This is a genomic window from Actinomycetospora sp. 2LY8.5 (assembly GCF_057180585.1).
In genome coordinates this window covers 56432-111488 of the sequence record NZ_JBXUHE010000012.1, presented here as the reverse complement: position 1 = coordinate 111488, position 55057 = coordinate 56432, and the positions used below count along the sequence as shown (strand labels likewise).

General features: G+C 74.2%; 59 protein-coding genes (1 of these 59 only partly in view). 24 read left to right on the top strand and 35 right to left on the bottom strand.

Annotation, left to right across the window (positions count from 1 at the left end; translation table 11 throughout):
• Window positions 1-181 precede the first annotated feature (181 nt).
• Complete coding sequence (locus tag AC2A1K_RS16175) at window positions 182-682, top strand: Hsp20/alpha crystallin family protein (RefSeq protein ID WP_483897322.1); 501 nt, start codon at window positions 182-184, stop codon at window positions 680-682.
• Between the two features lie 160 nt (window positions 683-842).
• A complete protein-coding gene (locus tag AC2A1K_RS16170) occupies window positions 843-1271 on the top strand; it encodes a hypothetical protein (protein ID WP_483897321.1) in 429 nt (142 codons plus the stop codon).
• A gap of 97 nt (window positions 1272-1368) precedes the next feature.
• On the opposite strand, the gene AC2A1K_RS16165 is transcribed toward AC2A1K_RS16170, so the two are convergent.
• Window positions 1369-2256 carry an aldo/keto reductase gene (locus tag AC2A1K_RS16165; RefSeq protein ID WP_483897320.1) on the bottom strand — a complete coding sequence of 296 codons (888 nt, stop codon included), beginning with the start codon at window positions 2254-2256 and terminating at the stop codon, window positions 1369-1371.
• A gap of 107 nt (window positions 2257-2363) precedes the next feature.
• Here AC2A1K_RS16165 and AC2A1K_RS16160 point away from each other — a divergent pair, with 107 nt between their 5' ends.
• On the top strand, window positions 2364-3125 hold the full coding sequence (locus AC2A1K_RS16160; protein ID WP_483897319.1) for a GAF and ANTAR domain-containing protein: 762 nt from the start codon (window positions 2364-2366) through the stop codon (window positions 3123-3125).
• A gap of 123 nt (window positions 3126-3248) precedes the next feature.
• Here the strand turns inward: AC2A1K_RS16160 and ligD are convergent, their stop codons facing one another.
• A complete protein-coding gene (gene ligD, locus AC2A1K_RS16155; RefSeq protein ID WP_483897318.1) occupies window positions 3249-4283 on the bottom strand; it encodes a non-homologous end-joining DNA ligase in 1035 nt (344 codons plus the stop codon).
• Window positions 4284-4292: 9 nt separating this feature from the next.
• Entirely contained in the window at window positions 4293-4778 is a 486-nt protein-coding gene (locus tag AC2A1K_RS16150) for a MarR family winged helix-turn-helix transcriptional regulator (protein ID WP_483897317.1), read from the bottom strand.
• Between the two features lie 48 nt (window positions 4779-4826).
• Here AC2A1K_RS16150 and AC2A1K_RS16145 point away from each other — a divergent pair, with 48 nt between their 5' ends.
• From AC2A1K_RS16145 to AC2A1K_RS16130, 4 genes are all read left to right on the top strand, one after another.
• Complete coding sequence (locus tag AC2A1K_RS16145; RefSeq protein WP_483897316.1) at window positions 4827-5174, top strand: hypothetical protein; 348 nt, start codon at window positions 4827-4829, stop codon at window positions 5172-5174.
• A 39-nt stretch (window positions 5175-5213) separates the two neighbouring features.
• Window positions 5214-5639, top strand: coding sequence for a peptide-methionine (R)-S-oxide reductase MsrB (msrB, locus tag AC2A1K_RS16140; RefSeq protein WP_483897315.1), 426 nt, complete (start codon window positions 5214-5216; stop codon window positions 5637-5639).
• A 56-nt stretch (window positions 5640-5695) separates the two neighbouring features.
• A complete protein-coding gene (locus tag AC2A1K_RS16135) occupies window positions 5696-6451 on the top strand; it encodes a class I SAM-dependent methyltransferase (RefSeq protein ID WP_483897314.1) in 756 nt (251 codons plus the stop codon).
• A 168-nt stretch (window positions 6452-6619) separates the two neighbouring features.
• Window positions 6620-7045, top strand: coding sequence for a PH domain-containing protein (locus AC2A1K_RS16130; RefSeq protein WP_337699624.1), 426 nt, complete (start codon window positions 6620-6622; stop codon window positions 7043-7045).
• 17 nt (window positions 7046-7062) lie between these two features.
• Here the strand turns inward: AC2A1K_RS16130 and AC2A1K_RS16125 are convergent, their stop codons facing one another.
• The 4 genes from AC2A1K_RS16125 to hemE all read right to left on the bottom strand — a co-directional run bounded on the left by AC2A1K_RS16125 (window position 7063) and on the right by hemE (window position 10759).
• Window positions 7063-7377 (bottom strand): hypothetical protein, encoded by a 315-nt coding sequence (locus AC2A1K_RS16125; RefSeq protein WP_483897313.1) that lies wholly within the window; start codon window positions 7375-7377, stop codon window positions 7063-7065.
• A gap of 82 nt (window positions 7378-7459) precedes the next feature.
• Window positions 7460-8152, bottom strand: a complete 693-nt coding sequence (gene hemQ / locus AC2A1K_RS16120) for a hydrogen peroxide-dependent heme synthase (protein ID WP_483897312.1) — start codon at window positions 8150-8152, stop codon at window positions 7460-7462.
• Window positions 8153-8210: 58 nt separating this feature from the next.
• On the bottom strand, window positions 8211-9659 hold the full coding sequence (gene hemG, locus AC2A1K_RS16115) for a protoporphyrinogen oxidase (protein ID WP_483897311.1): 1449 nt from the start codon (window positions 9657-9659) through the stop codon (window positions 8211-8213).
• Entirely contained in the window at window positions 9656-10759 is a 1104-nt protein-coding gene (gene hemE, locus AC2A1K_RS16110; protein ID WP_483897310.1) for a uroporphyrinogen decarboxylase, read from the bottom strand. The genes hemG and hemE overlap by 4 nt, the downstream gene beginning before the upstream one ends.
• Window positions 10760-10958: 199 nt before the next feature.
• Here hemE and AC2A1K_RS16105 point away from each other — a divergent pair, with 199 nt between their 5' ends.
• The 3 genes from AC2A1K_RS16105 (at window position 10959) to AC2A1K_RS16095 (ending at window position 14202) form a co-directional block, all read left to right on the top strand.
• A complete protein-coding gene (locus tag AC2A1K_RS16105) occupies window positions 10959-11564 on the top strand; it encodes a DUF3000 domain-containing protein (RefSeq protein ID WP_483897309.1) in 606 nt (201 codons plus the stop codon).
• 467 nt (window positions 11565-12031) lie between these two features.
• A complete protein-coding gene (locus AC2A1K_RS16100; protein ID WP_116706142.1) occupies window positions 12032-12727 on the top strand; it encodes a response regulator in 696 nt (231 codons plus the stop codon).
• A 194-nt stretch (window positions 12728-12921) separates the two neighbouring features.
• Window positions 12922-14202, top strand: a complete 1281-nt coding sequence (locus tag AC2A1K_RS16095) for an HRDC domain-containing protein (RefSeq protein ID WP_483897308.1) — start codon at window positions 12922-12924, stop codon at window positions 14200-14202.
• Here the strand turns inward: AC2A1K_RS16095 and AC2A1K_RS16090 are convergent.
• From AC2A1K_RS16090 to AC2A1K_RS16055, 8 genes are all read right to left on the bottom strand, one after another.
• Window positions 14190-15284, bottom strand: a complete 1095-nt coding sequence (locus AC2A1K_RS16090) for a sensor histidine kinase (RefSeq protein WP_483897351.1) — start codon at window positions 15282-15284, stop codon at window positions 14190-14192. The genes AC2A1K_RS16095 and AC2A1K_RS16090 overlap by 13 nt on opposite strands.
• A 127-nt stretch (window positions 15285-15411) precedes the next feature.
• Window positions 15412-16083 carry a response regulator transcription factor gene (locus tag AC2A1K_RS16085; RefSeq protein ID WP_483897307.1) on the bottom strand — a complete coding sequence of 224 codons (672 nt, stop codon included), beginning with the start codon at window positions 16081-16083 and terminating at the stop codon, window positions 15412-15414.
• 91 nt (window positions 16084-16174) lie between these two features.
• Window positions 16175-18163 (bottom strand): 1-deoxy-D-xylulose-5-phosphate synthase, encoded by a 1989-nt coding sequence (dxs, locus tag AC2A1K_RS16080; protein ID WP_483897306.1) that lies wholly within the window; start codon window positions 18161-18163, stop codon window positions 16175-16177.
• 112 nt (window positions 18164-18275) lie between these two features.
• Window positions 18276-18863 (bottom strand): class I SAM-dependent methyltransferase, encoded by a 588-nt coding sequence (locus tag AC2A1K_RS16075; RefSeq protein ID WP_483897305.1) that lies wholly within the window; start codon window positions 18861-18863, stop codon window positions 18276-18278.
• 50 nt (window positions 18864-18913) lie between these two features.
• Window positions 18914-20230 (bottom strand): M20 metallopeptidase family protein, encoded by a 1317-nt coding sequence (locus tag AC2A1K_RS16070; protein WP_483897304.1) that lies wholly within the window; start codon window positions 20228-20230, stop codon window positions 18914-18916.
• On the bottom strand, window positions 20227-21408 hold the full coding sequence (locus AC2A1K_RS16065; protein ID WP_483897303.1) for an amidohydrolase family protein: 1182 nt from the start codon (window positions 21406-21408) through the stop codon (window positions 20227-20229). Before AC2A1K_RS16065 ends, AC2A1K_RS16070 begins: the two co-directional genes overlap by 4 nt.
• Before the next feature lie 56 nt (window positions 21409-21464).
• Window positions 21465-22718, bottom strand: a complete 1254-nt coding sequence (locus AC2A1K_RS16060) for a class I SAM-dependent RNA methyltransferase (RefSeq protein ID WP_483897302.1) — start codon at window positions 22716-22718, stop codon at window positions 21465-21467.
• The gene (locus tag AC2A1K_RS16055) at window positions 22715-24820 is read right to left on the bottom strand and encodes an APC family permease (RefSeq protein ID WP_483897301.1); all 2106 of its coding nucleotides are present in this window, start codon (window positions 24818-24820) and stop codon (window positions 22715-22717) included. The genes AC2A1K_RS16060 and AC2A1K_RS16055 overlap by 4 nt, the downstream gene beginning before the upstream one ends.
• A 125-nt stretch (window positions 24821-24945) precedes the next feature.
• Between AC2A1K_RS16055 and AC2A1K_RS16050 the strand changes: the two genes are divergently transcribed.
• Window positions 24946-25611, top strand: coding sequence for a potassium channel family protein (locus AC2A1K_RS16050; protein WP_483897300.1), 666 nt, complete (start codon window positions 24946-24948; stop codon window positions 25609-25611).
• A 28-nt stretch (window positions 25612-25639) separates the two neighbouring features.
• A complete protein-coding gene (locus AC2A1K_RS16045; RefSeq protein WP_483897299.1) occupies window positions 25640-26308 on the top strand; it encodes a potassium channel family protein in 669 nt (222 codons plus the stop codon).
• A 39-nt stretch (window positions 26309-26347) separates the two neighbouring features.
• On the opposite strand, the gene AC2A1K_RS16040 is transcribed toward AC2A1K_RS16045, so the two are convergent.
• From AC2A1K_RS16040 to dut, 4 genes are all read right to left on the bottom strand, one after another.
• Window positions 26348-27121 carry a DUF3159 domain-containing protein gene (locus AC2A1K_RS16040; protein WP_483897298.1) on the bottom strand — a complete coding sequence of 258 codons (774 nt, stop codon included), beginning with the start codon at window positions 27119-27121 and terminating at the stop codon, window positions 26348-26350.
• A 196-nt stretch (window positions 27122-27317) separates the two neighbouring features.
• Window positions 27318-27692: an OB-fold nucleic acid binding domain-containing protein gene (locus AC2A1K_RS16035; RefSeq protein ID WP_483897297.1), complete on the bottom strand. Its 375-nt coding sequence runs from the start codon at window positions 27690-27692 to the stop codon at window positions 27318-27320.
• Between the two features lie 107 nt (window positions 27693-27799).
• Entirely contained in the window at window positions 27800-28522 is a 723-nt protein-coding gene (locus AC2A1K_RS16030) for a DUF3710 domain-containing protein (RefSeq protein WP_483897296.1), read from the bottom strand.
• Window positions 28519-29058 carry a dUTP diphosphatase gene (gene dut / locus AC2A1K_RS16025; protein WP_483897295.1) on the bottom strand — a complete coding sequence of 180 codons (540 nt, stop codon included), beginning with the start codon at window positions 29056-29058 and terminating at the stop codon, window positions 28519-28521. The genes AC2A1K_RS16030 and dut overlap by 4 nt, the downstream gene beginning before the upstream one ends.
• Before the next feature lie 25 nt (window positions 29059-29083).
• On the opposite strand from dut, the gene AC2A1K_RS16020 reads away from it, so the two are divergent.
• Window positions 29084-29581 (top strand): DUF3093 domain-containing protein, encoded by a 498-nt coding sequence (locus AC2A1K_RS16020; RefSeq protein ID WP_483897294.1) that lies wholly within the window; start codon window positions 29084-29086, stop codon window positions 29579-29581.
• A gap of 75 nt (window positions 29582-29656) precedes the next feature.
• On the opposite strand, the gene AC2A1K_RS16015 is transcribed toward AC2A1K_RS16020, so the two are convergent.
• Complete coding sequence (locus tag AC2A1K_RS16015) at window positions 29657-29959, bottom strand: DUF4193 domain-containing protein (RefSeq protein WP_133825164.1); 303 nt, start codon at window positions 29957-29959, stop codon at window positions 29657-29659.
• Between the two features lie 377 nt (window positions 29960-30336).
• Between AC2A1K_RS16015 and cei the strand changes: the two genes are divergently transcribed.
• Window positions 30337-30960, top strand: a complete 624-nt coding sequence (gene cei / locus AC2A1K_RS16010) for an envelope integrity protein Cei (protein ID WP_483897293.1) — start codon at window positions 30337-30339, stop codon at window positions 30958-30960.
• A 3-nt stretch (window positions 30961-30963) separates the two neighbouring features.
• On the opposite strand, the gene AC2A1K_RS16005 is transcribed toward cei, so the two are convergent.
• The gene (locus AC2A1K_RS16005) at window positions 30964-31827 is read right to left on the bottom strand and encodes an inositol monophosphatase family protein (protein ID WP_483897292.1); all 864 of its coding nucleotides are present in this window, start codon (window positions 31825-31827) and stop codon (window positions 30964-30966) included.
• A gap of 329 nt (window positions 31828-32156) precedes the next feature.
• On the opposite strand from AC2A1K_RS16005, the gene AC2A1K_RS16000 reads away from it, so the two are divergent.
• Complete coding sequence (locus tag AC2A1K_RS16000; protein WP_483897291.1) at window positions 32157-33536, top strand: RNA polymerase sigma factor; 1380 nt, start codon at window positions 32157-32159, stop codon at window positions 33534-33536.
• Between the two features lie 342 nt (window positions 33537-33878).
• Here AC2A1K_RS16000 and AC2A1K_RS15995 read toward each other — a convergent pair whose 3' ends face one another.
• On the bottom strand, window positions 33879-35549 hold the full coding sequence (locus AC2A1K_RS15995; RefSeq protein ID WP_483897290.1) for an ArnT family glycosyltransferase: 1671 nt from the start codon (window positions 35547-35549) through the stop codon (window positions 33879-33881).
• A gap of 31 nt (window positions 35550-35580) precedes the next feature.
• On the opposite strand from AC2A1K_RS15995, the gene gvpJ reads away from it, so the two are divergent.
• The 3 genes from gvpJ to AC2A1K_RS15980 are packed head-to-tail and all read left to right on the top strand — an operon-like array spanning window position 35581 to window position 37098.
• Window positions 35581-35955, top strand: coding sequence for a gas vesicle protein GvpJ (gvpJ, locus tag AC2A1K_RS15990; RefSeq protein WP_483897289.1), 375 nt, complete (start codon window positions 35581-35583; stop codon window positions 35953-35955).
• 35 nt (window positions 35956-35990) lie between these two features.
• Window positions 35991-36278, top strand: a complete 288-nt coding sequence (locus AC2A1K_RS15985; RefSeq protein ID WP_483897288.1) for a hypothetical protein — start codon at window positions 35991-35993, stop codon at window positions 36276-36278.
• A gap of 37 nt (window positions 36279-36315) precedes the next feature.
• Complete coding sequence (locus tag AC2A1K_RS15980; RefSeq protein WP_483897287.1) at window positions 36316-37098, top strand: inositol monophosphatase family protein; 783 nt, start codon at window positions 36316-36318, stop codon at window positions 37096-37098.
• Window positions 37099-37179: 81 nt separating this feature from the next.
• Here the strand turns inward: AC2A1K_RS15980 and AC2A1K_RS15975 are convergent, their stop codons facing one another.
• Window positions 37180-38532, bottom strand: a complete 1353-nt coding sequence (locus AC2A1K_RS15975) for a type I glutamate--ammonia ligase (protein WP_483897350.1) — start codon at window positions 38530-38532, stop codon at window positions 37180-37182.
• A gap of 338 nt (window positions 38533-38870) precedes the next feature.
• Here AC2A1K_RS15975 and AC2A1K_RS15970 point away from each other — a divergent pair, with 338 nt between their 5' ends.
• Window positions 38871-39065, top strand: a complete 195-nt coding sequence (locus AC2A1K_RS15970) for a DUF7455 domain-containing protein (RefSeq protein ID WP_274278939.1) — start codon at window positions 38871-38873, stop codon at window positions 39063-39065.
• Between the two features lie 411 nt (window positions 39066-39476).
• Here the strand turns inward: AC2A1K_RS15970 and AC2A1K_RS15965 are convergent, their stop codons facing one another.
• Window positions 39477-41243, bottom strand: coding sequence for a DEAD/DEAH box helicase (locus AC2A1K_RS15965; protein ID WP_483897286.1), 1767 nt, complete (start codon window positions 41241-41243; stop codon window positions 39477-39479).
• A 41-nt stretch (window positions 41244-41284) separates the two neighbouring features.
• Window positions 41285-41536 carry a DUF3039 domain-containing protein gene (locus AC2A1K_RS15960; protein ID WP_483897285.1) on the bottom strand — a complete coding sequence of 84 codons (252 nt, stop codon included), beginning with the start codon at window positions 41534-41536 and terminating at the stop codon, window positions 41285-41287.
• A gap of 155 nt (window positions 41537-41691) precedes the next feature.
• Between AC2A1K_RS15960 and AC2A1K_RS15955 the strand changes: the two genes are divergently transcribed.
• Entirely contained in the window at window positions 41692-43041 is a 1350-nt protein-coding gene (locus AC2A1K_RS15955) for a hypothetical protein (RefSeq protein ID WP_483897284.1), read from the top strand.
• 40 nt (window positions 43042-43081) lie between these two features.
• Window positions 43082-44728, top strand: a complete 1647-nt coding sequence (locus AC2A1K_RS15950) for a DUF1996 domain-containing protein (protein WP_483897283.1) — start codon at window positions 43082-43084, stop codon at window positions 44726-44728.
• 9 nt (window positions 44729-44737) lie between these two features.
• Here the strand turns inward: AC2A1K_RS15950 and AC2A1K_RS15945 are convergent, their stop codons facing one another.
• From AC2A1K_RS15945 to AC2A1K_RS15915, 7 genes are all read right to left on the bottom strand, one after another.
• Window positions 44738-45193: a hypothetical protein gene (locus AC2A1K_RS15945; RefSeq protein ID WP_483897282.1), complete on the bottom strand. Its 456-nt coding sequence runs from the start codon at window positions 45191-45193 to the stop codon at window positions 44738-44740.
• A 62-nt stretch (window positions 45194-45255) separates the two neighbouring features.
• Complete coding sequence (locus tag AC2A1K_RS15940; RefSeq protein ID WP_483897281.1) at window positions 45256-45699, bottom strand: DUF3099 domain-containing protein; 444 nt, start codon at window positions 45697-45699, stop codon at window positions 45256-45258.
• Window positions 45700-45772: 73 nt separating this feature from the next.
• Window positions 45773-46372, bottom strand: coding sequence for an HhH-GPD-type base excision DNA repair protein (locus tag AC2A1K_RS15935; RefSeq protein ID WP_483897280.1), 600 nt, complete (start codon window positions 46370-46372; stop codon window positions 45773-45775).
• Between the two features lie 4 nt (window positions 46373-46376).
• Window positions 46377-46904: a GNAT family N-acetyltransferase gene (locus AC2A1K_RS15930; RefSeq protein WP_483897279.1), complete on the bottom strand. Its 528-nt coding sequence runs from the start codon at window positions 46902-46904 to the stop codon at window positions 46377-46379.
• A complete protein-coding gene (locus AC2A1K_RS15925) occupies window positions 46901-47668 on the bottom strand; it encodes a DUF1365 domain-containing protein (RefSeq protein ID WP_483897278.1) in 768 nt (255 codons plus the stop codon). Before AC2A1K_RS15925 ends, AC2A1K_RS15930 begins: the two co-directional genes overlap by 4 nt.
• Window positions 47665-48906, bottom strand: a complete 1242-nt coding sequence (locus AC2A1K_RS15920) for an NAD(P)/FAD-dependent oxidoreductase (protein WP_483897277.1) — start codon at window positions 48904-48906, stop codon at window positions 47665-47667. Before AC2A1K_RS15920 ends, AC2A1K_RS15925 begins: the two co-directional genes overlap by 4 nt.
• 24 nt (window positions 48907-48930) lie before the next feature.
• Window positions 48931-49635: an alpha/beta fold hydrolase gene (locus AC2A1K_RS15915; RefSeq protein ID WP_483897276.1), complete on the bottom strand. Its 705-nt coding sequence runs from the start codon at window positions 49633-49635 to the stop codon at window positions 48931-48933.
• A 116-nt stretch (window positions 49636-49751) separates the two neighbouring features.
• Here AC2A1K_RS15915 and AC2A1K_RS15910 point away from each other — a divergent pair, with 116 nt between their 5' ends.
• Entirely contained in the window at window positions 49752-50213 is a 462-nt protein-coding gene (locus AC2A1K_RS15910) for a peroxiredoxin (RefSeq protein WP_483897349.1), read from the top strand.
• A gap of 20 nt (window positions 50214-50233) precedes the next feature.
• Here the strand turns inward: AC2A1K_RS15910 and AC2A1K_RS15905 are convergent, their stop codons facing one another.
• Together AC2A1K_RS15905 and AC2A1K_RS15900 are read right to left on the bottom strand one after the other, a co-directional pair.
• Complete coding sequence (locus tag AC2A1K_RS15905) at window positions 50234-51058, bottom strand: DUF1295 domain-containing protein (RefSeq protein ID WP_483897275.1); 825 nt, start codon at window positions 51056-51058, stop codon at window positions 50234-50236.
• Entirely contained in the window at window positions 51055-52440 is a 1386-nt protein-coding gene (locus tag AC2A1K_RS15900) for a class I SAM-dependent methyltransferase (protein ID WP_483897274.1), read from the bottom strand. Before AC2A1K_RS15900 ends, AC2A1K_RS15905 begins: the two co-directional genes overlap by 4 nt.
• A 153-nt stretch (window positions 52441-52593) precedes the next feature.
• Between AC2A1K_RS15900 and AC2A1K_RS15895 the strand changes: the two genes are divergently transcribed.
• The gene (locus AC2A1K_RS15895) at window positions 52594-53277 is read left to right on the top strand and encodes a M50 family metallopeptidase (RefSeq protein ID WP_483897273.1); all 684 of its coding nucleotides are present in this window, start codon (window positions 52594-52596) and stop codon (window positions 53275-53277) included.
• Between the two features lie 178 nt (window positions 53278-53455).
• Window positions 53456-54304 (top strand): lysophospholipid acyltransferase family protein, encoded by an 849-nt coding sequence (locus AC2A1K_RS15890; protein WP_483897272.1) that lies wholly within the window; start codon window positions 53456-53458, stop codon window positions 54302-54304.
• Window positions 54305-54451: 147 nt separating this feature from the next.
• Here AC2A1K_RS15890 and acs read toward each other — a convergent pair whose 3' ends face one another.
• A protein-coding gene (gene acs / locus AC2A1K_RS15885) for an acetate--CoA ligase (RefSeq protein ID WP_483897271.1) crosses the window boundary here: on the bottom strand, window positions 54452-55057 show its final stretch. The gene runs 1332 nt beyond the window's last position; the window shows 606 of its 1938 coding nt (coding positions 1333-1938); the start codon falls outside the window, past its right edge — the gene reads right to left on this strand; it ends in the stop codon at window positions 54452-54454.

Here is a 55057-nt window from a genome sequence, read left to right as displayed (position 1 = left end):
GGCTCGCGCTCGACCCGGGACGGTACCTCGTTGTCCTCACCGGTGTCGGTAATCGGGCCTCCATGTCAACGATCCCCAGGTCGCGGCGTGACGACGGACCGACTTTCATGAGAAGAAGTTCTATGCCATATTCGATGTAGATCGACGCAGGCAACGTCCTCGACCACGCACGAGGTGATCGATGATGCTGTTCGACCACGACCCGTTGGACGCGTTCCGCGCGCTGGACCGGCGGACCGGCACCCGCCACCAGCTCGGCAGCGGGATGCCCATGGACGTGCACCGCGACCAGGACCGGTTCGTTGTCGAGCTCGACATCCCCGGGGTGGATCCGGGCTCGATCGACGTCTCGGTCGACGGCAGCACCCTGACCGTGACCGCCGAACGCAGCACCCCCCACCTCCACGGAGCCGAACGGGGCCCGGACAGCCCCGACGGGCAGGACTGGCTGGTGGCCGAGCGGCCCCGCGGGCGGTTCAGCCGCCGGCTCAACCTGGGCCCGCAGCTCGACCGCGAGCACCTGCGCGCCTCCTACGTCGACGGGGTGCTCACGCTGACCATCCCGGTCGCCGAGCAGGCCAAGCCCCGCCGGGTCACCATCGACCACACCGGTCAGGGCGGGCACGCCGGCGCCCGCGGGGACCGGCGCACGGAACCCCGATCAGCCCCCGGTCCGCCTTGATCGCCCCCGCACCCCGAGGGACGGGCGCACCGCGGGTGGTCGACCCTCGTGCCACCAGCACGGCCTCCCGGCGCGCCACCCCGCATCACCAGCCCGTCAACACCCGGGGCCCCGACCCAGAGGGGTCCCCGGGAGGTGGTTTCCGGCAGAGGTGAAGCCGATGACCTACGCGCTGCACTACCGGCTCAGGGACTCCGCGGTGGCCACCGACCGCGACCTGCAGATCGCGGTGTTCGACGAGCTGGCCATCCACCGGCCGCCATGGCTCGAGGTCAGCGCCTACGAGTTCGACACCCACACCCGGATGCTGGTGCTCGACCTCGACGACGTGGCCTGGCTCGAGGAGCTCCCCGCCCTCTCGGCCTACCTCAACGGGCTCGAACGACGCTGCCAGACCCCACCCCGCAGCGGTGTCGGCGAGCCCGTCACCCGGAAGGCCGAACACGCGATGCCCGACACCGCGACCCCAAGCGGCCGCTGGGACCCGGTCGGCAGCCGCACCACCATCCCGACCGCCACTGCCCCCGATGCGCCCGATGCCCCCGATGCCCCCGGCGGCCCCGCTCAGCGCCCGGTGGCCCAGCACTGATGCGGATGGATCGGTGCCGCACCTCCTGGATGACGGGACCTCAGGGCTCGCTCCCCGGAGAGGCGACCCCTCCGTGGAGAGCGACGGATGGCGACGGTCACCGCTGCGCGCTGTGCGGGCGGAGCCTCGCCTCGCCCAGTGCCTGCAGCTCGGCATCGGTGAGCACGAGCGCGGCGGCCTGAACATTGCTTCGTAGGTGCCCGACGCTGGTGGCGCCGGGTAGCGGTAGCACGGGCTGATCCGGGCGGCTCTGCTGATGAACCCAGGTCAGGGCGACCTGGGCCGGCGTGACGCCGTGGCGGGTCGCGGGCGCCGCGATGGCCTCCTGAAGCTCGGCCGAGCCTGTCTCGTCGGTGAGCCGGCCGTGGCCCAGCGGTGAGTGGGCCACGAGGTCGATCCCGAGCTCGCCGAGGGTCGGTAGGAAGTCCTCGGCGTCGTCGGCGACGAGTGACCACTGCTCCTGGAGCGCGGAGATCGGGTGCACGGCGTGTGCTCGGCGGACGTCGTCGATGGTCACGTTCGACAGCCCGATGCCGCGGATCTTGCCAGCGGTGACGAGCTCGGCCATGGCCCCGACAGTCTCCTCGATCGGGGTGTCGTCGCTGCGATGGTGGAGGTAGTAGAGATCGATGACATCGACCCCGAGCCGACGCAGGCTTGCTTCGCACGAGCGCCTCGCCGTGGCGGGATCGGCCCGGACGCTCCAGTCGTCGAAGCGCCCGGATTCGCCCCAGTAGACCCCGAACTTCGAGCAGAGCAGCACCTCGTCGCGGCGGCCAGCGATGGTGCGCCCGACGAGGTCCTCGTTTCCGTACATCTCTGCGGTGTCGAGCACGGTCACGCCCTGGTCGAGAGCGCCGTGGACGACGGCGACCGGATCACGGAGCGGATCGTTCTCGGCCCGTGGCTCGGGGGCGCGCAGCCGCATGAGGCCGAGCCCTTGCCCCGGTGGGTTCTCGGTGGCCCGGCGGAGTGGTGAGAGCACGAAGCGACGCTAGAACCCCGATCGAGGCCCACGAGCCCGCCATGTCCCGCCAGAAGTCGGCGTGGCCGCGGTGTCGACCGGTTCGCGTCGTGGGTATTTCTCGTCGCATGGCGTCCACACAGGAACCCGACCAGCGCGAACACGTCAGCCAGGACACCAGCGGTCGCGTCGGCGAGGACCTGGCGCGCACTCTCGACGAAGCCGCCCGCGCGTTGCTCGAACGAGGCGAGGAAGACGGCGTCGAGCACACCCTCGGCCTCGTGGTGCGCGGTGCGATCCAGACCGTCCCGCACGTCGAGCAGGCCGGCATCTCCCTGGTCGAGCGCGTCGGACGCGTCGAGTCCTACGTCCCGAGCAACGAGGTCGTACGGGAGCTCGACGAGCTGCAGAACGAGCTCGGCGAAGGACCCTGCCTGGACTCGATCTGGCACGAGCAGCGGACCCTGATCGACGACATGGCTCGCGCGCACGACCGGTGGCCGCGCTACGCGCCCGCCGCGCGAGAGCAGGGCGTCGGGTCGCTGATCTCGTTCCAGCTCTTCGCCGAGCGCGGCAGCGCCGGGGCGCTGAACATGTACGCCCCGAAGCCGCACGTGTTCGACGAGAGCACCGCCGATGCCGGCCGACTGTTCGCCGCCCAGGCCGCCCTGGTGCTGCACGGTGCCCAGCACATCCAGGGGCTGCACATCGCCCTGGAGAGCCGCGACGTCATCGGGCAGGCCAAGGGCATCCTCATGGAGCGTTTCGGCATCGGCCAGCAGCAGGCCTTCTCCATGCTCGTCGAGTCGTCCCAGAACACCAACATGAAGCTGGTGAAGGTCGCCGAATGGCTCACCACGGAGGCAGAGAAGAAGGGCGCCCACCGCTGACGCGATGCCACCTGCCGGCGGCCCGCGAGTCCCGACGGAAGGACCGCCCCCAGATCGTCTGGCCGATCAGCCACCGGGCGAGGTTGTCCGGGCGGTGTCCGCCGGACGCGAGGACATGGATCCTCATTCGACCATCTTTCCGCTGGTGTCGGCCCGGGAACGGCTCGGCTGCACGCGTTTCGGCTCGCCCGGCATCTTCGGGTACTCCGGCGGATAGGGCAGGTCGCCGAGGTCGTGGTCGCGCTCGTCGCGTTCCACCCACTCCAGCACGGTCTCCAGGCTCCCCGGGTGGTCGTGCAGCCCGGCCAGCGCGTCGCCGCGCTCGGCGAGGACGCCGGCGGCGGTGAGGACGTCGAAGTCGTCCGGGTCGACGTCCGGGAGCTCCTCCCAGCGCAGCGGCATCGACACCGTGGCCCGCGGCGTGCCGCGGACCGACCACGCCGAGGCGATGGTGCGGTCGCGGGCGGCCTGGTTGTAGTCGAGGAAGACGCGCCGCCCGCGCTCCTCCTTCCACCAGTCCACCGAGGCCTGCGACGGGATGCGCCGGCAGACCTCGCGCGCCAGCGCGATCACCGCCCGGCGGACCCCGACGAAGTCCCATTCGGGGCGCACCGGCACGAGCACGTGGACGCCGCGACCCCCCGAGGTCTTCGGCCGCCCCTGCAGGCCGGCGTCGTCGAGGACCTCGCGCAGCACGCCCGCGACGCGCACGGCGTCGGCGAAGTCGGTGCCCGGCTGCGGGTCGAGGTCGATGCGCAGTTCGTCGGGCTGGTCGACCTGCCCGCGGCGCACCGGCCACGGATGGAAGTCGAAGGTGCCGAGGTTCGCCGCCCAGGGCAGCACGGCCGTGCGCGTCGGGCAGATCTCGGTGGCGGGCCGACCGCTGGGGAACCGGACCTCGACGGTGTCGACCCAGTCCGGAGCGCCCTTGGGCACGCGCTTCTGGTAGAAGAACTCGCCGGTCACACCGTCGACGAACCGCTTGAGATGCGTCGGGCGTTCGTAGAGCACCGCGAGCAGCGGCTCGCGGACCGCGACGTAGTGCTCGACGACCTGCCGCTTCGTGATCCCGCGGTCCGGGAAGTAGACCTTGTCGGGATTGCTGATGCGGACGGCCAGGCCGTCGACGTCGATCTCCTCCGCCGGGGACTTCGCCACGGCGGCAATCTACTCGTCGCCGCCGGTGACGCCGCTCTCGTCGGCGGTGCGCAGACGGTCGGCCAGCGCCTGGAGCTCGCCGCGCAGCCGGTCGATGTCCCCCGAGCCGAGGCCGGTCTCGGCCGCGACCCGGCGCTGGATCGCCAGCACGGGCTCCCGCAGGGCGTCGCCCTCGGGGGTGCAGGACACCTCGACGGTGCGCTCGTCCTCGGGGCGGCGGCGCCGGTCGACCCGGCCGCGCTCCTCGAGGCGCTGGAGCAGCGGCGAGAGCGTGCCGCTGTCGAGGTGCAGCTCGCGGCAGAGCCGCCCCATCGTCGTCGGTCCGTTCTCCCACAGCACGAGCAGGACGACGTACTGGCTGTAGGTCAGCCCCAGGGGAGCGAGGCCACGACGGAAGGACGCCGCGATCGCGCGCGAGGCGTCATGGAGCGCGAAGCACAGCTGGGCGTCGAGCGTCGTCGGCGCCGCCGAGGTCGCCGGAGTGTCCGTGCTCATGTGCCCAGGGTAGGCCCGACGGGAAGTGATGCGCGTTACCGTGGGGTGATGAGTGCGTCGAAAGGCCCAGGTGGGGGCGTTCCCGGGACATCGGGATCGGGGGCCGACGAGCCCGCGGGCCCGCCCGGGCGGTTCGCCGACGACCTCGTCGGCCTCGACCCGGACGATCCCGAGGCGCGTGCCTTCGCCGCGCATCTCGACCGGATCGAGCACGTCGGCCCCGCGGCGTTCACCGTCGAGGGTCAGCTGGCCGGGGTCCGGGAGTTCGCCGACTCCGCCAATCGAGCCGACGGCGCCCGGCGCCTCGCGGCGATCGTCCTCGTGACGCTCGTGCTGCTCGGGACCGGTTTCGTGATCTTCGAAGTGCTCGAGGTGGTCCTGCGCACGGCCTTCTGAGCCGAGCGCGCCGCGACGACACCGTATTAGCCTGGACGCATGAGCAGTGACGCCTCGATCGGCACCCCGAAGGTCAGCAAGTCCGACGCGGAGTGGCGCGAGCAGCTCACGCCCGAGGAGTACCAGGTACTGCGCCAGTCCGGGACCGAGCGCCCCTTCACCGGCGAGTACGACGAGGTCTTCACCGAGGGCGTGTACTCCTGCCGCGCCTGCGGCGCCGAGCTCTTCCGGTCGGAGACCAAGTTCGCCTCCCATTGCGGGTGGCCGTCGTTCTACGCGCCGTCCGAGGACGACAACGTGATCCTGCGCGAGGACAGCTCGATGGGCATGACCCGCGTCGAGGTCCTGTGCGCGACCTGCCACTCGCACCTCGGCCACGTCTTCAGCGGCGAGGGCTACGGCACGCCCACCGACCAGCGCTACTGCATGAACTCGGTGAGCCTGCGCCTCGAGCCCTCCGGCTGACGGCGAATTCACCCGGGGGTGTTCGTTCCTGGGTGGTTCGTTACGCTTTCCGGCCGATGACTGCCGTGCTGACGTCCCGCGAACGCCCCCGACGGGTGATGCGGGAGCTCGCCCGCCGCCTCGCCCCGATCCAGCCCCGTCGCCTGCTCGTCGCGGCGGGGCGAGCGCTCTCGCCCCGGCAGCTGACCGGCCTGCGTACCGCTCTCGGGGCGCTCGAGCAGGGCAGCTGGATCCGCGGTCTGGAAGCGCACGTCCCCAACCGTGGCGACCGGTTCGCGGTGTTCGGCGACATCGTCGAGCGCCTGCGCTCGCCCCGGCCGCTCTACCTCGAGTTCGGCGTGCACGAGGGCCGGACCCTGCGCTGGTGGAGCGAGCACCTCACCGCGCCGGGCGCTCGGATGATCGGCTTCGACAGCTTCGACGGCCTGCCCGGCGACTGGCACGCCGACGCCCCGGCGGGCAGCTTCGCCACCGGGGTCGTCCCGGAGATCGACGACGAGCGGGTGGAGATCGTGCCCGGCTGGTTCTCCGACACGCTCCCGGGCCGAGAGCTCCCGCCGCACGACGAGCTGGTCGTCAACGTCGACTGCGACCTCTACTCGAGCACGCGCGAGGTCCTCGACTGGCTCGAGGAGCACCTTCGCCCCGGCACGCTCGTCTACTTCGACGACCTGTTCGACCACGACGCCGAGCTGCGCGCGGTCTGGGAGTGGGCGGACGCGCACCCGGAGACCGTGCGGCCGCTGTCGATGGCGCGCTGGGGCCAGCACCTCCTTCTCGAGTACCGCGCGACCCCCGCGAGTTCGCCCTGACGCTGCTCCGTACGGATCAACCAGCACGCCCGGCACGAGGTTTTCGGCACCGACACCGGTGTCCGACGCCACCGGCGGCGGGCGTGAACCGGCAGGATCACTACCGTCGGGAGACGGTCAGCCCGCCTCGCGCCCCCACCACAGGTTGCAGAGAGGACGATGCCGTCGATGGGCCACCCGCTCCGACCCGGGACCGCACCGGACAACCATCATCCGCGCCGTCCCCACCCGCTCTCCGCCCGTCTCCCGCGATTCGACGAGACGGTCCAGTACGACGTCATCCGCGACTGCCTCATGCCCGAGGAGCAGATCGACGGCGTCTACGCCAGCGAGAGCGCCGGCATCGCGCTGTGCGGCATCACCAACCGCCGCGTGATCCTGCTCGACACCGCGTTCCCCGGCGGCCGCGCGGCACTGATCACCGCGCCCTACAGCCGGATCACGACGGTCTCGTACGTCTCCTCGGAGGACGAGCCGATCTTCTCCCGCACCGTGGCGATCCAGGTCGGGAGGACGTTCTACGAGGTCACCTGCCGCGGCGAGGAGCAGGCCGCGGAGATCCACGACCTCATCACCTGGCATCTCATCGACTGAGCGTCACCGGCTGAGGCTCACCGGCTGAGGGCGGGCACTCCCCCGGACGGAGCGACGAGCTCCTCGACGCCCACGGCCGTGATGCCACGCTCGCGCGCGACGCGCACGACGAGGTCGGTCAGGTACGGCCAGGTGCAGATCACCGCGTCGACGTCACGACCGACCAGCTCGCCCACCCGGGCGGCCACCCGGGTGGCGATGTCCGGGCCCGGCCGCAGCAGGGTCCGGTCGACGAGGTGGACATCGACGGCACCCGGCGCGTGGTCCGCCAGCAGGCGGCGGGCCTCTCGGACGTGCTCGGCCGCCACGTGCAGGAAGCCGACGGTCGCCACACACGGAATATGTCATGTCGCGTTGCGTGAAGCGACTACTTCATCGATGTACGGCTCGTCCGATACGCCAGGCGGAGCCCCGTTACGGCAACGAGGTGACGAGCTGCTGCGGCGAGACGCGCGGACCGGTGAAGAACGGAACCTCCTCGCGTACGTGCCGCCGGGCCTCGGTGGCACGCAGGTCGCGCATGAGGTCGACGATGCGGTCGAGCTGGTCGGACTCGAAGGCGAGGATCCACTCGTAGTCGCCGAGCGCGAAGGCGGGCACCGTGTTGGCGCGGACGTCGGCATAGCCGCGGGCGGCCTTGCCGTGGTCGGCGAGCATGGTGCGCCGCTCCTCGTCGGGGAGCAGGTACCAGTCCAGCGAACGGACGAACGGGTAGAGGCACAGGTAGCCCTTGGGCTCCTCCCCCGCGATGAACGCCGGGACGTGGCTCTTGTTGAACTCCGCAGGGCGGTGCAGCGCCGTCGCCGACCAGTGCGGCGTCGACGCGCGGCCGAGCGCGGTGCGGCGCAGGGCGGTGTAGGTGGCCTGCAGCGACTCGATGTCCGGGGCGTGGGTCCAGACCATCCAGTCGGCGTCCGCACGCATGCCGGCGAGGTCGTAGAGCCCGCGCGCCGCGACGCCCTTCCCCTCGGCCTGGTCGAGCACGCCGGCGAGCTCGTCGCCGAGGGCCGCGCGGTCCTCGGGGAGGCGCGCCGGGTCGGTGCGGAACACCGACCACATGGCGTAGCGGATGGTCGAGTTCAGCTCGTCGTAGTTCAGCCGGGCCACGCCCTTCATCGTGCCACTGCCGGGAGACGAAGCGCAGAGAGCTCGACCCATCGACGGGCTACAGCGACTCCTCGGTGCGCTGCGACGCCGCCGCGAGGTGGTCGGCGACCCGGTGGGCCGCGGCGTCGGCGGTGGCCAGGCAGGCCGGTACCCCGACCCCGTGCAAGGTGGCGCCGGCGATCGCCAGCCCGGGCAGCGCGGCGACGCCGCTCTCCATCGCCGCCACGCGGTCGAGGTGCCCGACGCCGTACTGGGGCAGCCCGCCCGGCCAGCGCACCACCGCGCTCTCCACCGGGACCTCCTCGATGCCGGTGAGCGCGGCGAGGTCGCTGCGCGCGGCGCTGAGCAGGTCGTCGTCGTCGCGGCGCAGCGCGCCCGCGTCGCCGTGACGGCCGATGGAGAGGCGAAGCACCGCGGTGTCGTCGGGGTCCGGGTGGGCAGGGTCGGACGCAGCCAGGTGGGGCCACTTCTCGGAGCTGAAGGTCGCCGCCTTGATCGTCCAGGGCAGGCCGTCCGGACGCTGCTCCCCCGCGCCGACGAGGACCCCCGACCGCCCGGCGAGCGGGGCCGCCGCGGCCGCGGGCAGGGCGAGGACGACGAGCGCGGTGGACGCGAGCTCGATCTCCCCCGCGGCACGTGCGGCGTCCGGGGCGTGGCCGGCGAGCAAGCGGCGCAGCGCCGGCGCGGGCACGGCGAGCACGACGGCGTCGGCGTCGATCGGGTCGCCCTCGCCCAGCGTGGCGCGCCAGCCCGACCGGGTGCGCTCCAGGCCCGTCACCGTGCGGCCGAGACGCACCTCGGCGCGGGCGGCCAGGGCGAGCGTGGCGGGCAGGTCGGCGAGGCTCCCGCGCAACGTGCCGAACACGGGCACGGGAGGCGCGCCCTCGACCGGCGGGACGGGCAGGCAGGAACGGGCGGCGGCGAGCAGCGAGCGGGGGTCGGCGTCGAGCGCGCTCGCGAGCGCCGGCACGGTCGCGCGCAGGCCCAGCCCGTCGGCGTGCCCGGCGTAGACGCCGCCGAGCAGGGGGTCGACCAGCCGGTCGGCGACCTCGTCACCCAGGCGCTCGCGCACCAGCGCACCCACCGCGACGTCCCCGCCGGGCTCCCACGGGCCCGGGCGGTCCTCGCGCAGCGCGGCGAGCCCGGCGGGCGAGAGGGCGTCGCCGGCGACGTCGGGGTCGCCGGGCACGCCCATCACGGTGCGCGGGGGCAGCCCGACCCGGCGCCCGCCGACCTGCAGCGACGAGGCGGCCGGACCGGGGTGCACGAGCTGGTCACCGAGGCCGAGCTCCACGATCCGCTCGGCGGCCTCCGGACGGCGGGCCAGGAACGCCTCGGCGCCGACGTCGACACGGCGACCGCCGATCTCGAGAGCCGCGAGCTTGCCGCCGAGCGCGCGGGCGGACTCCACGACGACGACGTCGGCGCCCGGTCCGAGCAGCGTGCGCAGACGGTGGGCCGCCGCGAGTCCGGACACCCCGCCGCCGACGACGAGGACGCGGGTCACGCGGAGTCGGCCGCTGGGTCGGTGCCGTGCACCAGGTCGACCACCCGGGCGAGCGCGTCGGGGTCGGTCTCGGGCAGCACGCCGTGGCCGAGGTTGAACACGTGGCCCGGCGCGCTGGCGCCCTCGGCGAGGATACGGCGGACCTCGCGCTCGACGACCTCCGGGCCGGCGAAGAGCAGGGCCGGGTCGAGGTTGCCCTGCAGCGCCGTGCCCCGCGGCACCCGGCACGCGGCCACGTCGAGCGGCACCCGCCAGTCGACACCGACGACGTCGGCGCCCGCCTCGCCCATCGCGCCCAGCAGCTCGCCGGTGCCGACACCGAAGTGGATGCGCGGCACGCCGGCGTCGGCGAGGCCCGCGAGCACCCGCGCGGAGTGCGGCATCACGAGCTCGCGGTAGTCGCGCTCGGACAGGGCGCCGGCCCAGGAGTCGAAGAGCTGGACGGCGTCGACGCCGGCCGCGACCTGGGCGCGCAGGAACGTCAGGGTGGCGTCGGCGAGGGCCGAGCACAGCGCGTGCCAGGTGTCCGGCTCGGCGTGCATCAGCGCCTTGGTGCGCTCGTGGTTGCGGCTGGGGCCGCCCTCGACGAGGTACGAGGCGAGCGTGAACGGGGCGCCGGCGAAGCCGATGAGCGGCGTCTCGCCGAGCTCGCGGACGAGCAGACGCACCGCCTCGGCCACCGGGGCCACGCCCTCGGCGTCGAGCACCGGCAGGGCGGCCACGTCGGCGGCGGACCGCACGGGCTCCTCGACGACGGGCCCGGTGCCGGCGACGATGTCGACCCCCACCCCCGCGGCCTTGAGCGGCACGACGATGTCGGAGAAGAGGATCGCCGCGTCGACGCCGTAGCGGCGCACCGGCTGCAGGGTGATCTCGCAGGCGAGGTCCGGGGTCAGGCAGGCATCGAGCATCCCGGTGTCCCTGCGGACCGCCCGGTACTCGGGCAGCGAGCGCCCGGCCTGGCGCATGAACCACACGGGGCGCCGCGACGGGCGTCCGCCGCGGGCGGCAACGAGGAAGGGAGCGTCGGGCAGGTGCCGACGCCCCGTGGTGATGTCTGTCGTCACGACCCCTGCATTCACGACCGCCGCCCTGCTCATGGTGGGTCCATCCTCCCACGGGCGCAGCCGGTCACCGTGATCGGAGCGAGGGTCACCCTCCCTGCCTCCCACGCGCCCCGGGACGCCCTCGCTCGTCGCGACGTCGCCACCGGCGGGAGCCGTTGCCCGAGGCCACGACCTGGCCGCACTCCGGCGTGGGAGGTACACGGGCAAACCCGTTCGGCCTACTGTCATCGAGGTGACGGCGCCCACCACCCACCCCGAGACGTTCCGGCGCGCGGTGGACTCCCTCAGCGAGCTCGAGACGCGCGCGGAGATCGAGCTGCGCACCATGCGACCCCCGCAGCGCCTGGCGCCCTACTCGGCCGCCTGGAGCGCCGAGGTGCTGGCCACCCCCCTGCCGCCCGGGACGGGCGAGGTCGACGACGCCGAGGTCGTGGTCACCGGGCGCCTGGTGCTCCTGCACGACCCCGAGGGCCAGGACGCCTGGGACGGCACGCTGCGCGTGGTGACGTTCGTGCGCGCGGAGCTCGACCCGGAGCACGCGGGCGACCCGATGCTCCCCGAGGTCGCGTGGTCGTGGCTCACGGGCGCGCTCGAGGACTCCGGGGCGGCCTGGACGGCGCTGGGCGGCACGGTGACCCAGACCGCCTCGGTCCGCTTCGGCGACATCAGTGGCCCGACCCACGCCACCGATCTCGAGCTGCGCGCGTCCTGGACGCCGACCGAGGAGATCCTGACCGCCCACGGGGACGCGTTCGCGGGTGTGCTCGCCATCGCGGCGGGACTTCCGCCGGAGGGCGTCACGACGCTCGGTGCCCGTCGCGCCGGTCGTTCCGGCTGACATTCTCCCGGTACCACCGGTATCGCTGTCGCAATTTTCCGGAACTTCTCGCAGGTCATCACAGGTCATCCTGTGCATTCACGGGGATGCTCAGGGTGACGTCCGATCAGCCCGGTCGCACTGCGACCGTCACGCGTAGGCGTTGGGGCGTTGGTTGCAGCCGCCCTGGGACGGTCGGCGCCACTCGGCACTCTCCGTAGTTACAGTTACACCGAGTGTTACTGCGAGACGATTTCGTGGAGTCTGTCCACTCCAAAGGGTGACCGCGACCGCGTAACGCACGAAACTCCACCGAGCGAAGTTGGCCCTGATGCTCTCGTTAACTCGCCCGGGGGGATATCTTCTCTCGCACGCACTTCCTCGTCCGATCGGCGGCGCGGTCGATGGTTCGGGGGCCCGGGTGCGGAATGTCGGGGGGCAAGACCGACTTCTAGGAGGTACTCGACGTGGCAACCGTGGGCCCAGGCATGGCCCTTCGCGGCGTCGCGAGCGGACTGCTGCCGCCGGCCATGGTCCCGCATCCGCGGGAAGAGATGTTCACCGTGCTGGTGGTCGACGACCACCCGCTGTTGCGTGAAGCCATTGCGCAGCGGCTCTCCTCGATGGGCGCGGGCACCGTCCACGAGGCGGCCTCGATCTCCGAGGCCCGCACGCGGGCCCTGGCCTCCGGGCCGTGCGATCTCGCGATCCTCGACCTCGGACTGCCGGACGGCAGCGGCCTGGACCTGATCGCGGAGCTCCGCGCCCAGGGCTGGAACCGTGTCGTGGTGCTGGCGGCCTCCGACGACCCGTCGGCGGTCCGTGCGGCCTTCCAGGCGGGCGCCCAGGCCTACCTGCTCAAGTCGGCGTCGCCCGGTGTGGTCACCGACGGCGTGCGCCGGGTCCTCGAGGGTGGCCTCTACGCCGACCCGTCCGTCGCTCCCCTGCTCGCGGCGGGCACCCGCGTGCCGGCGACCGACAACACCCCGCGGGAGCTCTCGGCCCGCGAGGTCGAGGTGCTGCAGCTGGTGGCCGACGGCCGCTCCAACAAGGAGATCGGCGACGCGCTGAGCCTCTCGGCGCTGACGGTCAAGAGCCACCTCTCCCGGATCGGGCGCAAGCTCGGCACGGGTGACCGTGCGCAGATGGTCGCGCTGGCCATGCGGGCCGGCGTCATCCGCTGAGCGCGAGAGCGCGTAGGTCGACCACCGCCGACGGTGGACGGTCGGCTGCGGTCATGCGGTCCACGGACCCCGCCGGAGGCGCCGGCGGGGTCCGTGACCGGATCGCGGACGGGAACCTGGGGGGTCACGACACGCCCACGAGTTCCGCTGGATCTCCCGCAGACGCGGGCGACACGCGGCAGACTGCATCCTTCGTGACGGCACACACGGACCCCGCACAGAGCGGGCAGGCCGATCCTGGGCTCGACTCGACGGTCGTCGACCTGCTCGAGCCGGCCGAGGGCGTGCCGCCACTCGTCGCGGACCGTGCAGCGCTGGCGGACGCCGCCGCTGCGCTGGCCTCGGGTCACGGTCCGGTCGCGGTCGACGCCGAGCGGGCGTCGGGCTACCGCTACTCCGCCCGCGCCTATCTGGTGCAGCTGCGCCGCGAGGGCGCCGGCACCTTCCTCGTCGACCCGATCGCCTGCGACGGCGACCTCACCGTGATCGGCGAGGCCCTGCGCGGCGTCGAGTGGGTGCTGCACGCCGCCTCCCAGGACCTGGCGTGCCTCGCCGAGGTCGGCATGCGCCCCAGTTCCCTCTTCGACACCGAGCTCGCCGGGCGCCTCGTCGGCTACCCGCGCGTGGGGCTCGGCCCGCTCACCGAGCACCTGCTGGGCGTGCGGCTGCAGAAGGGCCACGGCGCCGCGGACTGGTCGCGCCGACCGCTGCCCGCGGAGTGGCTGACGTACGCCGCCCTCGACGTCGAGCTGCTCGTGGCGCTCCGCGACACGGTGGCCGCGGACCTCGACCGCCAGGGCAAGGCCGACTGGGCGCAGCAGGAGTTCGAGGCCGTGCGCCTCGCTCCGCCCCCGCCGCCGCGCGCCGAGCCGTGGCGGCGTACCTCCGGCCTGCACAAGGTCCGGCGTCCCGCCGCGCTGGCCGTGGTGCGCGAGATGTGGGAGTCGCGCGACGAGCTCGCCGCGGCCCGCGACATCGCCCCCGGCCGGCTCCTGCCGGACGCCGCGATCGTCGACGCCGCGCTGCGCGAGCCCGGCCGCCGCGACGAGCTGGTCGCCATGCCCGTCTTCCGGGGCCGCGCCCAGCGCCGCCTCGCCGACCGCTGGTGGTCCGCGATCGAGCGCGCCCGCTCGATGCCGCGCGCCCGGTGGCCGGCGAGCGCCCCGGCGCCCGACGGACCGCCGCCCGCCCACCGGTGGGGCGACAAGGACCCCGCCGCGGCCGCGCGACTCGCCGCGGCCCGGACCGCGCTCGCCGGGCTCTCGGAGCGCACCGGAACGCCGGTCGAGAACCTCGTGACGCCCGACGTCGTGCGCCGCCTGTGCTGGGCGCCCCCGGAGACCGCCGACGCGGCCACCACCGCCGCCACGCTCACCGCGCTCGGCGCCCGGCCGTGGCAGGCCGAGCTCGCCGCGCCCCTGCTGGCCGAGGCGCTCCTGGCGGAGCCCACGAAGGACGAGCCTCAGGGCTCCTGAGCCGGCGGGCGGCTCGGCAGCACCACGCTGACCGCCAGGCCGCCGCCCGCCACGGGCTCGGCCACCGCGCGGCCACCGTGGGCATGGGCGACCGCCCGCACGATCGACAGGCCCAGCCCGGTGCCGTTGCCGGTGCGCCCGGCCCCGCGGCGGAACGGCTCGAAGAGCTCCGCGACCGTCGCGGGCGCGACCACCGGCCCCGACGAGGCCACCCAGAGCACCGCGTGCCCGTTCTCGACGCCGGTGCGCACGGTGAGCCAGCCGCCCTCGACGTTGTGGCGCACCGCGTTCTCGAGCAGGTTGCCGGCCACGCGCCCGAGCAGGGCGGCGTCGCCGGCGACCCCGGCGCTCGCAAGATCGGTGCGCACGGTCAGGCCGCGGTCGCGGGCCTCGGCGCGGACGGCGTCCAGCGCGCCGGGCACGGTCTCGGCGAGGTCGACGGGGTCGGCGGAGACCGAGTCGGCCGCCTCGGTGCGGGCGAGCAGCAGGAGCCCGGCGACGAGGTCCTCGGCGCGGCGCGTGGCGTCGCGCAGCACCTCGCCCATGCGCCGCAGCTCGGCGACGTCCGCGTCGGGGTCGGCGAGCGTCACGTCGACCTCGGTGCGCAGCACGGCCAGGGGCGTGCGCAGCTCGTGGCTGGCGTTGGCGACGAAGCGACGCTGGGCGTCGAACGCCGCCTGCAGCCGGTCGAGCATGGCGTCGAAGGTCGCGGCCAGCTCGGCCACCTCGTCGCGGGGGCCGGTGACGCCGATACGCGCGTCGAGCGACTCCGCGGAGAGGCGCCGCGCCGTCGCCGTGACGTCGTGCAGCGGGCGCAGGACGCGCCGCACCAGCACCCAGGACACGATCGCGGCGGCGACGACGACCATGGCGAACGCCACCGACCCGAGCCGCAGCACCTCGACGCGGGCCGACCTCGTCAGCGCGTCCGCGAGCTGCCCGGCCGGCACGCGCACGCCGTCGACGATCACCGGGGTGTCGGGCGGCAGCTGCGGGACCCCGGCGGCGACCTCGCCGACCAGGACCCAGCCGAGCCAGACGAGCAGCACCGCGACCAGGGCGACGAGCCCGGTGGCGAGCATCGTCAGCCGGACGCGGAGCCCCGGGCCGCGGCGCAGCGCTGTCGATCCGGCGGAGGTCACGAGCGAGGACGCTACGGGGCACGCCGCAGGACCCCGTGAAGGGTCGGGGGCGATCCGGACCCGGTTCCTAGACGGTGGCGGGTGTCGCCGCCGGCACGCGGTAGCCGGAGCCCACGACGGTGTCGATGACGCCCGGCTCGCCGAGCTTCTTGCGCAGCGTCATGACCGTCACGCGCACCGTGGTGGTGAACGGGTCGGCGTTCTCGTCCCAGACCCGCTCGAGCAGTTCCTCGGAGCTGACGACGGCGCCACCGGCGGCCATCAGCACCTCGAGCACTCCGAACTCCTTGCGGGTGAGCTCGAGGGTGGTCTCGCGGCGGGTGACCGTGCGCTTGGCGGGATCGAGCACGACGTCACCGGAGCGCAGCACCGGCGGCACCGCGGGCGTGGCGCGCCGGCCGAGGGCGCGCACGCGGGCGACGAGCTCGGGGAAGTCGAACGGCTTCGGCAGGTAGTCGTCCGCGCCGAGGGCGAGCCCTTCCACCTTGTCGCGGAGCGTGCCGCTCGCCGTGAGCATGATGACGCGGGTGACCCCGCCGACGATCTCGGCGCACAGATCGTCGCCGGACCGTCCGGGAAGGTCACGGTCGAGGACGACGACGTCGTAGCGCGTCACCCCGACCTTCTCGCTGCCCTCGGCGCCGTCGTAGGCGACGTCGACGGCCATCCCCTCGCGGCGCAGCCCTCGCGCCAGCGCGTCGGCCAGGGCCTGCTCGTCCTCCACGATCAGTACTCGCACGTCCTCCACGGTGCCACAGGTCACCTGAGGGGTCGCTGAGAAGGAAGGCTCGCTGGTCGCGCCCGGGAGATGCGCCAGCCGCGACGAGACGTCAGCGTGCGAGATCCGCGTCCGGGACGGTGAGCGTCTCGCGCCCCGAGACCCACTCGGTGATCCGCCGGGCGACGTCGGCGTCGGTGAGTCCGGCCGCGGCGAGCACCTGGCCCCGCGAGGCGTGCGCGAGGAACTCCTGGTCGAGCCCGAGGCACCGCACGGGGACGTCGACGCCGGCGGCCGAGAGCACCTCGGCGAGCGCCGAGCCCACGCCGCCGTGGCGGCCACCGTCCTCGACGGTGACGACGAGCCGGTGCTCCCCGGCGAGCGTGGCCAGCGCCTCGGGGACGGGCTGCACCCAGCGCGGGTCGACCACCGTGACCCCGATCCCCTGCGCGGTCAGGCGCTCCGCGGCCTGCACCCCGAGCTCGCCGAACGCGCCCACGCACACGAGCAGCACGTCCGGGACGTCGGGCAGCGCCGCGTCCGGCAGGCGCTCCACGGCGGTGGGGCGCGGCGCCGCTCGCGAGGGCCGCCGGGGCTCGGCGAGGACGTCGACACGCCCCGGCCCGTCGGCGGGGCCGAGCGTCCGGATCGCGGGCACCGACGCGGGGACCGCGCCCTTGGACCAGCGCAGCGCCGTCGGGCCGTCGCCGATCCCGACGGCCTCGCGCAGCTCCTCCCGCAGGGTCACCGCGTCCCGCGGCGCCGCCACCCGCAGGCCCGGCACGATCCCGAGGATCGACAGGTCCCACATGCCGTTGTGGCTCGCGCCGTCGCTGCCGGTGACCCCGGCGCGGTCGAGCGCGACCGTCACCGGCGCGCGGTGCAGCGCGACGTCCATGAGCAGCTGGTCGAACGCGCGGTTGAGGAACGTCGAGTAGATCGCGACGACGGGGTGCAGCCCGCCCGCGGCGAGGCCCGCGGCCGAGGTCATCGCGTGCTGCTCGGCGATGCCGACGTCGAACAGCCGCTCCGGGTAGGCCTCGCCGAACTTCGCGAGCCCGGTCGGGCCCGGCATCGCCGCGGTGATCGCCACGACGTCGGAGCGCTCCCGGCCGAGCTCGAGCATCGACTCGGTGAACACGGCGGTCCAGTCGCGGGGCTTGGGTCCGACCGGCTCCCCGGTCTCCGGGTCGAGCGGCCCGGGCGAGTGCATGAGGTCGGCCTCGTCGGCCTCGGCGGGCCCGAACCCGCGGCCCTTGGCGGTGACCGCATGCACCACGACCGGCCCGTCGAAGTCGCGGGCGACCGCCAGGGCGTGCTCCACCGACTCGACGTCGTGACCGTCGACCGGGCCGAGGTACTTCAGCCCGAGGTCGGCGAACAGCGGCTGCGGGCTCAACGCGTCCTTCACGCCGGCCTTGGCCGCGTGCAGCGCCGAGTACAGCGTGGAGCCCACGACCGGGACGCGCTGGACCGCGCGTTTGCCGGTCTCGAGCACCTGCTCGTAGCGCGGGAGCAGCCGCAGGGACGTCAGCTTGCGCGAGAGCCCACCGATCGTCGGCGAGTACGAGCGGCCGTTGTCGTTGACCACGATGACCACCGGTCGGTCCGGGGCGGCGGCGATGTTGTTCAGCGCCTCCCAGCACATGCCCCCGGTGAGGGCGCCGTCGCCGACCACCGCGACGACCGCGCGGTCGCGCCCGGTCAGCGCGTCGGCCTTGGCGAGCCCGTCGGCCCACGACAGGGCGGTCGAGGCGTGGGAGTTCTCGACGAGGTCGTGCTCGCTCTCGGTGCGGCTCGGGTAGCCCGACAGGCCGCCGCCCTGGCGCAGCCCGTCGAAGTCGCCGGCGCGGCCCGTGAGGATCTTGTGCACGTAGCTCTGGTGGCCGGTGTCGAAGATCAGCGCGTCGCGCGGCGAGTCGAACACCCGGTGCAGCGCGAGCGTCAGCTCGACCACGCCGAGGTTCGGTCCCAGGTGCCCGCCCGTGCGGCACACCTTGTCCACGAGGAACGCACGGATCTCCGCGGCGAGGGCCACGACCTCGTCCGTGTCGAGGCCACGCAGTTCCGCGGGAGTGCGGACACGATCCAGCAACGTCACGGGTCACCTCGGCTCGACCGGCGGATCGGTTCAGCAGGCCAGTCTACGGACGCGCGCCGGGGTCGCAGTCCGCGCGCACCAGCGGACGGCTCACCGGATGCTCACCGGTCGCTCACCGAATCCGGGGCCGCCGCGCCACGTAGACGACGGCCGGCGGGATGTTCGCGAGCACGGTGCGCGTGACCACGACCTCCTCGAAGGTGGCCTCGAGGTTGCGCTGCACCTTCCGGGCATCCGGGAAGAACCGGATCCAGGCGTGGGCGAGCTGCGTCACGGCACCGCCCGGGGCCGACAGCCGCGCGAGGGGCTCGAAGATCGAACGGCCGTGGCGCGGCGCGGTCGCGAGCCAGGGCAGGCCGGACACCGCGAGGTCGGTGCGCACGCCCTCGGCGATCAGGCGGTCGACGACGGCGTGGGCGTCGTCGCAGATCACCTCGACCTTGGGGTGGCGCTCGGCGAGCACCTCGGCCATCCGCGGGTTGAACTCGACGGCGATGTGGCGGCCCCGGCCGCCGAGGCGCGCCTGGATGACATCGGTGACCTGGCCGGTGCCGGCGCCGAGGTCGAGCACCACCGGGTCGCCGGTCTCGGGCAGCGGCGCGGCGGCCTGGCGGCAGAGCGGGGCCAAGCTGGGGAACAGGGCGGCGACGTGGAGGGGGTCGCGCAGGAACTCGCGGGCGAACGCCTGGATCTCGGTCACGGTGACTCGTCGGCTCCGGGGTGTGGCGATCTCGGGGTGGGGGCGGGGTGCTACCCGCGTGGGGCCGCGCCGACCGGTGCGGTAGCCAGCGCGGCGCCCGCGGCGGTCACGGCGGCGAGCAGGGCCCGGGCGACCTCGCCGACCATGGCGTCGTCGGGCGAGAACTCCGGGTGGTGCAGCCCCGGGCCGGCGCCGGGGGTGGTGCCGGCGGCGGCGGTGCCGACGAACAGCATCAGCGACGGCAGGACCTCACCGTAGTGGGAGAAGTCGTCGGCGCCGCAGGATCGGAACGTGGTGTCGAGCACGAGGCCCCCCACACCGGGTTCGGCGTCCCCGTCGACGGCGTCCACGGGGTCCTCGGCCCGGCGCGACCCCAGCGACCGCGCGACCGTGCGCGCCAGCGCCTCGTCGTTGACCACCGCGGGCTCGTTGGGCACCACCGTCAGCGTCGCCGAGCAGCCGTAGGCCTCGGCGGTGCCCTCGACGACCTCGCGCAGGGCGGCGAGCAGCTCGTCGCGGGAGGCGTCGAGCGCGCGGACCGTGCCGCGCGCCGTGGCCGTCTCGGGGACGACGTTGGGCGCCGACCCGGCCTCCAGCTGCCCGAGCGTGATCACGCCCGCGGTCATCGGGTCGACGCGGCGGCTTACGATGTGGTGCACGCCCGCGACGATCTGCGCCAGCGCCAGCACGGGATCGCGCGTGCGGTGCGGGTAGCCGCCGTGCCCGCCGCGGCCGTGCACCTCGATCTCGATCTCGTCCGCCGACGCGTTCACCGGCCCGCCCCGTACCGACACGGTGCCCCGGGGCAGCTCGGGCTGGACGTGCACGCCGAGCATCGCGCCGACCTCGTGGGCGGCGAACCGCGGGTCCCCGGCGACGTCGGTCGCGCCCGAGGGCGCCTTCTCCTCGCGGGGCTGGAAGACGGCGAGCAGCGGGGCCGTCGCGAGCTCGGTGCCGGCCCGCGCCAGGGCCCGCGCGACGGCCACCAACGCGGCGATGTGCACGTCGTGGCCGCAGACGTGCGCGGCGGGGCCGGTGGCGCTGAACGGCAGGCCCGTGCGCTCGACCACGGGCAGCGCGTCGAGCTCGGCGCGCACGGCGACCGCGGGCCGCCCGCGGTCCGGGGGCGCGCCGAGGCGCAGCATCGCGCCGGTGCCGGCGATCAGCTCGGGAGTGCCCAGATCGGCCAGTGCGGCCAGCACCAGGTCGCGGCTGTCGGCCTCGTCGCCCGAGACCCGGGGGTCGCGGTGCAGGGCGTGCCGCAGCGCCACGGCGTCGTCGAGCTCGGACTCGAGGGCCGCCCGCAGGGCGGGCGCGACAGCCGGCGGGTCGGCGGGCACGGTGCCCCCGGATCCGGTACGGCTCACGCCGGCATCCGACCGTAGATCCGGCGTGCGTTGTCGGTCCCGATCATCGTGGCCACCCGTTCGGCGTCGGCGGGCGCGAGCTCGTCGGTCGCGCAGAGGTGCTCCAGCAGACCACCCAGCGACGACCGGAAGCGCAGCGCCCCCAGCAGGTGCAGCTCCGGCAGCCCGAAGGCGTCCGAGGAGTAGAGGACCTTGCCGTAGGGCGCGAGCTCGAGGACCTCGGCGACGACCGTGGCCGCCCGCGGGCCGACGTAGGGCACGGCGAGGCCGACGTCGACGTGCACCACCGCGAACACCTGCGCGAGCCACGCCGCCTCCCGGTGGTACGGGTAGCAGTGCAGCAGCATCAGCGGCACGCCCAGCGGCTCGACCAGGCGCGCGAGCCCCACGAGCAGGGCCGGGTTGGCCCGGTGCAGGTCCTCGTCGGCGTCGCCGAAGCCGGTGTGCAGCTGCAGCGGCAGCCCGGTGTCGATCCCGGCCCACAGCCCGTGGCGCAGCAGCACCGGGTCGCGCAGCGGCTCGCCGGTCTCCGCCCGGCGGCGCAGCCACCCGTCGGCCGCGCGGCGCACGTCCGCGGGCTCCGGACGCGACGGGTCGACGTCCAGCCCCGCCCGGTAGGCGAGCACGCTCTTGGTGGCCACGGGCAGCGGGTGGCGCCCGTCGGCGGTGCGCACCGCGACGGCCTCCACCAGCGCGTCGCCGTAGTCGGCGGCGCCCACCCCGGCGTCGGCGACCGCCTCCGCGACGGCCTCGAGGCGCACCACCTCCCCGACCGAGGCGCCGGCCGTGGCGCCCAGCATCGCGGGGGGCAGCAGGCCGTCGGCGGCGAAGCCGTGGTCGACGAACACCGCGCCGACCCCGGCGCCGCCGAGGAACCGGCGGTTGACCTCGTCGGTGCCGAGCTCCGCGCGCCGCGCCAGGTAGTCGTCGGGGGCGGTGTGGGCGGGCAGGTCGAGCGCGGGCGCGCACCAGCGGCGCACCGAGAACCCGAGCGCGGAGTCGAAGCTGCTCGTGCCCGCGGCCGGGCCGGGACCCTCGGTGAGCAGGGCCTCGAACCCGGGGCGGTCGAGCGGGCCGGCGACCACGCTGTGGCAGTGGTGGTCGACGAGCCGGACACCGTCGAGGAAGCTCACGGGCCCCGCCGGCACCAGTCCTGCGCTGACCAGGCTCCCGATCACCCCGGGCCCCCTCGACGGTCCCCTGGACACTGCCTCGTCCTTCGTACCGGAGCCGGTCACGACGCGAGGAGTGTTGCGACACATTCGACGTGATGCGTCATGGGAAAGGCGTCGAAGGCGCGCAGGAGGTCCAGGCGATACCCGTGCTCGGCCAGCGCGGCGACGTCACGGGCGAGCGCGGCGGGGTCGCAGGCGACCAGCACCACCCGCGCCGCGCCGTGCTGCGCGAGCTCGCCGGCCAGGCGCCGCCCGAGGCCCTTGCGCGGCGGATCGGCGACGATCACGTCCGGGGGCCCGGGCAGACCGTTGCGACGGGTCGAGCTCCGGCCGGCTGCGTCTCCCGCCAGGACCTTCTCGACCCGCGCGCGCACCACCTGCACCGCGGGCAGGTCGGTCAGGCACTCCCCTGCCGCCGCGGTCGCCGCCGGGTCGCTCTCGACGAGCACCACCCGGCCGTCGGGGCCGACGCGCTCGGCCAGCGGGGCGGCGATCAGCCCGGCGCCGCCGTACAGGTCCCAGGCGCAGGACCCCGGCGCGAGCTCGCCGACGCCCTCGAGCACCGCGGCGACCACCGCGTCCGCGGCGTGCGGGTGGACCTGCCAGAACGCCTCCGCGGGCAGCGCCCACTCGCGCCCCGCGGCCTGCTCGTGGGCGGTGCCCCCACCGAGGCCCCCACCGAGCTCGGGGTGCCGCGCGCCCTCGAACAGCTCGGCGGCGTGCACCTCGCCCGCCGCGTCGCGCACGACCTCGACCTCGGCGGTCGGCGTCCAGGTCCGCTCGAGCACCGGGGCGAGCGCGCCCGGGGCGGCGATCGGGCAGTCGCCGACGGGGAGCACCTCGTGGCTGCGGTGCGCGCGCAGGCCGGGGCGCCCGTCGTCGGTGACCGCCATCCGCATCCGGGTGCGCCAGTCCAGCGCGCCGCCGGGCAGCTCCTCGACCACCACGTCGCGCTCGACGCCGGCCAGGCGCGCGAGCTGCTCGGCCACCACCGCGGCCTTGAGGTCGCGCTGCGCCGCGGGTCTCACGTGCTGCCAGTCGCAGCCGCCGCAGCCGCCGGGACCGGCCCAGGCGCACGGCGGCTCGACGCGGTCCGGGGACTCGTGCAGCACGCCCACGGCATCGGCGCGGCAGAAGGAGCCGCCGCCGTCCTCGGTCACGACGGCGCGCACGCGCTCGCCGGGCAGGGCGTGGCGGACGAACACCACCCGGCCCTCGTGGCGCGCGACGCAGTGCCCGCCGTGCGCCACCGGGCCGACGTCGACCTCGAGGAGGCGGTCGGTCCAGTCGGTGGTCCCGCTCATCCCCGTCATCGCGACGGCCCGGCCGGCTCGGGCCGCGACTTCGGCGACGTGCGCGGTGGGGGTGGCGGGGCGGCGTCGGGCGGCGCGGAGCCGGTGCCGCCGGTGCCGGGTGGGGGCTCGTAGCCGCGGCGCGCCGAACCAGGGGCACCCGGGGGCCGCCGGGCGGCGGCGCGCTTCGAGGACTCCAGCTGCCACGGCACGCTGACCACCATGACCCCGGGCTGGAAGAGCAGCCGGCCCTTGAGGCGCAGCGCGCTCTGGTTGTGCAGCAGCTGCTCCCACCAGCGCCCGAGCACGTACTCGGGGATGAACACCGTGACCACGTCGCGCGGGTTGTCGGTCCGGATCCGCTTGACGTACTGCAGGATCGGCTTGGTGATCTCGCGGTAGGGCGACTCGACGACCTTGAGCGGCACCGGGATGTCGCGCGCCTCCCACTCCGCGACGAGCTGGCGGGTGTCGGCGTCGTCGACGTTGACCGTCAGCGCCTCGAGCACGTCGGGCCGGGTGGCACGGGCGTAGGCGACGGCGCGCAGCGTCGGCATGTGCAGCCGCGAGACCAGCACGATCGCGTGGTTGCGGCTGGGCAGCGTGCTGGTCATGACCTCCGGGGCGGCGATCTCCTCGCTGACCCGGTCGTAGTGCTTCCGGATCGACAGCATCATGAGGAAGGCCAGGAACCCGGCGACGATCGCGATCCAGGCGCCGACCACGAACTTCGTCACGAGCACGACCAGCAGCACCGTGCCGGTCATGGCCGTGCCGAAGCCGCTGATCCACCGGGAGCGCCGCAGGCGGCTCTGCTCGGACGCGTCGGTCTCGGTGCGCAGCAGGCGCGTCCAGTGCCGGACCATGCCGGTCTGGCTCAGCGTGAACGACACGAACACGCCGACCGTGTACAGCGGGATCAGCGCCGTGACCTCGGCGCCGAAACCGACGACGAGCACGATCGCGAAGAACGCCAGGAACAGGATCCCGTTGGAGAAGGCCAGCCGGTCGCCGCGCGTGTGCAGCTGGCGGGGCAGGTAGCGGTCCTGGGCGAGGATCGAGCCGAGCACGGGGAAGCCGTTGAAGGCCGTGTTGGCGGCGAGCACGAGGATGAGGGCCGTGAAGATCGTCACAGCCCAGAAGCCGGGCGGGAAGCCGTCGAAGATCGCCCGGGCGAGCTGGGCGATCAGTGTGTCCTGCCGGTAGTCCGGCGGCGCGCCGACGAGCTGCTCCGCGGGCCGCTCGGCCATCACCACGCCCGACGCGCGGGCCAGCGCGATCATCCCGGAGAACAGGAACACCGCGAGCAGCCCGAGCATCGTCAGCGTCGTGGCCGCGTTGCGCGACTTGGGCTTGCGGAAGGCCGGCACACCGTTGCTGATCGCCTCGACACCGGTGAGCGCCGCGCAGCCCTGGGTGAACGAGCGCAGCACGAGGAACACCAGCGCGAGCTGGGTGAGGTCGTCGGTGGACTCCGCGCCGCCCTCGGGCCGGACGCCGAACCCCGCGCTGGGGGCGACGAGGTCCTGGCCGAGCGCCAGCTGCACCACGCCCCAGACGATCATCCCGACCAGGCAGACGATGAAGCAGTAGACGGGGACGGCGAACGCGGCCCCGGACTCGCGGACCCCGCGCAGGTTGATGGCGGTGAGCACCACGATCGCGGCGACGGCGAAGAGCACCTTGTGGTCGCCCACGAACGGCACGAGCGCGCCGAGGTTGTCCGCCGCGGAGGACACCGACACGGCCACGGTCAGCGTGTAGTCGACGAGCAGTGCGCTGGCGACGGTGAGGCCTGCGTACTTGCCGAGGTTCACCGTCGCGATCTCGTAGTCGCCCCCGCCCGAGGGGTAGGCGTGCACGTTCTGCCGGTAGCTGACGACCACCGTGCCCAGGACGACGATGACCGCGACGCCGACCCACGGCGAGAGCGCGTAGGCGCCGAGCCCCGCGAGCGACAGGGTGATCAGCACTTCCTGCGGGGCGTACGCCACCGACGACAGGGCGTCGGAGGCGAACACCGGCAGGGCGATGCGCTTGCGCAGCAGGGTGCCCTGCAGTGCGTCGCTGCGAAACGGCAGACCGAGCAGCAGGCGCTTGGTCGCCGTGGCGAGCTTGGACACGACCGAAGCGTAGGCGCGTTCGGGTACGCGAGCGCATCCGGTGCGGGACACCTCGGGCGCGTCGGAGGTGACGGGATCGGCGACGATACGGTCGCACCGCATCGAGTCGGGGAGAGGCGGGCGGCGTGCACATCGTCGTGATGGGCTGCGGGCGCGTGGGGTCGTCCCTCGCGCTGGCCCTCGAGCGGCTGGGCCACGACGTGGCCGTGGTCGACCGCGACCCCCAGTCGTTCCGGCGCCTGGGCAGCGACTTCCACGGCCAGGAGATCGTGGGCGTCGGCTTCGACCGCGAGACGCTGACGGCCGCGGGCATCCACCGCGCCGAGGCGTTCGCAGCGGTCTCCTCGGGCGACAACTCGAACATCATCGCCGCCCGCGTGGCCCGCGAGACCTTCGGCGTCGGCCAGGTCGTCGCCCGCATCTACGACGCCAAGCGCGCCGCGGTCTACGAACGCCTCGGCATCCCCACCGTCGCGACGGTCCCGTGGACCACCGACCGCCTGCTGCGCATGCTGCTGCCCGACGGCGTGGCCACCGCGTGGCGCGACCCCTCGGGCACCGTCGCGATCATGCAGTTGCACTTCCACGAGGACTGGTCGGGCCGCCCGGTCTCCGAGCTCGAGGAGGCCACGGGCAGCCGCGTCGCGTTCATCGTGCGCTTCGGCACCGGCGTGCTGACCACCGACGCGACCGTGCTGCAGGCCGAGGACGTCGTCTACGCCGCGGCCGTCAGCGGCACCGTCGCCACCGTCACCGCCGCCGCGGCGGCCTCGCCGGAGAGGGCGGAGTAGGCATGCGCGTGGCGGTGAGGGACGAACGATGCGTGTAACCGTGGCCGGGGCGGGGGCGGTCGGCCGCTCCATCGCCGCCGAGCTCGTCGAGGCCGACCACGAGGTGATGCTCATCGAGCGCGACCTCGCCCACGTCGAGCCCGAGGCCGTCCCGCAGGCCGAGTGGGTGCACGCCGACGCCTGCGAGCTCGCCTCCCTCGAGGAGGCGCGCCTGCAGGGCTGCGACGTCGTCATCGCCGCCACCGGTGACGACAAGGTCAACCTCGTCGTCTCGCTGCTCGCCAAGACCGAGTTCGCGGTGCGCCGCGTCGTCGCCCGCGTCAACGATCCCCGCAACGAGTGGCTGTTCAACGACGCCTGGGGCATCGACGTCGCCGTGTCCACCCCGCGCATGCTCGCCGCCATGGTCGAGGAGGCCGTGACCGTCGGCGACCTCGTGCGCCTGCTGACCCTGCGCCAGGGCACCGCGAACCTCGTCGAGGTCACCCTGCCCGCCAACACCCCGCTCGCCGGCCGCGCGGTCCGCGAGGTGCCCCTGCCCCGCGAGGCCGCGCTCGTCGCGATCCTGCGGGGCGGGCGCGTCATCGTGCCGCAGCCGGACGACCCGATCGAACCGGGCGACGAGATGATGTTCGTCGCCGGCGAGGACGTCGAGGAGGAGATCCAGCGCGTCCTCCGCGGCGAGCCGGAGGAGTAGGCCGGCGGGGGCCTGCAGCGAACGTGGCGTTCGCTGCTTCTATGCGCGCGAAGTCCCCGTCGATCTCCGCCGGTGCGGCGTCTGCGCCCGTGCGGGGTCGTCCCGCGGCGCCTGGCGGCTGCGCCGGATCGCCCAGATCGTGACGACGGCGGCGACGGCGGCGAGCGGCACGCCCATCGCGAGGCGGACCCAGCCCAGCCAGGTCTCGGCGTACACCGAGTCGTAGAGCCAGCGCTGCACCACGAACCGGGCCCCGAAGACGAGGACCCAGGCCAGCGAGGCGATGTCGTAGCCGCGCAGGATGCGCCGGTCGTGGCGCCAGTCCTGGCCCTCGCCGTTGACGAGGTGCCAGATCACCCCGACGAGTGGACGCCGGACGAGCACCGAGAGCAGGAAGACGCCGCCGTAGACGAGGCTCGTCCAGATCCCGAGCAGGAAGAAGCCCTTGGCCTCGCCGGTGCGCCAGGCGAGGAACGCGCACACCGCCACACCGAGCAGGCCCGAGAGGGCGGGCTGCACGGGGTCGCCGCGGGTGAACCGCCAGATCGCGACGGCGACCGCGGACCCGACCGCCGCGACGATCGACGCGACGAGGTTGCCGAACACCGCCTGGGTCACGACGAAGACGACGACGGGCACACCCGACGCGACGATCCCCGACACGCCGCCCATCTGCTCGATCAGCGTCGGCGTGCGGGGCTCCGGCGCCTCCTCCTCGACGTCGTCGGCCCGAGCCGACGGAGCGAACGACTCCGTCGGCGGATCGGCCCGCGTCAGGTCGACCGGCCCGGTCGGGGGGTCGACAGGGCCCACGGGGCCGACGGGGTCGGCCGGGCCGTCATCGCCGCTGTGGCCGGTGGGGCGCGTCTGGGGTCGGATGGCGGACTCCTGCGGGAACGGCGGGTCCGTCGGGCCCGCACCGGCCGGCGGCCGGTGCCACCACGGTACGACCCCGGCCCCGGCGGAGGTTCCTGCGCCCGTGTCCCGGGAAGTGCGGTTCCGCGTGGGGTCAGTGCGCCCGCTGGAGCTCGTAGTACGGGTTGTAGATCACCTTGCGGCCCTCGCGGACGGCCACGCGACCGCTCGCCCGCACCGTGCGCCCGGGCTCGATGCCCGGGATGCGCCGGCGGCCCATCCAGACCAGCGTGACGCCGTCGGTGCCGTCGAACAGCTCCGCCTCGAGGGTGGCGACCGATCCCCGCGGACAGATCTCCACCGAGCGCAGCCGCCCCTTGACGGTGACCGCCTCACCCGTGCTCGAGTCGCACGCCCGGTCGCACCCCGACCGGGCGGCCTCGGCGGACAGGTCGTCCGCGTCGAGGTCGCCGACATCGGAGGTGAGACGACGGACCATGCGGCGCAGGAAACCGGTCTCGGCGCTCATGAGTGCTCCCGTGCACGTCCCCGCGGCCTCGTTGGCGGCTGCCCCCTCCGGGCTCCGTCGACCGCGGACGCCTCCAGGATAGTCCGATCGCCGGCCGCCGGGGTGTCTCAGGAACGACCAGGAGACGTTCCCGCGCCGGCGCGCTGGGGCAGCATCATCGGGATCACCGGGCCGTCGGGCCGGGTGATCTGACGGGGCTTGGTGGGCATCGACTCGACGAGCGAGTCGGCGAACTCGTCCGGCACGTCCTCGGGCACCTCGAGCGGGAGGAGCGAGCGCACCGGCAGCGGATCCGACGACCGCGCCACCACGGTGCCCCGCAGCATCTCGCGCAACATCCCGTGCAGCTTGAGGGCGTGCTCGACCGGGCCGGTGCCGACCCCGCGCAGCATCCACCGCGGCCCCTCGACGCCGATGACGCGCGCGACGGTGTTGCCGTTGCGCGCCACCAGCTCGCGACCCCACTCCCCCCGGTCGCGGCGGATCGTCGCGCCCTCCTTCTGGAGCTGGGCGGCGAGCTCCTCGACGAGCTCCGGCCAGAGCCCCCCGGTGCGCGGCGCCGCGAAGGCGCTGACCGTCAGCCGGCCCTCGGGGACCATCGCGTGCACCGCCCGCAGCGGCCCGGACGGGTCCGGCTCGGCCTTGAGCCGGGCGCCCCGCGGGACCGGGAGCTGCACCGACCCCAGGTCCAGGCGCAGGCGGCCGTCGCGCGGCGCGTCCTCGGCGTCCCACGGGCCCTGCCGCTGGTGGTGGCGCCGGCCCGCGGGCTCGGCCGCCACCGACACCTGCGCGACGCGTCCGGCGCGATGCCGGTGCCGCCCCTCGCTCACGACTGCTCTCCCTCCGTCACGCCTGTCGGGTCCGGCTCTGCTCCGCCGCGTCTCCCGCCCCCGGCGGCCCCGGTCGACCCGAAGCCGCCCGCCCCCCGTGCCGTCGGCGCGACGGCGGCGAGCGTCTCGAGGTCGTCGACACCCTCGAGCACCCGGAACACGGCCTCCTCGACCCGCTGGACCACCAGCTGGGCCACGCGGTCACCCCGACGGATCGTCACGGTCCGCGACGGGTCGTGGTTGACCAGACACACCTGGATCTCGCCCCGGTACCCTGCGTCGATCGTGCCCGGGGAGTTGAGCAGCCCGACGCCCTCGCGCACCGCCAATCCGGAGCGGGGCATGACGAACGCCGCGTAGCCCGCGGGGAGCACCACCGCGACGCCGGTGCCGACCAGGGCCCGCTCCCCCGGCGCGAGCGTCACGTCGCGGGTCACGGAGAGATCCGCCCCCGCGTCGCCGGGGCGGGCCCGCGCCGGGACGGGGAGACCGGCGTCGAGGCGGACGAGGTCGACCTGCACCACACCCTCCGACACGGGGGGCGAGACTACTCTGGGTGTCGTGAGCACCCCGCGCCCCTCACCGGGAACCGACACGACCCCGGGCGGCCCCGCGGCGTACGCCGAGCGTCTGAACGTGCCGTGGTGGTTCTGGCCGCCGGTGCTGCTGATGGCCGGCCTGCTCGCGGCGGAGCTGCACATGGGCTACCCGGGCGTGCGCTCGTGGCTGCCCTACGTGCTGCTGTTCCCGCTGGCCGTCGTGCTGCTGGTGTGGCTCGGACGCATCCGGGTCTCGGTCGACGCCGACGGGCCGGGGAAGCGTGAGCTGCGCGCGGGTCCTGCCCACCTGCCGGTGTCGCAGATCGGGCGCGTCGACGTGGTCAGCGGGGAGGCCAAGCGTCAGGCCCTCGGCCCTCAGCTCGACCCCGAGGCGTTCGTCCTGCACCGTCCGTGGGTGGGTCCGGTCGTCCGGATCGAGGTCATCGACCCGGACGACCCCACCCCCTACTGGGTCGTCTCCACCCGCCGCCCCGAGGAGCTGCTCCGAGCGCTCCGGTGACCACCGGAGCGCGACGGCGCCGGGTCGAGCACTGCGACGAAGGAGCAGTGCGCTACCCAAGCCTTGGGGCGACCGTCAGGCCGCGCAGTCGCGGCAGATGAACAGGCCGCCGCGCTGGTCGGCGAGCCGGCTGCGGTGGTGCACGAGGAAGCAGCTCCCGCAGGTGAACTCGTCAGCCTGCTTCGGGAGCACCCGCACCGTCAGCTCCTCGCCGGAGAGGTCGGCGCCCGGGAGCTCGAAGCTCTCGGCGGTGTCGGTCTCGTCGACGTCCACGGCGGCGGACTGCGCTTCGTTGCGCCGGGCCTTGAGCTCCTCGAGGGAGTCCTCGCCCATCTCGTCGGTCTCGTTGCGGCGCGGGGCGTCGTAGTCGGTCGCCATAGCGGTTTCCCACCCTCGGTCGTGCCCGGTTCCTGCCCGGTTCCACTTCGGTCGTGCGGCAGCACAACGCGGGACGGCGACCGTTTGTGCCGACCGGGAAAGTGACCCGGGTCTCACCTCTGGGGTCCCACGGCACGGACGAGACGACGTCCGCGCACTGCGGAGCGGCGGGAGGGTAACTCACGTGAACCCGTGCGGTCAGCCGGCCCCTGGGCAGTCGCCGCGGAGTGTCGAGATCGTGACCTCTCCCGGCCGCGCCGCGCCGCGCCTCGCGGGACCGTCGGCGAGGCGACCGGGCACCACTACCCTGCCCGGTATCGGGGACGTCTCGGGGAGGGGCTCGGTTGGTCGGCTCGGTCAGGGCGGGAACGTCGCGGGTGCGCGAGGTCTACCGACGGCGCAACCTCGTGCCGGCCACGGTACTGGTGGCCGTCCTCGCCGTGGCGAGCATCGTCACGTGGACCGTGGTGTTCACCAACTCGACGGCCGGCTCGGTCACCTCCTGCAACGTCTCGCCAGTGGCCGGGGCGGGCTCGCCGCAATCGGCCGACGCTCTCGACGACCAGCCGGCGGCGGCGCCGGGCGACGTGCGGGTGCACGTGCTCAACGGCGCGGGTCAGCGCGGCCAGGCCCAGCTGGCGGCCGCCGAGCTGGGCGAGCTGGGCATCGCCGAGGCGGCCCCGCCCGACAACGACGCGCTCTACCCCGCCCAGGACCTCTCGTGCGTGGGCCAGATCCGCTACGGCCCCGAGGGGGCCGCCGCGGCCCGCACGCTGAGCATCGTCGTGCCGTGCGCGGAGCTGGTGTCCGACGGGCGCACCGGGGCCCAGGTCGACCTCGCCCTGGGCGACGACTTCCGTGACATCGCACCGCCCCAGCCGGTCACCGAGGCGCTGCGGGCGCTCGCCCGCCAGACCGCCACCGACGGCTCGGGCGCCCCGGCGGCGGTCCCGGACAACGCGGCGCTCACCCAGCTGCGCGCGGTCGACTGCAGCAGCTGACCCTCACACGATGTCGCCGGCGCCCTCGGCGACCAGCAGCTCGGTGAGCGGACCCGCCAGCGCCGGGGCCGCGACGAGCGTGGCCTCGGCGCCGAGGCCGTCGGAGTCCGTGCCGGGCAGCCGCACGGCCGCGCCCGCCTCCTGCGCGACGAGCCCGCCCGCGGCGTGGTCCCAGGCCTGCAGGCCGTGCTCGTAGAAGCCGTCGAGCCAGCCGGCGGCCACGGCGCAGAGGTCGAGGGAGGCGCATCCGGTGCGGCGCACGTCCCCGATGCGCCCGGCGATCCGAGCCAGCACCGCGGCCTGGCGGGCGCGGCGCGCCGGGTCGTAGCCCAGGCCCGTCCCGATGACGGCGAGCGCCAGCTCGTCGAGGGTGGACGCGCGCAGCGTCTCGCCGTCGCGGCGCGCCCCGTGGCCGAGCGCGGCACGCCAGACCCGCCCGGACACCGGCTCCACGACGGCGCCCGCGACGATCCGCCCGTCGACCTCCGCGCCCAGGGACACCGAGAACCAAGGCAGCCCGTGGGTGTAGTTGACGGTGCCGTCGATGGGGTCGACGACCCAGCGGACCTGTCCGGACGCGGGCGTGCCGCTCGTGCCGCCCTCCTCGCCGAGCACGAGGTCGCCCGGACGGCGAGCGGCGAGACGCTCGCGGACCAGCGCCTCGCAGGCCCGGTCGCCCTCGGTGACGACGTCGGTGGCCGAGCTCTTCGTGTCCAGCCGGCCGCGGCCCACCACGCGCTCCCGGACGGCGAGCGCCAGCGCGGCGGTCTCGCTCGCGACGTCGACGGCGATCGTCTCGAGCTCCGGGAACCCGATCGGGTCGGCCCCGTCGGCGAGGTCGGCGGTGCGGCCCGGGGAGCGGTTCATCCTGGCATCGGACCACACGTGGGTGTCCACGTGGCGACACGCAGGAACCCACCGGCAGACGAAGCCTGCGGAGCTCGACCCGTCGATCCGCGATCGCACCCCGCAGCCCGTCCGAATCGATCCTGCGACCCCGTCGTGGCCGCTCGGCGGGGCTCGGCGACTGTGAGGTGCGACGTCCGGCGCTCCGGCTCGTTACAATGAACAGGAGCCGAGGCGGTTCGCCGGGTGGGACCGGGCCCTCGCCTGTCGTCCCGCGTCCGGGTGGCCATCCGGCGACCCGGGTCCGTCGATTCCGTCGCCGTTCAGCCGTTCGTCACGAAAGGTCGTCTGTGGCAGCCGCAAAGTCCGCAACCCGACGCCGCGTCACCGACGCCTCCGACACCGAAGAGTCCGCCGCCGGCGGCCCGGTCGGTGTGGTCGCTGCTCCGGACGCCACCGAGGCGCCGGCGAAGAAGGCCGCCACGCGCTCCGCCAAGGGCGCCAAGAAGGCGCCCGCCAAGGGCAAGGGCGCGGCGAAGACCGACACCGACGCGCCCGAGGGTGCCGAGGAGATCGACGCCGAGGGCGGGCCCGAGGGCGCCGACCTCGAGGGGCTCGAGACCTCCGAGCTGGAGGCCGCGGCCTCCGAGCTCACCGAGGACGTCGTCGTCCTGGGGGCCGAGGTGGTCGAGGCCGCCGAGGTCGAGACCGAGGAGCCCACCGAGGAGGACAAGAAGTCCGGCGACTTCGTCTGGGACGAGGAGGAGTCCGAGGCGCTGCGCCAGGCGCGCAAGGACGCCGAGCTCACCGCGTCCGCCGACTCGGTCCGCGCCTACCTCAAGCAGATCGGCAAGGTGGCGCTGCTCAACGCCGAGGAGGAGGTCGAGCTCGCCAAGCGGATCGAGGCCGGCCTCTACGCCTCGGAGCGGCTGCGCAAGGTCGCCGAGGCCCAGCAGGAGCTCGCGACGCAGATGCGGCGCGACCTGCGGTGGATCGTCCGCGACGGCGAGCGCGCCAAGTCCCATCTCCTCGAGGCCAACCTGCGCCTCGTGGTCTCGCTGGCCAAGCGCTACACCGGCCGCGGCATGGCGTTCCTGGACCTCATCCAGGAGGGCAACCTCGGCCTGATCCGTGCGGTCGAGAAGTTCGACTACACCAAGGGCTACAAGTTCTCGACCTACGCGACGTGGTGGATCCGCCAGGCCATCACCCGCGCGATGGCCGACCAGGCCCGCACCATCCGCATCCCGGTGCACATGGTCGAGGTCATCAACAAGCTCGGACGCATCCAGCGCGAGCTGCTCCAGGATCTGGGCCGCGAGCCCACCCCGGAGGAGCTCGCCAAGGAGATGGACATCACCCCGGACAAGGTGCTGGAGATCCAGCAGTACGCCCGGGAGCCCATCAGCCTCGACCAGACCATCGGCGACGAGGGCGACTCCCAGCTCGGCGACTTCATCGAGGACAGCGAGGCCGTGGTCGCGGTCGACGCGGTCTCCTTCACGCTGCTGCAGGACCAGCTGCAGTCGGTCCTCGCGACGCTCTCCGAGCGCGAGGCCGGCGTCGTGCGCCTGCGCTTCGGCCTCACCGACGGCCAGCCGCGCACCCTCGACGAGATCGGCCAGGTCTACGGCGTGACGCGCGAGCGGATCCGCCAGATCGAGTCGAAGACGATGTCGAAGCTGCGCCACCCCTCGCGCTCGCAGGTCCTGCGCGACTACCTGGACTAGGTCCGGACTCGTCGAGAGCCCCGAACGGTGCGCCGTTCGGGGCTCTCGTCGTCCTGTACGACCGGTTCTCCCGGTGATCAGGGGTACCCCGTGCACCTGACCGCGCCCGTCTCGGTGGATGCGCCCGTGATCTCGGCGGAGGACGTGAAGGCCGGCGGTTCGTCACGGTCCCCCCGCGGGCGGGAGTGACGACCGCCGTGCCGCCGCAGTTCCCGCACGACGGCTCGAGCTCGCGAGGAGCCCGTCGTGCTCGACCGCAAGGGCCCCACCGGAGCATCCAGGGGCTGGAGCGCCTGCTCGACGAGGCGCTCCAGAAGGAGGGCGAGGGCGAGGACTGACCGGCTACGCCAGCTTGCGGATCTGCGGCCACAGGGCGGCCCAGGTGTCGCGGCGTCCGGTCGCGACGGCCACCGGCGCCCCACGCTCCTCGTTGTCGACACCGGCCTCGTTCTCGATCCGGGTCACCACGCGCACGTCGGTGAACCAGCGCCGCAGGGTCGCCTCGTCGTAGCCGACCGCCACGACGGTGGTCGCCGACTCCGGCGGCGGGCCCCAGTCGGCGTAGCTGTTCTGGCCGCTGTAGGCGGGTGGGAGGTCGGCGAACGCGGGCTCGTCCCGGAACACGTCGATCGCGCCCGCCTCGCCGTAGTTGCTTCCGAGCACCACGGTCGTGCCGAGCGGCTGGGTGCGGGAGACATCCGCCACCGTCGCGACGAACGTCGGCCACCCGACGGTCTCGGCGGCGATCGGTGACACGGTCTGCGGGCTGCCGGGCAGGGTGCGCTCCGGCACGATCGGCAGCATCAGCCAGGCCACGACGACGACGTTGACGACGAGCACCGCGCCGACGACCCGAGGCCGGACACGACCGTGCCGCATCCACGCCACGACGGGGACGGCGCCGGCCGCAAGCAGCACCGGGTACAGGCCCCCGAGGTAGTAGTGCTTGCCGCCCGCCGCGAGGAGCAGCACGAACAGCAGCCCGTAGGCGACCGCGAACGCCCGGGCGGACGCCACCTCCGGGTCGCGGACCAGCCGCCACAGGCCCGCGACCCACACCGGCACGAGGAACGGGCTGACCTCGATCAGCTGGAAGAGCGGGAACGTCCATCGCGGCTCGCTGCCTCCGCTGCCCACCGTCGCGATGTGCTGCCCGAACGCCAGCTGGGGCCAGCCGTGGACGGCCTGCCAGACGAGGTGCGGCGACCACACGGCCAGGGCGACCAGCGCCCCGCCCCACAGCCACGGGTCCCGGAACACGCGGCGCGGCCCGACCGCGAGCACGCCGACGGCCGCGACGCCGAGGAAGGCCACCACGAGCGCCTTGGTGAGCAGCCCGATCCCGGCCACGAGCCCCACGGCGAGCCACACCCGGCCGCCGTCGCGCAGGGCGCGCACCAGCAGCCAGGACAGGGCGGTCCAGACGAGGACGTCGATCGTGCTGGTGGACAGCATGTGCCCGGTGGCCAGCGGGAACGCGGCGCCGGCGACGCTGGCGGCGGCGACGGCCGCCGCCACCCTGTCGCCGCCGAGCTCGCGTGCCATCCGCCCCGTGATCACCACGCAGAGCCCGATCGCCAGCGCCGGCACGACGCGCAGGGCGGTCGGCGAAACCCCGAACAGCGCCTCCTGCAGCCGCGCCAGCGCGGGCACCACCGGCGGGTTGTCGACGTAGCCCCACGCGAGGTGACGCCCCGAGACGAGGTAGTAGAACTCGTCGCGGTGGAAGCCGTAGCGCGCCGACACCGCGAGCAGCAGGACGGTGACCGCCAGCCCGATCAGGACCGGCGCGGCCCCGAGCAGGCGCGACCGCGACCGCGCCACCCCCGTCACGCGGGGAATCCTGCCGGACTCAGCCCGCCGCGTGCTCGACGGCGTCGTCGGGAGGCCGCGGTCGGCGAGGTCGGCGGCCGCCGCGTCGATCGCGGGGGGACGCTGGTCGCGGTGGCTGCGGTGCCCGCCCTCTCCCGTACCCGACGGCGGGGTGCACGGGGCCGTCCGGACGATGGTCACGTTCGGTGCGACGTTCCTAGACTCCCCGGTCGTGACCTCCCCCGGTGTCCGGCGCTCGCCCCAGGGCGGGCTGGCCGAGGTGCTCGACCTCGTCCTGGACAAGGGCCTGGTGATCGACGCCTTCGTCACGATCTCGGTCGTCGGCATCGAGCTGGTCACCGTCGACGCGCGGATCGTCGTCGCGAGCGTCGACACCTACCTGCGGTTCGCGGAGGCGACCAATCGCCTCGACCTGCACGAGAAGGGGGGCGTCGGGCTCACCGAGCTGCCCGCCCGCATGGCCGAGAAGACCTACCAGGGCGGGGCGAAGGGCATCACGAAGGGCGTCCTCGACGCCGGCCACGAGGCGTGGCAGGAGATCCGCGAGGAGCGCCGGGGGAAGAAACGCCGCCGGCGCAGCGGGTAGCGATCGCCCCCGTGGCGCCTGACATGCTGACGCCCGTGCAGCCCGACCCCGCGAGCGACCTGCCCGACACCGATCCCGCCGAGGTCCACCGACGCTCCGTGGCGCTGATCCAGGGCATGGACGCCGGCGACCTCGACGCCGTGGGCGCGCTGCTCGGCGAGCTCGCCGGGCCGGAGGAGTTCGCGGCGCAGGTCGTCAGCCTCGCGAGCCTCGCCCGGCTGCTGCTCGACCAGCGCGAGGACACCGCGCCCGGCGCCGACGAGGCCCGCGCCGCCGTGCTGCACGAGCTGGCCGGCGTCCTGACGGCCGCCGAATCGCCCTGATCGGGTGCCGCCACGCCCCGTCGGGCAGGATCGGGGGGTGAGTGCCGCGAGGGAAGAGCCGACGAGCACCGAACCCACCGTCATCGAGGACGCCGCGCTGGCCCGCGAGCTGGCCGACGCCACCGGGGCCCTGCTCCTGGAGCTCCGCGACGGCACCGGCCCGGGCCGTGACCGGGAGTACCGCGGCGACGCCGAGGCGCACGACTTCCTCGTCGACGCGCTGCAGCGCCACCGTCCCACCGACGCCGTGCTGTCCGAGGAGGGCACGCAGGACCCGGCGCCGCGGCGCGGGGCGCACCGGCTCTGGATCGTCGACCCGCTGGACGGCTCGAGCGGCTACGGCCGCGGGGGCGACGAGTGGGGCGTGCACGTCGCGCTCCTCGTCGACGGTGAGCTCGTCGCGGGCGCCGTCGCCCTCCCGGCCCGCGGCGAGCTGGCCGACTCCGCGACGGTGACCCCGCTCCCGGACACGCCGCTCGACCCCGAGCGCGGACTGACGATCACTGTGAGCCGCTCCCGGCCACCGGCCGAGCTGCGCCGCCTCGCCGCGGTCTACCCGGTCCGGACGGTCGCCCTGTCCGCCGCGGGGGTCAAGACCCTCGCGGTCGTCGACGGGGAGGTCGACGCGTACCTGCACTCCGGCGGCCAGTACGAGTGGGACAACGCCGCGCCGGCCGCCGTCGCCGTCGGCGCGGGGCTGCGCGTCAGCCGGCTCGACGGCACGCCGCTACCGTTCGGGGCCGACGACCCCTACTCTCCCGATCTCCTCATCGCCCGGCCCTCCGCGCACGACGCGATCCTGGACGTCCTGCTGCGCTGACCGCACCCTCGGAGCGCGCCGGAGGTCGGTAGACGGCGCGACGAAGGAGCGCCGGCTGCCGCATCTCCTTGGCGCGAACGGCTAGTACCGCCAGCGCCAAGCGGCCAGGACGTCCTCGGTCTCGCGGTCGGCGGCGAACGCCGCGTCGGCGCGGCGCACCGCCAGGAAGGCGCTGAGCCGCTCGGGACCGAGCAGGTCGGTCAGGCGCGGGCAGGCCACGAGCGCGGCCTCCTGGTCGGCCTGGGTGGTGGGCAGCGCCGTGACGCCCGCCGCGGCGCGCTCCTTCTTCTTCCACGTCCCGGGATCCGAGGCGATCGGCGCGGGCGGCGCGAGGTTCTCCTCCACCCCGGCGACGCCCGAGGTCAGGATCGCGGACAGGGCGAGGTACGGATTGGCCGAGGCGTCGGAGACCTTGAGCTCGACGTTCGCGTGGTCCAGGCCGAGCAGCTCCGAACCCGCGACGTAGCGCACGGGGGCCTCGCGGTTCTCGATGCCCCAGAACCCGTAAGCACCCGCGAAGAAGCCGGGCCGCAGCCGTGCCATGGAGCCGATCGAGGGCGCGGTGATCGCGGCGAGCGCCGGCAGGTCGCGCAGGAGGCCCGCGACGTAGCCGCTGCCGGCCGTGCCCGGGCCCTCCTCGCCGCCGGCGAGCAGGTTGGTGCCCTCGCGCCACAGCGAGGTGTGCGCGTGCCAGCCGTTGCCCGCGAGGTTCAGCGACGGCAGCGGCGCGAAGCTCGCCCGCAGCCCGTGGCGCGCCGCGGCGGCGAGCACGGTCTGGCGGGCCAGGAGTTGGTCGTCCGCGGCCCTCACGGGGTCGGCGGCGCCGAGCGAGAGCTCGACCTGGCCCGGCCCGTACTCGGCGTGGAACTGGCCGATGCGCAGCCCGTTGGCCTCGGCGTCGCGCAGGACGTCGGTGACGAACGCGTCGATCTCGAGCAGGGCGTGGGGGCTGTACGCCGGGCTCCGGTAGGCCGGGACGATCGCCCCGTCCTCGCTCGGCAGGCTGACCGCGAACTCCAGCTCGTAGCCCACCCGCGCCGTGTAGCCGCGCCCGGCGAGGGCGTCGACCGTGGCCGTCAGCAGCGAGCGCTGGTCCCAGGGCCACGGCGACCCGTCGACGGTCACCTGCGTGCCCGGCGCCCAGGCGAGACCGGGCTGCCCGGCCAGCGGGGTGAGCCGGTCGAGGTCGGGCACCAGCCGCACGTCGCCCGAGGGCGTCTCGCGGCCCGGCGGGCCGTACTGGATGCCGTCGTTGGTGTCGAAGATCGAGAAGACGGTGCTCACGCCGATGCCGTGCTCGGCCGCCTCCGGCAGCGAGCCCACCGGCACGGTGCGCGAGCGCGGGATCCCGTTGTTGTCCGCCCAGACGACGGTCACACCCGCCACGCCCCGCGCGCGCAGCTCCTCGACGAGCCCCGCGGCGCGCTCTGCGATGTCGCCCACCGCTGCCTCCCTCCACCCGGCCGTATGACCCGAGAGGCTAGTGGGCGACGCGGGTCGGGCGGGCGACGTCCGTGCGTGACCGGGCGCGCCGCCCGCCGCGTCACCCCCCGTCGACCTTTCGTCGTTCGAGATCGACTCCCGATCGGGTGGTCTGCCGCCCTACCCCGGAACGAACGGTCTCTCACCTCCGATGAGCGGTTCGTGACGGACGACAAAGCGCCGCGTGAACACGAGCGGTCGCGGGCGCGGTCTGACACAGTGGAGAAGCGACGGTCGCACGGCCGGAGCTCGCGGGCTCGGACCCCTGTCCGAAGCCTCGACGGAGGGAGATGACGATGCCCGGCACCCTGACCCGGCCAGAACTCACCGCCTCGGACCGCTGCGATCGCTGCGGTGCAGCGGCGAAGGTTCGCGCCGTACTGCCCTCCGGTGGAGAACTCCTCTTCTGCGGGCACCACGCCCGGGCCCACGAGGCCAAGTTGAAGGAGCTGTCGGTGGACGTGCAGGCCGGAGAGACCGCATGACGGCCGCCTGACCAGCAGTTCTTTCGACGACAACATCACACGGACCAACACCGCGACGGGCGGGGACCTCGAGGTCCCCGCCCGTCGTCGCGTGTGGAGCGGATCTTCCGGAGCAACAGTGGGGGATCATGCCCCGGTCCGAGCCCGCCACCGGCCGCCCGATCTGTCCGGATCGGCACCGGGTCCCCGACCCCGATTCGTTCGTCCTCGGACCATCCACTCGTGCGCATCCGGGCCAGGCGCTTCGCCCGGCGACGAGCCGGGCGTGGCGGCGTGGTCATCACTCGATGGTGACGCTCCGACGAGCTCTGTGTCGTCGCGATGTCGGACCGCGACGACGGCGACAGCAGCTGATCGCCACGGTGTGTGATATGCACCACACGTTACCGCCCGAGCACGCTGCGTAGACGATCAGCGCCAGGATCGCAGCGTCGCGATCCGCTCCTCGATCTGCTCGATCGTCGCCATCGGCGTCGCCGGACCGCCGCAGTGCTTGCGGAGATCGCCGTGGATCTGCCCGTGGGGTTTCCCGGTGCGGTGGTGGTGCGCCGCGACGAGCCCGTTGAGCTCGCGGCGCAGATCCTTGAGCCGCTCGGCTACGCCGACGTCGCGGCGGAACTCCCGGGTGGGCTCGGGCTGCTCCGCGGTCGTGACCGCGGACGGGCTCTCCTCCCGGGCCTCCTCGCGGTCGAGCTGCTCGCTCTGCCGGCGGCGTAGCAGGGCGCGCACCTGGTCGGGCTCGAGGAGTCCGGGCAGCCCGAGGTAATCCTGCTCCTCGGCGGTCCCGGCGCCGGCGGCCGTGCCGAACGAGGCCCCGTCGTAGATCAGCTGGTCGAGCTCGGCCTCCGCCGAGAGGGTCTCGAACGCCTTCTCCTGGTCGCCGGGCTCGTCCTCGGTGCGGTTGGCCGCCTCGACGAGGTCGTCGTCCCAGCCCTCCTTCGACCGGTGGGGCTCGCCGAGGACGTGGTCGCGCTGCACCTCGAGCTCGCTGGCGAGCGTGAGCAGCGACGGCACGCTGGGCAGGAAGACGCTCGCGGTCTCGCCCGGGCGCCGGGAGCGCACGAAGCGTCCGACCGCCTGCGCGAAGAACAGCGGGGTCGACGCGCTGGTGGCGTACACGCCGACGGCGAGGCGCGGGACGTCGACGCCCTCGGAGACCATGCGGACGGCGACCAGCCAGCGGGCGTTCGTGCGGGAGAACTCGGCGATGCGCCCGGACGCCTTCGGGTCGTCGGAGAGCACGACCACCGGCTCCTCGCCGGCGACCCGGCGCAGCAGGGCCGCGTAGGCCTTCGCGGTCGTGTGGTCGGTGGCGATGACGAGCCCGCCCGCGTCGGGCACCCCGCCCTGGCGCAACTGGGTGAGCCGCGTGTCGGCGGCCTGCAGGACGGCGGGCATCCACTCGCCCTTGGGGTCGAGCGCGGTCTTCCAGGCCCGGGCGTTCTGCTCGGCGGTCAGCGGCTCGCCCAGGCGGGCGGTCATCTCCTCCCCCGCGCTGGTGCGCCAGCTCGCCTGGCCCGAGTAGGCCAGGAACACCACGGGGCGCACGACCCCGTCCGCCAGCGCGTCGGCGTAGCCGTAGGAGTGGTCCGGCCGCGAGCGCAGCACGCCCGTCGAGTCCGGTTCGTAGGTGATGAACGGGATCGGGCTGTCGTCGGACCGGAACGGTGTCCCGGTGAGCGCCAGGCGCCGGGTGGCGCCGGCGAACGCCTCGCGTGTCGCCTCGCCCCAGGACTTCGCGTCGCCGGCATGGTGGATCTCGTCGAAGATCACCAGGGTGCGGCGGCCCTCGGTGCGGTTCATGTGCAGCACGGGGTGCGCGGCCACCTGCGCGTAGGTGACGGCGACGCCGCGGAAGTCGGTCGAGGTGCGGCCGACGCTGTTGGAGAACTCCGGGTCGATCGCCAGGCCGGCACCCCGCGCGGCCTCGGCCCACTGGTGCTTGAGGTGCTCGGTGGGGCAGACGATCGTCACCGTGTCGACGGAGCGGTCGCCGAGGAGCTCGGTCGCCGCCCGCAGCGCGAACGTCGTCTTCCCGGCGCCGGGGGTCGCGACGGCGAGGAAGTCGCGGGGACGGTCGGTGAGATAGCGGGTCAGGGCGCGCCGCTGCCACTGGCGCAGCGGTCGTGCTCCCGAGGGATCGGTGCTGGTCTGGCTACCGGTCGCGCGGGTGGTCAACGGCCCTCCGGGGCGGAGTTCGGACAGGGGAGGCGGGCGGCCTACTCCCCGTCGTCACCACCACGGGGCATCTTGTTGAAGATCTCCTTGCACTTCGGGCAGACCGGAGAACCGGGCTTGGGCGAGCGGGTGACCGGGAAGGTCTCCCCGCAGAGCGCCACCACCATCGAACCGGTGACCGCCGACTCGGCCACCTTGTTCTTCCGGACGTAGTGGAACATCTTCGGTTCGTCGTCGCCCGTGCGGTCGGTCCCCTGCGGGCGGGTGTCGGGAAGCACCGCGGTCTGGCTCATGGCTCCATGATGCCCCACGGACCTGACCCGGGGCCCACGGCGGGCGGACCCGTGTCGTCCTCGCTGGTACCGGCCACTTCGTGCAAACGGCACCCACGCCCTGGCCGCTGCTGTCACGGTGACCTCGTCCCGGTCGCGGCGGTGAGGAGATCCAGGTGACCCATCCGGCCCGTGCCCCCGGGCGCTGCGCCGTCGCCGGCGCCGCGCCGCCCGAGGAGCTGCCCGGCGACCCGGGGTCGCTGCTGCGCGACGCGCTCGCCTTCGTCACCGAGCACCGGGCCCGCCTCCTGCGGCTGGGGCTGCACCTCGTGGTCGCCGCGCTGCCCCTGCTGGCGATCTCGGCCCACGTCTTCGGGCTGGCTCCGATGAACGTCACCGCCGGGCTCGTCGTGGTGCCGTTGACGCTCGCGGTGCTGCTGCTCGCGGTGTTCTCCCCGGTCGGAGAGGACCGGATCGTGCTGACGGGCGCGATCTGGGGCGTCATCGCGACGCTCGTCTACGACGCGGTGCGCCTCGACACCGTCTACCTGCTCGGGTGGTGGGGCGACTTCATCCCGACGGTCGGCACCTGGATCCTCGGCGTCGACGGCGGGTCGACCGCCGTGGGCGCGATCGTCGGTTACGTCTGGCGCTACGTCGGCGACGGCGGCGGCATCGGTGTCGTCTTCTTCGTGCTGGTCGCCGCCACCGGCCTGCGCCGTTGGGGCGAGCGCGCCACGGTCGCCGCCGCGGTCGTGTTCGCCGTCTTCCCGGTGTGGACGGGGCTGATCGCCACCGTCGCCGTCGCGCCGCGGGGCGAGCGGCTGATGTTCCCGCTGACGGTCACCACCGTGACGCTCTCCCTGCTGGGCCACCTGGTGTTCGGGCTCGTGCTCGGGCTGGGGTGCGCCCGCTGCCGGGGTCTCGAGGAGCGCTGGCCCTGGCCCCCGCTGCTCGACCGGCCGTGGGCGGGGGTGCCGGTGTCGGCGGCTCCCGTATCGGCTCCCGTATCGGCTCCCGTATCGGCTTCCGTCCCGCGGGCCCGGGCCGCGGCCGGTGACGGATGGGGGCCGGCAGCGCTCGTCGCGGGCCCGACCCGCACCCCGATCCCCGAGACCCCCGGCGAGATCACCGAGATCCGGGTGGAGCGCCCGCTGCCGCGGCGGCCCGGCCGGTCGTCGGGCTCGTCGCGCGGGCGACCGCCCGTCGTGGGGCCGGTCTCCGTGCCGGTCTCCGTGCCGGTCTCCGTGCCGGTCTCCGCGCCGTCCGAGGTCTCGGTCCCCCGGCGCCGCGAGCCGGTGTCCGGGCCGGTCCGCGTCGTCGGCACGCCCTCGCACCCGGTCCCGGTGACGGGTCCGGCCCGACCTGCGGGCCCGCCGCGGCGCCCGACGGGACCGGTGCCGGTCGCGCCGGGGCCGTGGTCGCGGGCGGTCCCGCGGACCGGACCCGGCCCGTGGCTCGGCGCCGGACGGACCGGCGTCACGAGTTCCGCCAAACCGCACCCGGCGTCCGGGACGCGCGGCTAGCGTCCGCGACCTGGGGGCACGACCGGACGGGCGGAGGACGATGAGCGGGTCGGCGTGGGGGTGTGACGGGCGGCGCGACCCGCCCCGCGCGAGCAGCCCCTGGGATGCCCTCGAGCGCCCGCGACGCCGGCCGCGGGACATCCAGGTGGCCGTGCTCGCCGTCGCCACCGCGGTGGTCCTGCTCTGCCTCGTCCTGCGGGTCGGCGAACCGTCCGAGATCTCCCACGGCGGCCTCGTCGTCGCCGCCGAAGAGAGCTCGGACGGCTCGGGGGACGGCTCCGGCAGCGATTCGGGCCGTGGCACGGAGGGCGGCGGCGACCAGGACGGCGACCAGGACGGCGATCAGGACCGCGATCAGGACCGCGATCAGGACGGCGGCGGCGGCGGTGGCGGCAGTGGCGGCGGTGGCCAGGAGGAGGACGACGAGGAGTTCCCGGGTCGCGACCAGATCGGGCGGGCCGCGGCGAACGAGTACGTCGACATCCAGCGGGTGCAGCGCGGGGCGTTCTCGGGCGAGGGCGGGGTGTTCTCGGGCGGCAGCTACACGGTCCGGTGCGCGGTCAGCGATCACAAGAACTCGGACAACTACCTGATCACGCCCGGGAAGCGGAACGGCGCCCAGCACGTGCACGACTACGCCGGCAACGAGGGCACCAACTTCGCCTCCGAGCGCGAAGTCCTCGAGGAGACCGAGACGACCTGCACCAACGGCGACCGCTCCCCCATCTTCTGGCCCGTCCTGCGCGACCTGCGCAACCAGGGACCCGACATGGGCGTCGACGGCGGCAGCCTCGACGGCAATGTCGGCTCGATCGTCGAGCCGACGGCGGTCGACTTCACCTTCTCCGGCCACGGCACGCGCCGCACCGAGCCGTTGCCGCTCAACATCGCCCTGGTCACCGGCTCGGCCAAGGCCGGCACCAACGACGGGGAGGGCGCCAACGCCAAGTACACCTGCACCGGCGCCGGCGGCCGGCTGACCGACCTCTACACGATGTGCCCCGAGGGGTCGGCGCTGCAGCGGATCTACGACTTCCCGAGCTGCTGGAACGGCCAGGACCTCGACTCCGAGGACCACACCACCCACATCGTCTTCCCCGACGAGGACGGCGAGTGCGACGAGGACCTCGTCCCCGTCCCGGCGCTGCGGATCACCGTGAGCTACGACGACCCGCCGCCGGGCCGCACGTTCGCCATCGACAGCTTCCCCGAGCAGCAGCACAACCCGATCACCGACCACGCCCTGCTCGAGTACCTGTCCTCGGAGCGCCGCGCCCAGGAGGGCGCCGAGTGCATCAACGCCGCACGCCGCTGCGTCCAGGGCCCCGAGCAGGACGGGGCCGCGTCGGGCTCCACCGCGTCGAGCGACCGCGTGCCGCGCTCGCAGACCTTCTCCCACGCGTTCGCCACGCACGCGACCGCGCACCAGCGGCGGCCCGGGCCCGCGGCGTCCGGCCACGGGGCGCACCACGGGGCGGGTCCGGCGCTCGCCGCGCCCGCCGCCCGCGTGGCCGGGGCGCTCGGCCCCGCCTCGCTCGCCCCGCCTGCGACCACGCCGGACCCGACACCGTCGGGCGGGCCGGGACGCCTCCCGGTGGCCGACCCCTCGGACACCCTCGGGCCGCTCCCCGGGATCACGCGCCTGCCCGGGCTCGCCGCACCGCTCGGGACGTCGCAGGGCGCGTGACCCGCGCGCTCAGCGCACCGCGTCCCACTCGACGACGATCACCGGCGATCCTTCGGGATCGAGGCGGATCGGGAGCAGCCGCCCGACGCGGACGTCGGCGGCGTGGTCGAACGGCACGCGCACCCGGCGGCGGATCACACGGCCGTTGACGTCGAGATCGAGCACCGGGATCGCCTCGTTGCCGATCGAGCTCGTGGTGCTGGTGACGCCGGCGATCCGGGCCAGGGCCGGTGTCCCGCGCCGCGCGGTGCGCCGCAGGGCGGCGGGGCTGCCGAACCAGCGGCGCTGCAGCGTCGCCCAGACCAGGCCCTGGACGAGCAGGACGCCCCCGGTGACGCCCAGGGCGAGGGCGGTCGCCCTCAGGGCGGTGCCCTCGAGCACGACCGCCACGAGCGCCAGGACGACGAGGCAGAGTGCGCCGCCCGCGAGGAACCAGCGCCCGAGGCGCGCGAGCGCGATGGTCATCTGCTCCCCCGGGTCGCGGCGACGGGGCGAGTATCGCGGAGGCGCTGCCCACCCCTCGCTGCCTACCCCTCGCTGCCCGTGCGCGGCGGCGCGTGGCCGGCGCCGTCCTGCTGCGACTGGCGCGGCCGCTCGGTGCGCTGGTCGAGCTTCTCGGCGGCCTCGATGATCTGCGCGTCCGGGACGGCGCCCAGCTCGCGGTCGGCGCGGCGGTACCGGTTGGCCTTCTCGGCCTTCTTGGGCGGCCGGTCGTTGGCGATGAGCACCGCGACCCACGGCAGCGGCACCGACAGCACGATGAGGGCGACCGCGACCCAGGGCAGGTTGAAGCCGATGCCCGCGACGCCCGCGAGCACGAGGCAGGGGATACGGCACGCCATGATCAGCGAGTAGCGCTTCTTGCGCGCCGCGAACTCCTCGTCGTACGAGATCGCGGCCTGGGTGATCAGGATCGGCTGTCCGTCGTCATCCTGACGTCGGTTCACCACGAGCGTCGCCTCCTTGGGCACCGGCCATCCCCCACGGGTGCCCTCACGCGCCACTCTGAACCTCGCGCCGTCACGGCGCCACCGGGAAGGCCGGTCAGGACGACGCCTCGGCCTCGACGGCCTTGGCGGCCTTGGCGGCCTTCTTCTGGGCCTGCTTGAAGTCACGGACCTCGCCGAGCGTCACCGGGTCGACGACGTCGGCGATCGAGCGGCGGGAACCCTCGTCACCATAGGACCCGGCGGCCTCGCGCCAGCCCTCGGGCCGCACACCGCACTGCTTGCCCAGCAGCGCCGTGAAGATCTGGGCCTTCTGCTTGCCGAAGCCGGGCAGCGACTGCAGGTTGGCGAGCACCTCGCGTCCCGAGCCCGCGTCGACCCACAGCCGCTCGGCCTCGCCGCCCCAGTCCTCGACGAGCCGGCGGCACAGTCCCTGCACCCGCTCGGCCATGGAGCGCGGGTAACGGTGCAGCGCCGGCGGGCCGGTGAAGGCGGCGACGAGGGCCTCGGTGTCGTACTCCGCGATGCCGGCGGCGGTCAGCGGACCCCCGAGGCGTTCGGTCAGCAGCGCGGGCGAGGCGAAGGCGCGCTCCATCGGGAACTGCTGGTCGAGCAGCATGCCGATGAGCAGGGCCAGCGGGTTGGCGCTCAGGACCGCGTCGGCGTCGGCGTCCTGGGCGAGGGTCAGCTCGGGCACGGTGTCAGCCTCGCAGATCCTTCTCCAGCACGGCGAACACGAAGTCGTCGTCGCGCGGCACCCCGACGCCCTCCTCGCCGTACGGGAAGGGACGGGACTCGCCGGTGCGTCCGTAGCCGCGCCGCTCGTACCACGCGATGAGCTCGGCGCGCCGGTCGATGACGCACATCTCCAGCACCGTCGCGCCGCGCTCCCGGGCGTTCTGCTCGGCGGCCTCCAGCAACGTCGACCCGACGCCGCCGCGCTGCTCGCCCGGGCGGACGGCGAACATCCCGAACGACGCCGTCGTGCTCCCCGACGCGAGGGTGATCGCGGCGCACCCGACGAGGTCGCCGGCCACGAGCACGGTGATCGCGGGGTCGGCGACGTCGGCGGCGAGCAGCTCGCGGGTCGTGCGGGGCCCGTCGATGAGGTCGGCCTCCGAGGTCCAGCCCTCGCGGCCCGACGGTCCGCGGTAGGCGCTGTGGACGAGGGCCAGCAGGGAGTCGACGTCGGCGGCCTCGGCGACGCGGACGGTGAGGGAAGCGGTCACGAGGATCCAGTCTGCCCCGTGACGGGCGCCCCTTCGAGCTGGCGAAGCCCGCGGTCGGTGTCGGCTGGACGGCGGCGGACGACGGGCACCCCACGTGCCCAGAGCCGGATCCCGCGGTGCCGGATCGCGGCCGCGACGCGCAGGGTGACCGCGGGATGGCGCACGAGCGAGGCCACCAGCGTGCGCGGGGTCGCGGGCCGCCGGCGCCCGCGCAGGGTCGCGACGAACGCCGTGGCGCCCTCGCGGCGCAGGACGACGGTGGCGGCGAGCGTCTCGCCGGGCTCGGGGACGCGCATCCGGTACTCGCCGTCGACGGGAAAGAAGGGCGAGACGTAGAAGTCCTTGTCGACCCGCGCGCGCCCCTGCTCGTCGACCTCGACCAGGTAGTGGTGGCGCCCGCCGTAGGTGTTGTGGACCTCGGCGACCACCGCGGTCAGCGCCCCGTCGTGGTCGCGACACCAGTAGAGCGTGATCGGGTTGAACACGTACCCGAGCACGCGCGCGTGGGCGAGCATGAGCACCCGCGCCGGGCGCGCGATCCCCCGCGCGGCGAGGAACGCGTCGACGTTCTCGCGGAGCGAGCGATGCGGGACGCCGATGTGGTCGGCGGCGCGGAACCGCGCGAACGGGCGCAGCGGCGCGGGCAGGCGGGGCAGGTCGTCGAGGTCGACGAGCCAGAGGTAGAGGCGGTGCGTGAACGCGTCGTCGAGGCGCTCGAGGCGGCGGTGGCCGACCTCCGCCTCGTAGATCGCGGGCACGCTCACCAGCTCACCCCGAGGGCTTCGGCGGCGCGGACGCCGGAGGCGCAGCCGTCCTCGTGGAAGCCCCAGCCGTGGTACGCGCCGGCGAAGGCGAGGCGCGCGTCGTTCAGCTCGGGCAGGCGGCGCTGCGCCGCGACCGACGCGGGCGTGTACGCCGGGTGCTCGTAGACCATCCGGGCGATCACCGTCGTCGGGTCGACGCGGTCGGTGGCGTTGAGGGTGACGACGTGGGTGTCCGCTCCAGCGAGGCCCATCAGCCGGGTCATGTCGTAGCTGACCAGCACCCGGTCCTCCCCCGGCACGCGCAGCAGGTTCCAGGCGGCGCGGGCGCCCGCGGCGCGGGGCAGCACCGAGGTGTCGGTGTGCAGCCAGGTCTCGTTGCGCGAATACCGGAAGGCGCCGAGGACGTCGGCCTGCTCGCGGGTCGGCGCGAACAGCAGCCCCAGCGCGTCCGGGGCGTGGGTGGCGACGACGGCGCGGTCGAAGCGGTACTCGGTGTCGGCGTCGTCGCGCAGGAGCACTTCCTCGCCCGAGCGGACCAGCGCGCGCACCGGCGTCGACACCTCCACCGCCGAGAGCCCCTTCGCGGCCCGCTCGACGTAGGTGCGCGAGCCGCCGACGACCGTGCGCCACCGGTGCGAGCCGCCCACCGAGAGCATCCCGTGGTGGGCGAGGAACGCGAAGAGGTAGCGCGCCGGGTACTGCCGCGAGAGCTCCGGACCCGACGACCACACCGCCGACACCACCGGCACCGCGAAGGTCTCCACGAAGAACCGCGAGTAGCGCCCGGCGTCGAGGAACGCGCCGAAGGTGACGTCCTCACCGAGCGGGGACGTCCCGTCGACCACGGCCCGGGCGGCACGGTGGAAGCGCAGCACCTCGCCGAGCATGCGCAGGTAGCGGAGGTTCGCGAGGTTGCGCGGCTGCGCGAACAGCCCGCGCACCCCGCGGGCGCCCGCGTACTCGAGGCCGGTGACCTCGTCGCGCACGCTCATGCTCATCTCGGAGTCCTGGGTGGCGACCCCGAGCTCCGCGAACAGCCGCAGCAGGTGCGGGTAGGTGACGTCGTTGTGGACGATGAACCCGGAGTCCACGGCGAGGGGCCCGACGTCGTGCGTGTGCGCGTGGCCGCCGAGCCGTGCGTCGGCCTCGAACAGGGTCACGTCGTAGCGGCGCTGCAGCAGGTACGCCGCCGTCAGCCCCGACACGCCCGCACCGACGACCGCGACCCGCTCGCGCATGCCACCACTCCCTCGTACCGACCCCTATGGATCCGCCAGGGGGACCGACAGCCCGCCGGGGTCCCCCGCCGCCATGGCCTTCGCGACCGGCTCGGTGAACGGTTCGAGACCGAGCGCGCCGAGGGCGAAGTGTGTGACGAGGTCGTGCCACGCGTGCGCCCTGCGCAGCATGGTGTGGCCGTCGCCGAGGACCTCGAAGCGCGCCACGCGGTCCGAGACCGACGCCACCCGCCCGGCGAACCACCGGGAGGCGTCCGGCGAGGTCATCCTCTCGCGGTCGCCGTGGGCGATGAGCACGGTCCGGTCGGCGAGGTGCGCGAACGGCTCGCCCCGCTCGATCCACGGGGCGAGCCCGGCCACGCCGACGACGCCGTCGTCACCCCCGACGCGCAGCGCGGCCCGGCCGCCCATCGAGTGTCCGACCAGCACGACGGGCACGTCGCCGTGTCGTCGTCGCAGGTCGCGCAGCGCCCAGCGGGCGTCCTGCACGGGGTCGAGGTCGGGCGCGTTCCAGCCGCGGTAGCGGTACCGCAGCAGCCCGACGTCGACGCCGCGCCGGGCGCCCGCCGCCGCGAGCGACCGCGCGAACGGCACCATGCGCAGGTAGGGCAGCCGGAGGCCGCCGGCGGTCTCGTGACCGTTCGGGCGGCCGCCGTGCAGCACGAGGACGGCCCCGGTGACCGGGCGGCGTGTCGCGGGACGGACGCGATCGAGGCGCGGGAGCGTCACGAGTGATCGAACCCCGCGCCCGGGCCGGACGAACGACCCGCCGACCCCAGCCGCCGTCTCGTCACGCATCCCGGCCCGCGGCCGGGAGGAGGGAAGCACTCATGAAGGCCGGAGACATGAAGGCCGGAGACACCGCCCCCGACTTCGAGCTCGCCGACGACACGGGCACCCGCCGGTCGCTGTCGGGGCTCCTCGCCGACGGCCCCGTGGTGCTGTTCTTCTACCCGCTGGCCTCGTCGGGCGGCTGCACCCAGGAGAGCTGCCACTTCCGCGACCTCGCCGGCGAGTTCGCGGCGGTCGGCGCCCAGCGCGTCGGCATCAGCGCCGACTCCGTCGAGAAGCAGCACGCCTTCTCGACCGCGAACTCGTTCGACTACCCGCTGCTCTCCGACCCCGACGGCGCCGTCGCCAGGCAGTTCGGCGCGAAGCGGTCGTGGCTGCCGGCGCTGCCGGTCAAGCGCAAGACCTTCGTCATCGACACGGACCGGAAGGTCCTCGAGGTGATCGGCAGCGAGATGAAGTTCGACCGGCACGCCGACGACGCCCTCAGGGTGCTGCGCGAGCGTCAGGGCGCCTGAGCCGCTCGTGTCCGGCCCGCTCACGTGGCGCGGGCCGGACACGAGCTCGGGGGCAGCGGCAGGAACCCCGAGGTGCGGCGGACGTACTCGTCGTACCCGGGCCGCTGCGACATCGTCTTCTCCGTGAGCTCCTTGCCGGTCACCGACACCAGCAGGTAGGTCATCAGCAGCGGCCCCACGGCGGTGACCAGCGCGAGCGGGTGCCCCGCCGCCACGACGAAGATCCCCCACCAGACGCAGGCGTCGCCGAAGTAGTTCGGGTGGCGGGTATAGCGCCACAGGCCGGAGTCGAGGATCTTCCCCTTGTTGGCGGGGTCCGACGTGAACGCCGCCAGCTGCGCGTCGCCCACCGCCTCGAACACGAACCCGACCAGCCAGAGCACGATCCCGGTGACGACGACCGGGACCACCGCCGAGGCGCGGACCATCGCCGCGAGCACCGGCAGCGACACGACCAGCATCACGCCCGCCTGCGGCAGGTACACCTTCCGCAGCACCGTGGACGTCACCGCGCCGGGCGCGTGCTCGTCGCCGAGCATCGCCGTGTAGCGCGGATCCTCGCCCTTGCCCCGGTTGCGCCACCCGATGGAGATCGCGAGCCGCAGCCCCCACACCGTGACGAGCGCGAGCACGACCGTGCGCACCCCGGGATCGCCGACGCCGAGCACCCCCGAGATCAGGTACGCGACGACGGCCACGGCCACGAAGCCGAGGCCCCAGGTCACGTCGACGACGCTGTGGCGCCCGGCGGCGCGGGCGACGGCGAGCGTGACGCTGAACGCCGCCACGACCGTCGCCACCGCACCCACGAGCAGCAGGCCGAACGCGGCCGGGTCGAAGCTCACGTGCCCGGCTTACCCGCCGCGGTGCGTGAGCGCACCGTCCAGTCGTCACGGGTGGCGGGCATCCCGCTGCGGCCGCGGTCGGTGGGACGGGCCAGGAGGATCTGGTCGACGCCCATGCGGTTCTCCGCGAACGCGAGCGCGCCGCCGGCGAGGTAGAGCCGCCACATGCGCGCCCCGCGCTCGCCGAGCAGCCCCACCGCCTCGTCGAAGCGCTCCTCGAGCGTGGCGAGCCAGGCCCGGATGGTCGGCACGTAGTGCTCGCGCATCACGTGCACGTCGCGGACCTCGAGGCCGGCGTGCTGGAGGAAGGTCAGGGTGTCGCCGACGGGGCGCATGACCATGTCAGGGGTCACGTAGGTCTCGATGAACGCGCCGCCGCCCGGTGCGTTCGCGCCGCGGGACATCTGCTGCACGAGCGCCCGCCCACCCGGGCGCAGGGCGCCGTGCAGCGTCGCGGCGAACGTCGGGTAGTGCTCGTCGCCGACGTGCTCGCCCATCTCGACCGCGCTGACGGCGTCGAACGGGCCGTCGACAGCGGTGATCCTCTCCGCGACGTCGCGGTAGTCGAGCAGGTCGACCTGCACCTTCCCGGCCAGCCCTTCCGCGCGGATGCGGGCGTTGACCTGGTCGCGCTGCTCCCCCGAGATCGTCACAGCCCGGACGTTCGCGCCGTGCTCCCGGGCGGCGTGCACGGCGAGCGAACCCCAGCCGCAGCCGATGTCGAGCAGGCGCCGGTCGGGGCCGAGGTCGAGCTTGCGGCAGATCAGCTCGAGCTTGTCGTGCTGGGCCTGCGCGAGCGTGCTGCCCGAGCCAGGAGACGCCGCGATCAGGGGAGCACGCCGATAGGGGAGCTCGACCGTCGGATCGGTCCAGTAGCCCGACGAGTACGCCATCGAGTCGTCGAGCAGCAGCGCGTAGAAGGCGTTGCCGGCGTCGTAGTGGTGGGCGATGACGTCGCGGTCGCGGCGGCGGCTGTGCGGCCGGCCCGTGACGCGGATGGCCTCGGGCGGCGGGGCGGGCTTGCGGCCGATCAATCCCAGTCGCGCCGCCGTCGTCGCTAGTCCGGGCAGCTCACGGGCGCCGGGCCGGCGCCTGGCGATCGTCCCGGAGTTCACGAGCGCCCACATCGCCGAGAGCCCCTCGGCGAGGTCGCCGTCGATGTCGAGATCGCCTGAGACGTACGCGTGCGCGAGCCCCATCTCGCCGGGCTCCCACAGCAGCCGGCGCAGCGCCCGCCGCGAGCGCAGCACCACCGTCGGCACGCCCGGCCCCGGCGCCGCCCCGGCCTCGCCGCCGTCCCACGTCCGGATGCGCACCGGCACCGGTCCGTCCAGGAACGCCCCGATCGCGCCCGCGACCCGCTGCGCCGCGCCTGTACCCACCCCGGTCTCCCTCCGTCGTCTCGCCCGATGAATCGGACCAGAGGCCTCGGCGGTTCGCCGCTGCGGTGGACGTCGCACCGGGCAGGTCGCGGTTGGGCGTACACGGCGTGTCGTCCGGGTGTTCCGAGTACGGAACGTGCTCGAATTCACTCCATGGGGGTAGGTCTGGGGGTCAACGACGTCCCGATCGTGGGGGAACCGGTCGCGTTCGGGATGGGTTTCGTCGCACTGCTGATCGTGCTGCTGTCACGCGTCCTCGCGAGATACCCGATCACCTTGGCTCACGAGGGCGGCCACATGTTCGCGAATCTCTTCACGTTGCGTGGCAACCAAGGCTGGTTCCTCTGGGACGACGCCGACGGGCTCACGGTGGCGAAGGAGGTCGGAATCTGGCTGTCTCGTCTGATCGTGGGGTTCGTCGGCTACGCGACGCCGTCGCTTCTCGGTCTCGGGGCCGCGGCGCTCATCGCCCAGGGCAACCCGTGGGCGGCCCTGCTCGGCTCGATCTTCCTCTCGGTGCTCGCCGTGGCGCTGTCGCGCAACGGGCTCGCCTTCCTGATCCCTGCGCTGATCGCGGGTGGGCTCGTCTGGCTCCTCCTGGTCGGCTCGCCGTCGCTCCAGGCCGCTGTCGCGGTCGGCATCGCGTGGTGGCTCCTGCTCGGGGGCCTCCTTCGCAACTGGCGAATCCTGGACGGCAGGACAGGCGACGGAAAGGCGCTGGCGGGTATGACGCTGATCCCGAACTTCCTGTGGAACCTCGCGTGGCTCTTCATCGCCGTCGTCGCCCTCATCGTCGGAGGCCAGCTGCTCCTCCGCCCCGGCTACGGCATCGGCTGAGAGCCACGACCGCGCGACCCCGGACCCCAGCAGGATCGGTCGCACGTCTCGGCGAGGGCGCCGGGGGCAGAGGGCAGCGCCCGGCCGCTGGCGCAGAAGATCGTCGAGGCGGGCCGCGACTGACACCAGGGCGTTTCCACCCATGCACGTCGGGCCCCGGCGAGACATGATCCGGGGCATGGCGCGGCAGGACCGACTCCGGCGGATCTCCCAGGCCCACGACCGGCGGCGGTCCGGGCGCGGGATCCGGCTCTGGCGCAAGCTCGCGATCTGGGTGCTCTACCCGCGCACCGACCGCGGCTTCTGGTACGGCTTCGCGATCGACCTGCTGTGGCCGGTGCTCATGGCCGTGGCGCGCTGGGACTTCCGCGGCGGGCGCGAGGTGCCCACCCGGGGCGGCGCGCTGCTCGCGGTGAACCACCTCTCGCACGTCGACCCGATCGTCCTCGTGGCCTACGTGCTCGCCAACGGCCGCGTGCCGCGGTTCCTCGCGATGAAGGAGCTGTGGGGCAAGACGGTCGTCGGCGCACCCCTGCGGGGGGGCCGGCACATCCCCGTGGACCGCGGCAAGTCCGGGATCGAGGCGTACCGCGCGGCGGTCGAGGCCGTCCAGCGCGGCGAGGTCGTCGTCGTCTACCCGGAGGGCGGGTTCGCCGAGCACTCGAACGGCTGGCCCCGCGCGGCCCGCACCGGCATCGCGCGGATGGCGCTCGAGACCGGTGCACCGGTCATCCCGGTCGCGCAGTGGGGCTCGAACCACCTGCTGCCGCCCACCGCGTCGCGCCCGACGCTGTTCCCGCGCGCCACGCTGCGGGTGCTCGCGGGCCCGCCGGTCGCCCTCGACGACCTGCGCGCGGGCCGCATCGGCCGCAAGTCCCTGCAGGAGGCCACCGACCGGATCATGGGCCGGATCACCGAGCAGCTCGCGGTGCTGCGCGGCGAGGAGCCCCCGCAGCGCGCCGAGGCCGTCGAGCCCGCGCACCCCGACCGCTCCCCCGCCGACCTCCAGCCGCCCGCGGTGAGCTGAGCGCCGTCGGCCGTCGCGTGATCAACGGGGACTTCGCGCGCCTAGAAGCAGCGAACCGCCCGTTCGCTGCCGACCCCGGGGACGTTCGTGGCCGCGGGATCGGCGCCGCCCGGCCGAGCGCTCGGCCGGACGGCTCAGCCGATCCCCCTAGCCGTTGACCTGCTTCTGCATCTCCTCGACGACCGAGGGGTCGACGAGGGTCGTGGTGTCGCCGAGCTCCTCGCCCTCGGCGACGTTCTTCAGCAGGCGACGCATGATCTTGCCCGAGCGGGTCTTGGGCAGGTCGCGCGCGAAGATCACCGACGCCGGGCGGGCGAGCTTCCCGATCGACTGCGCCACCTGCTCGCGCAGCGCCTTCTCGAGGTCCTCGCTGCCCTGCTTGTCCCCGATGAGCGAGACGAAGGCGACGATCGCCTGCCCGGTGTCGGGGTCCTTGCGCGCGGCGACCGCGGCCTCGGCGACGTCGGCGTGCTCGACCAGCGCGCTCTCGATCTCGAAGGTCGAGAGCCGGTGGCCGGAGACGTTGACGACGTCGTCGATGCGGCCCATCAGCATGATGTCGCCGTCGGCGTCGTACTTGGCGCCGTCGCCGGCGAAGTACGCGTCGGAGTACTTCGACCAGTAGTTCTCACGGAAGCGCTGGTCGTCCTTGTAGAGCCCGCGCATCATGCCCGGCCACGGCTGTGTGAGGACCAGGTTGCCCGTGGTCTCCGCCGGGACCTCGTTGCCCTCGTCGTCACGGATCTCCGGCCG

Excerpts from the sequence above, each read along its gene's own strand:
- AC2A1K_RS16135 (WP_483897314.1), top strand. The coding sequence starts at position 5,696 with ATGACTGCCGTGCTGACGTCCCGCGAACGCCCCCGACGGGTGATGCGG.
- AC2A1K_RS16160 (WP_483897319.1), top strand. The coding sequence starts at position 2,364 with ATGGCGTCCACACAGGAACCCGACCAGCGCGAACACGTCAGCCAGGAC.
- AC2A1K_RS16145 (WP_483897316.1), top strand. The coding sequence starts at position 4,827 with ATGAGTGCGTCGAAAGGCCCAGGTGGGGGCGTTCCCGGGACATCGGGA.
- AC2A1K_RS15890 (WP_483897272.1), top strand. The coding sequence starts at position 53,456 with ATGGCGCGGCAGGACCGACTCCGGCGGATCTCCCAGGCCCACGACCGG.
- AC2A1K_RS16015 (WP_133825164.1), bottom strand. The coding sequence starts at position 29,959 with ATGGCGACCGACTACGACGCCCCGCGCCGCAACGAGACCGACGAGATG.
- AC2A1K_RS15970 (WP_274278939.1), top strand. The coding sequence starts at position 38,871 with ATGACGATGCCCGGCACCCTGACCCGGCCAGAACTCACCGCCTCGGAC.
- AC2A1K_RS16005 (WP_483897292.1), bottom strand. The coding sequence starts at position 31,827 with ATGAACCGCTCCCCGGGCCGCACCGCCGACCTCGCCGACGGGGCCGAC.
- AC2A1K_RS16130 (WP_337699624.1), top strand. The coding sequence starts at position 6,620 with ATGGGCCACCCGCTCCGACCCGGGACCGCACCGGACAACCATCATCCG.
- AC2A1K_RS16060 (WP_483897302.1), bottom strand. The coding sequence starts at position 22,718 with ATGACGGGGATGAGCGGGACCACCGACTGGACCGACCGCCTCCTCGAG.
- AC2A1K_RS16090 (WP_483897351.1), bottom strand. The coding sequence starts at position 15,284 with ATGCTCGCCACCGGGCTCGTCGCCCTGGTCGCGGTGCTGCTCGTCTGG.
- hemE (WP_483897310.1), bottom strand. The coding sequence starts at position 10,759 with ATGAGCAGGGCGGCGGTCGTGAATGCAGGGGTCGTGACGACAGACATC.
- AC2A1K_RS15960 (WP_483897285.1), bottom strand. The coding sequence starts at position 41,536 with ATGAGCCAGACCGCGGTGCTTCCCGACACCCGCCCGCAGGGGACCGAC.
- AC2A1K_RS16170 (WP_483897321.1), top strand. The coding sequence starts at position 843 with ATGACCTACGCGCTGCACTACCGGCTCAGGGACTCCGCGGTGGCCACC.
- AC2A1K_RS16035 (WP_483897297.1), bottom strand. The coding sequence starts at position 27,692 with ATGAGCGCCGAGACCGGTTTCCTGCGCCGCATGGTCCGTCGTCTCACC.
- AC2A1K_RS16150 (WP_483897317.1), bottom strand. The coding sequence starts at position 4,778 with ATGAGCACGGACACTCCGGCGACCTCGGCGGCGCCGACGACGCTCGAC.
- AC2A1K_RS15895 (WP_483897273.1), top strand. The coding sequence starts at position 52,594 with ATGGGGGTAGGTCTGGGGGTCAACGACGTCCCGATCGTGGGGGAACCG.
- AC2A1K_RS16100 (WP_116706142.1), top strand. The coding sequence starts at position 12,032 with ATGGCCCTTCGCGGCGTCGCGAGCGGACTGCTGCCGCCGGCCATGGTC.
- AC2A1K_RS15910 (WP_483897349.1), top strand. The coding sequence starts at position 49,752 with ATGAAGGCCGGAGACACCGCCCCCGACTTCGAGCTCGCCGACGACACG.
- AC2A1K_RS16045 (WP_483897299.1), top strand. The coding sequence starts at position 25,640 with ATGCGTGTAACCGTGGCCGGGGCGGGGGCGGTCGGCCGCTCCATCGCC.
- AC2A1K_RS15920 (WP_483897277.1), bottom strand. The coding sequence starts at position 48,906 with ATGCGCGAGCGGGTCGCGGTCGTCGGTGCGGGCGTGTCGGGGCTGACG.
- msrB (WP_483897315.1), top strand. The coding sequence starts at position 5,214 with ATGAGCAGTGACGCCTCGATCGGCACCCCGAAGGTCAGCAAGTCCGAC.
- AC2A1K_RS16175 (WP_483897322.1), top strand. The coding sequence starts at position 182 with ATGATGCTGTTCGACCACGACCCGTTGGACGCGTTCCGCGCGCTGGAC.
- AC2A1K_RS15945 (WP_483897282.1), bottom strand. The coding sequence starts at position 45,193 with ATGACCATCGCGCTCGCGCGCCTCGGGCGCTGGTTCCTCGCGGGCGGC.
- AC2A1K_RS15950 (WP_483897283.1), top strand. The coding sequence starts at position 43,082 with ATGAGCGGGTCGGCGTGGGGGTGTGACGGGCGGCGCGACCCGCCCCGC.